Origin of the sequence: Saccharibacillus deserti (assembly GCF_013618475.1) — a bacterium.
In the GTDB taxonomy this organism is placed as follows: Bacteria; Bacillota; Bacilli; order Paenibacillales; family Paenibacillaceae; genus Saccharibacillus; species Saccharibacillus deserti.
Window position 1 is genome coordinate 115,344 of sequence record NZ_JABJVN010000003.1, and the last position, 57,671, is coordinate 173,014.

Here is a 57,671-nt window from a genome sequence, read left to right on the forward strand (position 1 = left end):
GGATGTACCTGGATTGGATGAGCCAGCCGGAGAATCTGTTCCTGCTGCAGAACGGGGTCGAAGGACAGAACTACAAGCTGGATGCGGAAGGCATCGCCGTACGCGATCCCGAGTTCAAAGGCGAATCCGTACTGGCGCAGAACAACAACAAAGACTATTGGGCGCTTGTGACCGAAACGGCGCAGTACCCGGACCCGGAAACGACGCTTGCGGCCAACAAACGGAACTGGTCGCCGCCGGGACACGAGTATCTGGTCGAAGATCTGGTCAAATACTATAACGAAACCGAAGAATTCCGTACGCCGGACGCGCTGTACACGGTCGTGCTCGAGAACGTGAACGATTACAAAGCCGATCTCAACGTCCTGTTCCAGGAATTGTACCTCAAAGTCGCGCTGGCTCCGGAAGACCAGTTCGACAAGCTGTACGAGGAAGCGAAGCGGCAGTATCTGGACGCGGGCTATCAGGAGATTCTGGACGAAAAGCAGGAAGCGATCGACGCGGGAAGCTATCAATAAGGACGAAGCGGAAGACTGGCGGCCGCAAAGCGATATCGTCAAGTCCGGCCCGAAGCTGGAAGTCGGGCAATCCAATAAATAGCTAAACAGCGATCCTCGACCGGTGGAAACTTTCCGCCGGTCGATTTGTTGTGAGGAAGGCTGCGGATTGACTATAATCGACTTGACATGTACCGAGAGGAGGAAGCGCAATGAGCCTGATCGATTTGAACTGCGATCTCGGAGAAAGCTTCGGCGCCTATACGCTGGGGCGCGACGCCGAGATTCTGCCGTATGTCACTTCCGCCAATATCGCCTGCGGCTTCCACGCCGGAGACCCCGGCGTCATGCGGCGCACGGTTCGTCTGGCGCTGGATCGGGGAACGGCGGTCGGTGCCCATCCGGGACTGCCCGATCTGGCCGGGTTCGGCCGGCGGAATCTGGCGGTCTCGCCGGAAGAAGCCTACGATCTGACGGTGTACCAGATCGGAGCGCTGGAAGCGTTCGTCCGCTCGGAAGGCGGCAGGCTTCGCCACGTGAAGCCGCACGGGGCGTTGTACAATATGGCCGCGCGCGATGCGGCCCTGGCGGACGCGATTGCCCGCGCGGTCCTGCGCGTCGATTCCCGGCTTGTCCTGTTCGGTCTGTCGGGCAGCGAACTGATACGTGCCGGAGAGGAAGCCGGACTCGAGACGGCCGCCGAGGTGTTCGCCGACCGGACCTACCGGTCGGACGGTTCGCTGACGGACAGAAGCCGTCCGGATGCGCTGATCGCGGACGAAGATCAGGCGGCCGCCCAGGTGCTTCGCCTGATCCGCGAAGGACGGGTGTCCACCGTGGACGGCGAAGAAATCGGGATGGCCGCCGATACGGTCTGTATTCACGGCGACGGTCCGAACGCGCCGGCATTCGCCCGGCGTATCCGCTTGGCATGCGAGCAGGCGGGAATCCGGGTGTCTGCGGCCGGGCGGGAGCCGGAGTCGGGCGGCGGTGCGCAGTCCCGCAGCTGACAGCGTTATCTGTGTCTGCGCCGGAATTGCACAGCGGAAAAGGGAGGAGAGTCTGACATGATGAATATCGAATCTGGCGAAGCGGAATCGCCGCTGCGCGCCATGCCCCGGATCGAGCCTTACGGCGAATGCGCGATGCGTATCGCGTGGGAAGGAGGAATCCACCCCGAGATCCGCCGCCGTGTCCGGGCATTGAGCGAAGATCTTGAAGAGCGGCCGTTCCCGGGGATGATCGAATGCGTGCCCGCCTACTCCTGCGTGACGGTGTTCTACGATCCGCTTGAGGTCCGGGCCGCCCGCGTACGGGGGATGTTCGGGGACGAGGCATCGGCCGGCCAGGGTCCGGTATACCGAACCTTGGCCGGCCTGCTGGAGAAGCGGGCGGCAGAGGTTGTACTGACGGCCGAGGAAGAAGTCCGCACCGTGGAGATTCCGGTATGCTACGGCGGCGAGTACGGACCCGATCTTGAAGAAGTCGCCGCGCTTGCGGGGATAACGCCGGATCGGGCTGCGGCGATTCATGCGGGCGGCGAATACGTCGTCTACATGCTCGGATTCGCTCCCGGGTTCCCTTATCTCGGCGGAATGCCGGAGAGTATCGCCGCTCCCCGGCGTGCAACGCCGCGCGCGGCGATTCCTGCCGGTTCGGTCGGAATCGCCGGCCGGCAGACCGGCGTCTATCCGCTTGCGACGCCGGGAGGCTGGCAGCTGGTCGGGCGTACGCCGCTGGCGCTGTTTCGTCCGTCGGAGGAACCGCCGAGCCTGCTGCGTGCCGGAGACCGGGTCCGCTTCCGGCCGATATCGCCGGAAGAGTTCCGATGTCTGGAATCGGAGGGAGGCGGCCGCGTTCGCGGACCGGTCCCAAAAAATCCGGCCGTGAACGGGCTTACGGACGCGCCCGGCAGGAACCCTGCACTTTTCCCGGCAAACGCTCCGCGCGAAAAGGAACGACCAAGCGTGACCGTTCTGAAGCCCGGCCTGCAGACGACCGTGCAGGACCTGGGCCGCGCCGGCTTCCAGAAATACGGCGTGATTGCCGGCGGGGCGGCCGACCCGTATGCGCTTCGAATCGGCAATGCGCTGGTCGGCAACGAAGAAGGCGCGGCGGCCCTCGAACTGACGCTGAGCGGTGCCGTGCTGCGTTTCGGACAAGAGACGCTGATCGCCGTCACGGGCGGCGATTTGTCGCCGAGCGTGAACGGCGCGCCGCTGCCCATGTGGCGCCCGGTGCTTGTGCCGGCAAAGGCCGAACTGCGCTTCGGCGCCGTCCAGAGCGGCTGCCGTGCCTATGTGGCCGCGTCCGGCGGCTTCGACGTGCCGTCGGTTATGGGCGGGCGGGGCACGTACCTGCGGGCCGGTATCGGCGGCTTCCAAGGGCGCGAACTGCGTGCCGGCGACGTTCTGCCGCTGGGTGAACCGGGCGAAGCGGCGCGGCCGTTCGCGTGCAAGCTGGCCGCCTGCGGCGCAACGCCGTTCGCATCCGTGTCCTGGCACGCGGACAGCCGCTATATTTCGCCGGCTCGGGCCGATCTGGTCGTGCGTGTCATGCGCGGCCCCGAATACGGCCTCTTCTCGTCCGACAGCCGGGAATCCTGGTGGGGGCACCCGTTCGAAGCGACACCCCGGTGCGACCGGATGGGCTGCCGCCTGTCCGGCCCTCCGCTGCGGCCGGAACATCCGCTCGAGATGCTGTCCGAAGCCGTAACGGAGGGCACCGTGCAGGTGCCGCCGGACGGTAATCCGATCCTGCTGCTGGCCGATCGGCAGACGGCCGGCGGATACCCGCGTATCGCCCAAATCGCGGCAGTCGACCTCCCGGCCGCGGCCCAGCTGCGTCCGGGCCAACGAATTTCTTTTTGCGAAATTGCGGCGGAGGAAGCCCAACGGCTGCACAGAGAAAAAGAGGATGAGATCCGGGTCATGAAGCGGTTTATAAAGCTTAAATTTCCGTAAAATCCGATTTGAAGGACGTTTTTGACAAAGGACATCCTTTTTTTTGCAAAAATAAAGACGGTTCGGCTATGTTCGCGCAATTATCAAATGATAGAATGAAAAGGAAGTCGAACGCCAAAATGAAAACCTTCGCCGAGCTGCGCTTCGGCATTCGATAGGAAAACCGAAAAGGGCTCGACGGCGTCATCTCGGGCGCGGACGATGACCCATGAATCGGAAAGGACGGGCATCATGACGGAACTTCACGGAACTTACCAGCTTTATTTCGTTTTGCTTTCGGTTTTCATTTCTTTTTTCTCTTCCTATTGCGCTCTGTATGTGTATGAACGGGTGCTGATATTGACCGGAAAAGCGCGAACGCTTTGGATGATGCTCGGCTCGATCACGATGGGGCTCGGGATTTGGTCCATGCATTTTATCGGGATGCTAGCGTATCATTTGCCGGTCAACGTTACCTATATGCCGGGCTGGCTTACGGTATCCGTTATTTTGCCTATCGCCGCCGTGTGGGCCGCATTCCGAATGATTGCCGAAGACGTATCGAAGATCGGCAGTCTGTTGGCCGGCTCGCTGCTGATGGGCACCGCGATGTTGGCCATGCATTACAGCGGAATGGCAGCGATGAGAATGCCGCTTCGGATGAGTTACGATCCGCTTTTTGTAGGACTTTCCGTAGTGATCGCACTGGGAGCTTCGTTCGCTGCTCTCAAGCTGTCTTCCCTTCACCGCCGGCATAACAATGTTTATCTGAAAAAATCGTCCAAATTGCCCGTCTCCCTGCTGTTGGGCGGGGCCGTGGCAGGCATGCATTACACGGCCATGGAGGCGGTTCGCTTTCACCCAATGGAAGGCGCAGCAATGCACTCGGCCATGATGGAACGAGGGAATTACGCGGACGAGATGCTGCTGGGCATGTTGATCGGGGCAGCCAGCTTATTCATTCTTCTGCTTGTGATGATCACCCAGTCCATCGATCGGAAAGTCGCGCTCAGAATGGCCGATTCGAACAAACGCCGCTATGATTCCATTTTCGAATACAATCCCGACGCGGTCTGCTTATATGAAAACGGCCTTTTGGTGCGTGCCAATCCGGCGACCGAGCAAATTACCGGCTATACGTTCGACGAGCTTCGGAACGAAGGTTTCCGACGGCTGTTGGTCGAAGAAGACCGCGCACGGCTGGCACTTTGTTACGAAGCAGCTTTAAAGGGTGAATCAAATTCCGCCGAAATCAAGATCCGGGGCAAAAGCGGGAACGAGATTCTGCTCAGCATCACAATGGTCCCGCTGGTGGAGGGAAAAGGCGTACGCGACGTTTACACCATTTCCAGAGACATTACGGACCGCAGGCGCGCCGAACGGGAATTGAACGAGGCGAAAAGCGAAGCCGAAGAAGCGCTGCGCATCAAAGGCGACTTCCTTGCCGTGATGAGCCATGAACTGCGTACCCCGCTCAACGGAGTATTGGGCATCAGCGATATCCTGCTCGATACGCCGTTAAACGAAGAGCAGCAAGAATATGTCCGTCTCATCCATCGGAGCGGTTCCGCGCTGCTGTACGTGATCAACGACGTTCTTGATTTCTCGAAGCTGGAGGCCGGCAAACTGCAGGCCGTCCACGAACCGCTTGCGCTTGCGTCAATGGTCGGCGACGTTGCGGCTTTGTACGCGGTGCAGGCGCAGCAAAAAGGGCTGTCGTTCAACTGCGAATTCGGGCGGGGGCTGCCGGACATCCTGCTCGGCGACGAGCAGCGGATCCGGCAGGTGCTGATGAACCTGCTCAGCAACGCGCTCAAGTTCACGTCCGAAGGCGGCATCGAATTGAACGTGACGGCGAAAGCGCTTCTCGGCGGGACGCCCTCCGGCCGTAGATTGCCGAGGCCCGGAGGCATTATCCTGGTGAGTTTCGCGATTCGCGACAGCGGAATCGGCATCGGCGCGGAAGAGCGGAAAAACCTGTTCCAGCCGTTTTACCAAACGGCTTCGACTGCCAACCGAATGCAGAACGGCACGGGCCTGGGCCTTGCCATCTGCAAAAACCTGGTCGAACTGATGGGCGGGGAGATCGGCGTCGAATCCGATAGGGGATCCGGTTCGACCTTCAGCTTCACGGTACCGATGCCGGTGTATCGGGAGTAGGGGAACGGAAAAGGGGAAAAATGGCCCTGCTTTTTTTCGGCGGGCTGCTCAAATGTAAAAGCAAATCGAACGTGCGAAAGGAGCATCCTCTTTGTCCGACAGACCGAAACTTTCTTTCCGCGGCGCTTGCTTTAGGCTTGTCTCCCTGGCTGCCGCCGTTTCCGCGGGCACCTCGTCGCCCGCCGCCGCGCGCGCAGACGGCAGGCCCTACTACTACGTCGCGCCGAGCGGCAGCGACAAGGCCGGCACGGGCACGAAAGCCCGCCCGTGGAAGACCGTGCAGCGCGCCGCGGATGCCGCCATGAAGACCGGCGGCACCGTGTACCTGCGCGGCGGCGTATACCGCCAGCGGCTCAAGCTGGCCGGGAACCCCGGCGCCGCCGGTTCGGCGGCGCGCCTGACCGTCGCGAGCTATCCGTCGGAGACGGCGGTGCTTGACGGCAGGAGCCTGCCCGTCGACGGCATGGACAGCCTGATCGAGCTGGACAGCGCAAGCCGCGTCACGATTCGCGGCCTGGAGCTGCGCAATTACAAAACGGCCGCGCGGGGCAGCGTCCCGATCGGCATCCGCGTTCACGGCGCCGGCGAAAGCGTCAGCTTGCTGGACAACAAAGTCCACGACATCGGGAACACGGCCTCGCCCGAAGGCGGCGGCCTGATCGGCCGCGACGCCCACGGCATCGCGGTATACGGCACGGAAGCACCGGATTCGATCTCGGGCCTGACGGTCTCCGGCAACGAAGTGTACGGCTTGACGCTGGGGTCAAGCGAAGCGCTCGTGCTGAACGGCAACGTCGAAAAGTTCGTCGTGGCAAACAATCACATCCACGACAACGACAACATCGGCATCGACGCGATCGGCTTTGAAGGCACCTCGCCGGATGCCCGGTACGACCAAGCCCGCGACGGCGTCATCCGAGGCAATCTTGTGACCGGAAGCACGTCGGTCCGCAATCCGTCCTACGGCCGCAAAATCCCGAACGGCACCTATTCGGCCGGCGGCATCTATATCGACGGCGGCCGGGATATCGTCGTCGAACGCAACCGGAGCGAAAACAACGATATCGGCATCGAGATCGCATCGGAACATGGCGGCCGCTCGACTTCCGGTATTATCGTCCGCAGCAATCTGATCGTCCGCAACGCCATGACCGGGATTGCGATGGGCGGCTACGACGAAGATCGCGGCTCGACGACGAACAGCATCGTGACGGGCAATACGGTGGCGTACAACGATACGCTGGAATGGGGAACAGGACAGCTTTACATCCAGTTCAACGTCCGAGACAACCGTATTCGCAACAATATTTTCGTCGCGTCCGCTTCCCATGCCCTGATCCTTAACGAATACGCCGAGAACGTCGGCAGCCGGCTCGATTACAATCTGTACTTCGCGCCGAACGCGAAAAAAGCGACCTGGACGTGGAAAGGCCGCACGCATACCGGTTTTGAAGCCTATGCGAAAGCGACGGGACTCGACGCCGGATCGCGGTTCGCCGACCCCGGGTTTGCCGAACCGGGCTTCCGCAGTTACAAGCTCAAAAAGGATTCTCCCGCTTCGGGGTCCGGCATTCCCGACGGCGTACTGGCCGCCGCGCCGGATCTGGACGGGCGCGAACGAGGCTCCGGAACGGGCGGACGTCCGAGCCGCGGCGCATACGAATAAGATCCGCGAGCGGTCCGGGTCCGGCGGAAACTTCGCTTGATACGCTTTTCGAGACGAATTTTCGCTTCTCTCGACTCAGTCGATCGGCTTACCCCGCCGTTTGCCGCGACCGATATATAGGAAGCAAATACAAAAATCCCCCCGGAAGGAAGTAGACATTCATGGCAAAAGGAATCGAATCGCTGGATATGCTGGCCGCCGTAATCCCCCTGCTTCAATCGGCGCTGCCCGTCGATGTCTCTATTGGGCTGTGCGATACCGAACAGTTTATGGCCTACTGGCCGGGTACCCATATCGATCTCAAGATCCGGCCGGGGCAGCGCCTGCAGGAGGACGAGCCCTTGATGCAGGCAATCCGCGGGGCCCAGGCGCTGCGCGCGGAAGTGCCGGCGGAATTCTACGGGTTTGCTTTTACCGGAACGGCGGTACCGGTGCGCGACGCGGGCGGGCGCGTGATCGGAGGCCTCGCGGTTCAGGTGCGGCGGCACAGCGAGCTGATCGACATCGCCGACCGGATCGCCGAGTCGCTGTCGGGCGCCACCGAACGCATCTCGCGTCTCGCGGAAGGATCGAATCATCTTGCGGACGTATCCGGCGAGCTGCTCGGATTGTCCCGGCAGGCGGAAGAGAAGGCCCACGGTGCCGACGATGTGGTGCGGATGATCAAGGAAGTCGCGGATCAGACGCATATGCTCGGCATCAATGCGGCGATCGAAGCGGCCCATGCGGGCGAAGCGGGGGCGGGCTTCGGCATCGTCGCTTCCGAGATCCGCAAGCTGTCCGGCCAGACCGTGACGTCCACCCACAGTATCCGGGACACGCTGGGCACTTTCAAAAAGCTGACGGCGGAGATGAGCGGTTCGATCGAACGCATCGCCGAAACCGGCCAGGGTCAGGCGGAGTCGACCGAGCAGCTGTCCGCGATGATCGGGGAACTTCGCGCCATGGCCTCACAGCTGAACGAGTACGCGAAGAGACTGTAAAGGTTCATGCAAAAAACTCCCGCAACGACGACGCTCGCGCGTCGGTCGTTTCGGGAGTTTGGCGTGCCGGGAACTTTGGCGGTTCTGCGTCGACAAGTCGACCGGGCCGGGCCGGGTTGACGAAGCGCCGGCTCATGCGCCCGGTGGGCTTACCGTCACCCTTTGGCCGGAAAGCCGGGACCCGACAGCACGCTGTTGACGAGATCGCCCATGCCGTCCCAGGAACCTTTCATCAGGAACTCATCCTGCAGCTTGAGGTTCCAAGGCCGCGGAATACCGATCGTCCGCTTGCCGGCCTCGCGCGCGGCGAGCAGATTATGCGGACCGTCGTCGATCAGCAGATCGAATTCGAGCAGGGATTTGCGCTTGGCGACAAAGAAATTCTCGAACGGGATAAACGGCATATGGCGCTGCAGCCAAGCCCATTTCTCCGGTACGGCCGTAGGGCGTGCCGCCGTTACGATGATGACGTCGTGTTCTTCGCTGATCCGGCGCACTTCTTCGATCGTGTGCTCGTCGAACACTTCCAGTTCTTCATACAGCTTGGGCCGCCCGAAGAAAATCTCTTCGTTGCATTCCGGATGCCAGATCCCGCTGAGATCGAAGCTGACGACCTGGTCGATCGACAGCTGAAGGTCCGGATAGGCGGCGTTATGATAATGAAGGGCCTTCGGCACCAGATGACAGATCGTGTCGTCCATGTCGATGGCTACGATTTTTTTGCTCATGCTTTTTCTCTCCCGGCTTGAAAAATAAGATTGATTTTCGTGAATTTGCAGATACTTGCATTGTAGCGAAGTTGACGCGCCTTGGCAAAAAATCGTCGGGAAAAGCGGCTGCATTCGGCGAAGCGGGGCTTGTCCCCGGCAGACCGGTGCATCCTCGAAGTTGCTTTTTGCGGGAGAAAAGGGTAAGAACGAAGGAGTGCCGACAGGCTTCGGACCGAAAATTCGGGAGGCCGCGGCGTTTTACGAAACAACACGAACCGGAGGAATAAACATGACATCATCAGGCAATCGCGGCTCGGGTTCTAGGCCGGACCCTCAACGCAGCAACAGCGGCAGGCCTCGGCGCAGCCTGCTCTCGATTCTGGCCACGGTCGTTGTGCTGGGATTGCTTCTGTTTACGGATCCGGGCCGCAATCTGCTGGACAGCCTGCTCGGCGGAAACGACGGAACCTCGCAAACGGAGGATACGCAGCAAAGCGGGCAGGCCCCCGCACCGGCGAAGACGGAAGACGAGCCGCAGAGCGGTTCGCAGCAGGCGGATACCTCGGAACCGGGAGCGAAAGAACCGGCCGACGGCCGAATATCCGCGACCGTGGACCGGACCGTCGACGGAGATACCTTTATCGCGAACCTGGAAGACGGCAGCCGGGAGCGGGTGCGCATGCTGCTGCTCGATACGCCGGAGACCAAGAAAGAAGGGACCGCTGTGCAGCCCTTCGGGCCGGAAGCAAGCGAGTACACCAAGAAGCTGCTGACGGGGCGGACCGTCGAATTGGAATTCGACGAAGAACAGCGCGATCAGTACGATCGGATGCTGGCTTACGTCTATCTGGACGGGAAACTGGTGAACGAACGGCTGCTGGAGCAGGGGCTCGCCCGTGTCGTCGTGTACCGGCCGAACGATAAATACGTCGACGAATTCCGCGAGATCCAGAATGAAGCCAAGCGAAAGAAAATCGGGGTATGGAGTATCGAAGGCTATGCCGGCAACCGCGGATTCCATCCCGAAGCGGCAGAGTGAATTCCATATTTCTATAGGCCTCAGTACCTCCCGGTCCGGAAGAAGAACGGTACCCTTACCGTTCTTCTTTTTTTGACCTTCTTTAGAGAAGAAGTTCCGAGGGGAAGATAAGTTATTCAGCAAGTAAAAGGAGATTGAGCAGATTGTGTAGAATTAGAATATTTGCGGATGAAAGCTGCCGTAAGAATAGTTGTACAACAGAAGCGGGGGATGAAAGACTTATGATGAAAGACAAAGTCAAAGGTTTGGTTGCAGGTGTATTGATCGGAACGATGATTGCGGGGGGAACGACTTACGCGGCGACAAATGTGAAATTAAACGTCGTTATGGAAAATGTAAAGCTGATGTTTAACGGTGTGCATAAAGAAACGGCGAAGTCGATCATTTACAATGGGCAGCTCTATGTTCCGGCGAAAAGCATGGCCCAGGGGATGGGAGAATCGTTCGTGTATGAAGGTAAAACAAAGACCGCCTGGGTTGGACAGAAGGCCGGGGCATTTAAATATCTGGATGAAGTGAGCTATGCACGAATGGATGGAGCGGATGGGGCCAAGAAAAATATTTTCTTTAAAAATTGGACCTCTCCGGAAGGATTGAAATTTACAGTTGCCGAAAATAAGTATCTTCACGGGATTGGTTCTGTGCTGGATGAACCTTACAACGGAAAAGACAAATATAACTCGGTCGATTACAACCTTAATGGGAAATACAAAAAAATGGTCGGAAACTTGGGCGTAGATGATTATACAAAGAACAGCAGCAATACCGGATCGATTATCGTTTATGGAGATGGTACGGAGATTTTCAGACAGGATGGGCTCCGCGGGGGAGATGTTCCGAAATTGGCCAGTATCGATGTGACCGGAGTATTGAAGCTTCAAATTCGCTTTGAGAGCGAGCTGGACGAAGGTGAGCAAATAGATCTTGTCATCGGAGAAGCAAAGCTTTATTAATTCATAAATAAAAAAGCGAAGACCGTCTACCTGACGGTCTTCGCTTTTTGAATGCCGTTCTTTTCACACCTGCGCCTGCTCGACCTTGATCCAGCGCGTCGCCCAGCATTGAATATCGTCCATCAAAGGCGCGAGATCGCGGCCCATTTCGGTCAGCGAATATTCGATCCGTACCGGCTTTTCCGGGTACACGGTGCGCAGCACGACGCCGGCTTCTTCCAGTTCTTTGAGGCGCTCCGACAGCACTTTGCCGCTCAGATTGGACAGCGAATTCTCGATATCCACGAAACGGCGCGGGCCGTCCAGCAGGCGGTAAACGATAAGGGTTGTCCAGCGTTTGCTGAGCAGTCCGATGGCTCTTTCGAATCTTGGGCACATTTGGGTCAGCTCTGCTGCCAAGGGAATCACTCTCCATATTCTTATTGATAGAAGTTCTGCCGAATATCCGTCGGGAAATCTATGCCTATAAGCCCGAACCTACGGGCCGTGCGAAGTTGTAAGGTAGGCGATACTTTCCCCTTTATTATACATCAGTGATTTAAATAAACAAGCTTACAATTAGTAATAATTAAAGCTTGACTTCGTAATATTTATTAAATATACTCGGTTACATAAAGTAATTTACGCACATGGCCGTATACGCTGCATACCGCGTATACGGTTTCGTTAGAACACCCGCAATCGGAGGAAAAAAGATGGAACGACAGACGGAAATTTGCATAGTGGGCGGAGGCCCGGCCGGCGCTTTGCTGGCATGCCTGCTGGCCCGCCGCGGCGCGGACGTTGTGCTGATCGAGAAACAGCCGGTACCCGGACCGTCGTTCCGGGGGGAGATCCTGAACGGCGACGGCGAACGGGTGCTGAGCAAGCACGGGCTGCTGGAGAAAATCGAGCCGGAAGCGGTGCTGCCGCTGATCCGGCTTGAATACTGGGACAATCGCCGCGTCGTCAAGACCGTTCTGCCGGATACGGAGGACGGCAATGTCGGCATTCATATTCCTCAAGCGGACCTGCTTCACGCCCTGCTGGATGAAGCCGCCGCTTATCCGAACTTTACGTATATGCCCGGCACGACCGTGCGCGGCCTGCTGCGGGGCGAAGACGGCCGTTACGCCGGCGTGAAGATCCGTACCGGCAGCGGACAGGATGAAGAGATTCGCAGCCGCGTCGTGGTCGGTGCGGACGGCCGTTATTCGTCGGTTCGCAGATACGCCGGAATTCCGGCAAGCACGGAAGGTCACGGTTACGATCTGCTGTGGGCAAGAATTCCCGCGCCGGAAGGCTGGGAACCGGTCATGTGCTCGACGATCCAGAACGGACAGCAGCTGCATCTGTTCACCCAGGCCCGGGGTTACGTACAGGTCGGCTGGAACATCGAGGAAGACTCCTACAAAGAGCTGCGCAAGCGTCCGTTCGAAGAACTGACCGATACGCTGATCCAGGCTTTTCCGAAGCTTGAGCCAAGCGTACGGAGCCATATCAAGTCGTGGCAGGACTTCGTGCTTCTGGATATTTTCAGCAGCCGTTCGGAACGCTGGGCAAGGCCGGGCCTTGTCCTGATCGGCGATGCGGCACATACGATGACGCCAACCGGTGCGTTCGGATTGAACGAAGCGCTGTGCGACGCGGATGTGCTGCACGAAGAGCTGCTGGTCTGCCTGGAAAGCAGCCAGGATCCGAACGCGCCGCTGGAGCGGCTTGAACAGCGCAGACGCGCGGATGTGGAAAGCAGACAGCGCGAGCAGGTGGCGATGGAATCCGCGTATGACCAAAATTTTAACATTTAACAATACGAGTGACGATAAGAGACAGACAACCGGTAAAATAAATGAAGTTGGGCCAAAATGAATTAAATTTGAACCTTTTTTGATCCGAAAGTGATCCGAATCGGAATAACCTGCGAATAGGCCAAGAGAGATTTTTTAAAAAAAGGACCAGGGGCGGATCGACGGCGGAAAGCTCGCTTACCTGCTTACCCGACTTAACCAATATGAACATAAGGATGTGCCCTCGCATGTTGAACAATCGTGCAGCATTTATACTGAAAGACAGTATTCACAACGTTTCTTCGCCCCTGAATCCAAAAGAGGGTTATGTACTGGTCGGACCGATCAAGCTGCCCGTCAATCTGGACGGCGAGACCATCGTGTTCCAATGGTACAGCTGGATGAAAGAACCGGAAGGCGGCCGCGAGATGTCCGCCGAGGCGCTGATCCGCAGTCTGCCGCAGATGAATCTGGCCGAAGGCCAGCAGTCGAGCGTACTCGTATACGGCGATTTCGAACATTCGGACGACGCTTTGATCCGCATGCACAGCATCTGCCATACGGGCGATATTTTCGGCAGCAAGCGGTGCGACTGCGGCTACCAGCTGCACCAGTCGATGAAGATGATCGTGGAGCACGGCTCGGGCGCCCTCTTTTACCTGGCCAACCATGAAGGACGCGGCATCGGCCTGTTCAGCAAAGCGATGGCCTACATTCTCCAGGAGCAGGGTATGGACACCGTCGAAGCGAATCTGGCGCTCGGGTTCGAAGACGACACCCGCAATTACGACGGCGCGATCGGCGTGCTGAAGTTCCTGCGTCCGCTGCCGGTCACGCTGATTACGAACAACCCGCGCAAGCTTGAAGCACTCAAAGCTTCCGGGATGAACGTGTCCGGCCGTACGCCCCTGTGGGGCGATGTGTCGGAGTTCAACGAGAAGTATCTGCGCACCAAGGTCAACCGGTCCGGCCACTTTGCGACGCAGAATCCGATCGAAGGTCTGGCGGAACTGCCGGCTGCCGAAGGAGGAGACTGACAAAGCATGAGCGAACTGTCCCTCCACGAAAAATATATGCGCCTCGCCCTTGAGAATGCGCGTGCGGCGCAGGGCCAGACGGCGCCCAATCCGCTGGTCGGCTCGGTTATCGTAAACGATGGCCGTCTCGTCGGTATCGGCGCCCATCTGAAACCCGGCGAGCCGCATGCGGAAATTCATGCGCTGCGCATGGCCGGAGATCACGCCAAAGGCGCGACGATCTATGTGACGCTCGAGCCCTGCTCGCATCACGGACGCACCGGCCCCTGTGCCGAAGCGATCGTGCAGGCGGGCCTGGCTCGCGTTGTCGTGGCCGCTCCCGATCCGAACCCGCTGGTGGCGGGCCGCGGCATCCGGATTCTGCGGGATGCCGGGATCGAAGTGATCGAAGGCGTGCTGCGCGAAGAATCCGAACGTTTGAACGAAGTGTTCAACCGCTATATCGTTGACAAGCGTCCGTTCGTCACGGTCAAATCGGCCGTGACGATGGACGGGAAGATCGCGACGCGCACCGGCAGCAGCCGCTGGATCACATCGGCCGAAGCGCGCGAAGACGTACATCGGCTGCGCCATGAGAGCGGAGCGATTCTGGTAGGCGTGCAGACGATTCTGCACGACGATTCGCAGCTGAATACCCGGCTGCCCGGCGGCCGCAATCCGCTGCGCGTAGTGCTGGACAGCACGCTGCGCATTCCGGAGAACGCCCGGGTCGTCACGGACGGCGAAGCGCCGACGTGGATCTTTACCGGCTCGAATGCCGATCCCGCCAAGCGCGAGCGGCTGGAAGCCGCGGGCGTGCGTGTCTTCGAGACGGCGGGGGCGGCGGACAGTGGGCGCGTGAACCTGGAAGAGGTTCTCGACGTACTCGGCAGCAGCGAGATTTCTTCGCTGCTCGTCGAAGGCGGCGGGCAGGTGATCGCTTCGTTCGTCGAGCAGGGTCTCGCGGACAAGCTGGTGCTGTATATGGCGCCGAAGCTCGTCGGCGGCCAGGGCGCGCCGACCTTTATCGAAGGGCTCGGCATCGCCGAGATGGGCGATGCGGTTCAACTGACCGGCCTGCGAGCCGAGCAGTTGGGGCCGGATTTGAAGTTCGAGGCTTATTTTCCGAAAGGCTGAAAGGATCGGTTTGCTTTAATTCCAATCCCCGAACCCATAATAAAAGGGACGACCGCCCAATGAGCGGTTGTCCCTTTTATGCGTATGGGTCCGTTATTCCCTGATCCTAATTCTTGTCCACTTCCGAGTCCCGCCGGTGCCAGCTGACTTTTCCGTCGTCTTCGACGATCGCAAGTGCGGCGTCGGCGATATCCGGAACGGTAAGAAGATTCTGTTCGAGACGCAGCATGATATCGTCCGCTTCGCCGAGCGTCAATCCGGTACGCAGCTCGACGACCGCATCGACATGATAGTAGCGCCCTTCCTGAATGATCCGCATCTCCTTGATGTCGACCGCGTCGGCGTCGCCGAGAATGGCGGCCGATACTTTGTCTTCGACGTCCTGCGGCGCGGAGACGCCGATCAGGCCGATCATGTTGTCGTAGCCGACCCGGAAAGCGACGAAGATCATCAGCAGACCGATCAATGTCGTCACGAGACCGTCAATCAGCGCGAAGTTCGTGAACGCGATGATAATGACCGCGAGCAGGGCGAAGATGGCACCGAGTACCGCGACAATGTCTTCATAGAAGACAAGGCGTGTCGGAGGCGCGGCGCGTCCCACGTTTTTGAACGCGGCCGGCAGCAGGGCGAAGCCCGAAGCTTTCGGCGCCCGCGCTTCGTGCAAAATTTCTTTTGACGCTTTGATCAGAATCGCGCCGTCGATCACGATGTTCAGCACCAGTACGCCGACGTTGATCCAGAATCCGCTTGCGGCTTCAGCCGGATGCTGCAGCAGGTGAATGCCTTCGTGGATCGTTTCGTACGCCATGATCGTAACCACGATGACCGCGATCATGCAGAAAATGTTGATGACGCGTCCGAATCCGACCGGGAATTTTGGACTCGGACGGCGCTCCGACAGCACGCTGCCGACGAACACGAAGCCCTGGTTGATGGCATCCGCGAGCGAGTGCATGGCCGAGGCGAACATGGCTCCGCTGCCGGTAAAAGCGGCGGCCGCGCCTTTGGCGGCGGCGAGCACCGCATTGCCGGCCATCGCGACGGCGGACGACTTATTGCCCTTTTTGATCAATGAGCCTAACGTTTCTTTCGGTTGAATCTCGGTTCGGTTTGCTTCAGCCACGAACGACTCCTCCTAACGGGGTGTGGGGTTTGGGCGAATACGGCTTAAGTACAGCTTATGTACTACATCCCCCTGCGGGGATTCCCTGCCTAATATGTACCCCGAATCGGTGCCGTGGAACAGAATGGTCACCGATTCTTTTGAAGGAGGATGGCCCAGGGTCCGGCAGAGTGCCGATTCAGGCGTCCGACTTTTCGGCTTTTTACGCTTTGCTCCCCGCTTATGTTGCCGCTCCGCCGCTTCCGTATTCTTCCGCATACCAGTCGATCATCCGGCGCGCGATACTGCCCCGGGGCGGAATATTCGGCAGTTCGTCCGGGCCGAACCAGTTCGCTTCCGCGATTTCTTCGCCGTCGACCGCAATCTCGCCGCTTTTGTATTCCGCCACGAAGCCGATCATCAGCGAATTGGGAAAAGGCCACGGTTGGCTGTCGAAGTAACGGATCTCGCCGAGCGTGAGACCGACTTCTTCCATCGTCTCGCGCCGCACGCAGTCTTCGAGTGTCTCTCCGGCTTCGAGGAAGCCCGCGATCAGACCGTGCATTTTGTTCGGGAAACGGGCCGAGTGCGCCAGCAGGATCTTGCCGTCTTTGAGAATGGCGGTGATGACGGCCGGCGAGATACGCGGATAATGGCTGAGCCCGCAGTTGGGACAGACTTTGGCGTGTTCGTGCCCGGCATTCGCAAGCGTCGTGCCGCAGCGTCCGCAGAAGCGGTGGGTCGCATCCCAGTTCAGCATTTGCAGCGCGCGTCCGGCGACATGAAACAGATCTTCGTCCATGCTGCCGTACAGAGGGCGCAGCGAATGGAACGAAGAACCGGCAGGCGGCACGGCGTCTTCCGGCGCTTCGGCGGCATAACAGGGCGCGCCGTCCAGCAGGCCGATAAACAGCGAGCGAACCGGCGCAAAGCCCAGCGAGTCCGAATGAAGGGCGCTCGGAATAGCGGCAATCCCTTCCCGGTCGTTCAGCAGCAGTTGGCCGGTCGTCGACAAGAACACGAACCAGTAGGCCGGTCGGTCCGAAGGCTCCGCGCTCAGCGCGGGGATGTAGCGGTCGTAGATGCTCGGTTTGGAAATAGGCACGGTAACAGAACCTTTCGGAGTGGATTGATCAAGCTTTAGGTGCGTTTGAAGAGGGCGTAACCTTACCTTTAGCGTTGACAAGGTACAGTCTTTCTTATTATGAGAGGATAGCGGATGCGGAGCAAGAGGCGTACAATATCCGTAACAGACCCGCGGAAGCGGAAACGATGAACCTTTCGCGCAAAAGGAGGATTTTCCATCATGAACCAGGCATTATCTTTGGGCGATACGTTCGCCAAAGCGCAGTACCGGACGAGCGGCAACGGCCCGCGCAATGTGAGCGTGCTGCTGGACGCGCTTCGGCATGCGGACGGCGCGGCGCCAAGCGATATGTACGGCCGCGGCGAGACGATCGGGAACTTCGAACGCAAGCTTGCGGACATGCTCGGCATGGAATCGGCGGTCTTTTTCCCGAGCGGCACCATGGCCCAGCAGATCGCGCTGCGCGTCTGGAGCGATCGCAAAGCCAGCCGGGCAGTGGCCTACCATCCGCTCTGCCATCTGGAGATTCACGAACAGGACGGTTTAAAAGAACTGCATCATCTGGAACCGGTGCTGCTGGCGGATCCCGACCGGCTGATTACGCTGAGCGACGTCAAAGCCATGCCGGACAACATCGCCTGCCTGCTGCTTGAGCTGCCCCAGCGCGAGATCGGCGGCCAACTGCCGGAATATGCGGAGCTGGAAGCGATCTCGGCTTACTGCCGGGATCGCGGGATCGCCCTGCACCTCGACGGCGCACGGCTGTTCGAGATTCTGCCGCATTACGGCAAAACGGCGGCCGAAGTCTGCGCGCTGTTCGACAGCGTCTATATCTCGTTCTACAAAGGCATAGGCGGAATCGCCGGCGCAATGCTGCTCGGAGACGCCGATCTGTCGGAGCAGGCGAAAATCTGGAAAAGACGCCACGGCGGCGATCTGATCAGTCTGTATCCGTACATTCTCAGCTCGGACTATTACCTCGAGCTGCGTCTGCCGCGGATGGCGAGGTACTATGAGGAAGCCCGGGAGCTTGCGGCCTTGTACAACGCCTGCGAAGGGATTCGGACACAGCCGGAAGTCCCGGTCTCGAATATGTTCCACCTGCATATCGAAGCCCCGGCGGACAAGGCGGCGGGCGTGATTGCGCATGTGCAGGCGGAAACGGGCGTTGCGCTGGCCGCCTATTTGAAAGCGGTCGGCAGGTCGTCCTGCTCGACGGAAATCTCGATCGGCGACCTGTACCGGGAAGTGCCGAAAGAGAAACTGCGCGAAGCGATCGCCCTGCTTGAAAAGGGGCTGGCGGCGCAGGCTTAAGCCTGCGTGCCGTCCGTTGTCCCGAGCCTCCTTCGTCCGAATAGATTCCCCGACCGCCTGAAGGATCCCGGATCCGTCAGGCGTTTTTTGTCCTGCGCCGCTTTTTGCCGATTCCTTGGTACGGGGTGTCACATATCGGCCGCGACCGCAGTTATATACAGTGAAAGGAGGGCGGAGATATGCAGCAGCAAGACGAAAAGGAAAAACAAAAACAAAACGAAAAAGACCTGATGCCTTCGATCGAACGGGTCCGAAACGGAGAAACGGATGCCTACGGCGACATCATCGCGGCATTTGAGAAATCGATCTATTTGTATGCTTTGTACCTGCTGAGAAACCGGGACGAAGCCGAGGACGCGGCACAGGAGATTTTTATCAAAGCGTTCCGAAAGATCGATCAATATCAAGGCGGCGTTTTTTCTTCCTGGCTCTACAAGATCGCCTACCACCACTGCCTCGACCTGCTTCGAAAAAGGAAGCGGATCGACAAGCTGCTCGGCCGCTATATTTTGCAAAAAAAGCAGGACCTGCCGGCGCATTCCGCTTATGAAGACGAAATTTACGAGATGCTTAACGCGCTGAACGGGGAAGAACGGCAGATTCTGCTGCTTCGTGCGCTGGAAGAATACAGTTACAAAGAAATCGGCGAGATCCTCGACATGAACCCGGTTACCGCCAGAAAGAAATATGCGCGTATTCGCCAAAAACTTTTGCAAAAAAAGGAGGGAACCAAAAATGCCAAATCCGCTAAGTTGGGATGAGCAGGAGATGGACGAACTGCAGCGGAAAATCCGCAATCACCCGGCACCCGTCAATCTGGTCGAATCAACGCTGAGCCGATGCCGCGAAGAAGAAGAGAGGCCGGAGCGAGCGGGGCACCGGTTCGTCAAGACCAAAATCATGGCGGCGGTCGTAGCGGCGATGGTAATCCTGTTCGGTTCAAGTTATGTCTCTCCGGCGGTAGCCGCTTCGCTGAAGCAGATTCCCGGCGTCTCGTCGCTGTTTCGGTTCGCGAACGATCTGGGCCTGCGGACAGCGGATGAACGGGGACTGGTGATCCAAAACGATTCAGAGAGTACCCATGAGGGGATCACGCTGAAAGCGCCGGTGGCGCTGTTCGACGGAACGCGCGTCTCGGTAGGGGTCGAGCGGGAATTTGAAGAAGCGGCGCGAAGAAGCGGCAGCCTGCTGGAGCAGATCGAGAGCTGGGAACTGTCGATCGACGGACAGCAGGATCTGCAGAAGTACGCACCGGGGTCGGTGATGTCCAAGAGCGGGGATGCGGATTCCGCCATTCTGGAAGTCTCCGATCTGAAGAACCAGGGAGGACAGCCGTTCCCGGACCGATTCGAACTGACCGTGCGGGTCCGTCTGGACGGAATTGCCGAACGTTTCGAATTGAAAGTGCCGGTGCAGCGAACCACGGAGCCGAATCTAAGCTTCGAGACGTCGGCTTCCGCACAGAACGAAGACCTGATTTTCAAAGTGAAGAAGGTCGAACTTACGCCGGTTACGACCCAGATTACGACGGAATCGACATTTACAGATGCCGGAACGGCGCAAAAAGAACAAGCGACGTTCGCCTACGATGTGCTGGACGAGCAGGGCCGCAAGCTGCAGACGATATCGGGCGGCGGCCAACCTCTAGACGGCGCAACGATGGTGATGGACACGCGCTTCGAACCGTTTCTTGCTACGCCGAAGAAGATCGTCATCAAGCCTTTCCGGTATGTCTATCAATCAGGCGGCGACGGCTTGTTCGCTCTGGACGAAGCCGGCAATCCGAAGAAAAACTATCTTCCCGGGCTGGATCTTGAGATCGAAGTCGGTTCTTCGGCAGCGCAGTGAAGCCGCAAGAAGCGCAGCGGGAGCGTCCATATGGCGGAATACCCGTTAATGGACAGCCATAAGGAATTAAAAAAACGGCGCCGATATTTGATCGGCGCCGTTTTTTAACTCTGCTTGTATACGTTCCGTTCTTCGAACTTTTTACGTCAAAGTCCGAAACTCTTCGCGGTAGATCCGGTCCACGTTATCCAGCACGCGCGGGGCCTGATCGGCGAATTTGAGATTTACGATGCCTTTTTTATCGAGCAGTACCCCGGGCTCGTTCCGATGGTGCCCGAACGCCGCTTCGTACAGCCGCCCGGCGCCCTGCGTCGGCGGAGCGAAGAAGAAGCGCATCAGATAATTGACGGGGAACGGGAGGCCGGATTTTTTGCCCGGACGAAGCGTATTGTTGGGACCGGGATCGGCGCTGCGCAGCCAAAAGCCGTCCGCCGCTTCCGCCGGGGCAATCGCCTGCGTCCACAGCGACAGCGCGAGCTTGGTGTCCGCGTACGCGCCCGTCAGCGGCTTGAACGTTTTCGGCCGGGCCAGCTTGTCGGCGTCGAACGTTTTCGTGTAATTGAACGCATTCGACGATGTGCCGATCACGGTCTTCAGCGATCCGCGCAGCAGCAGCTCCTTCGTCTCGCGGTAGAGGATGTACGGCACGACCGTTTGCAGCTCGTAATGCATTTCGCGTCCCTGCGGCGAGAAGGCGAGTTCCGGCAGACTGCCGCCCGCGTTGTTGAACAGCACGTCGATCGCCGTCTCCTCGCGCTTGATACGCTTCAGCGCGGAGGCCAGCTGACCAAAATCCGTCAGTTCCGCCTGGTAGATACGCAGCCGCCCGGCCTGGATGGCCGTCGCGGCCACTTCGTCCTCCGGGGCAAACGACGAACGGATCAGCGCGGCGACGTCCCACCCTTCCGCGAGCAGCCGGCGCGTCAGTTCCAGGCCGATGCCGTTGTTGGCGCCGGTGATCAGGGCCGTCTTGCCCGCTGTAGGAGTTGTGCGAAGATTGTTCATGTTGAATGCCTCCATTCGATGATTCGATGATGGAGAACAGCATATAACCTGGAGCCGACTCCAAGTCAAACGCGATCTTTCGAAAACCGCAGAATGCGTGCTGCTTCTTGACTTGGAGCTGGCTCACAAGTCCGCGGACGGCGTTCCGCTTCTTGACTTGGAGCTGGCTCCAACGGGTATACTCGGTTCAACGAATCTCAACCGATCAAAAGGAGCGATGCAACGTGGCCGAACAAACGATTCTCCGGGCGGAGGAGACAGAAGGATACACGATCAAGCAAACCGCGGAACTGACCGGTCTGCCGGGAGACACGATCCGCTATTACGAGAAGATCGGGCTGCTGCCGAGAGCGAAGCGCAAAGCCAACACCCACCGGATCTATACCGAAAGCGACGTGCAGACGATGAAGCTGATCCTGTGCCTCAAAAAAACCGGCATGCCGCTGGAGGAAATGAAGCCCTATCTGGAGATGTCCCGCACCGGAGACTTGGCCGACACCCCGGAAGCGTTCGAGCGGATCCGGCAGTATCGGGCGGAAGTGCTGGAGCAGATGTCTTCCCTGCAGACGATCGTCGATTTTATCGATCTCAAGCTGTCGCAGGGCACGCTGCTGAACAAGCAGGACTGCGCCGCCGATCCGCAGGAAGGGCCGGGTCTGCCGGCGAAGCGGGACAGTAAGTTTCGGTGAACGCCAAAAAAGCTCCGAATCCGCGTTTCCCCTGTTTGGGGGACGCGTTTTTCGGAGCTTTCGTTCGTGTCTTCCATTCAGTAGAACTTTTTTCGCTCCATTGATCTCGATCAACCGACTTCAATCACCAAAGCCGCTTCAAAATACTCCCCAGGCTCAAGCCCCACCGCAAGCTCTTTGTCTTTCAATTCGCCGTCGAATTTATCCGCGTCCGCGAGGCCGTGCCACGGTTCGATGCAGACGAACGGCGCGTTTTTCGGCTGCCAGACGCCCATGTACGGGAAATTCTCGTAAGCTACGGTCACGCTATGCTCGCTCTTGTCGCTTCTCAGCGCAACGCGTTCCGAGTTCACGTCGCGGAAGATCATGGCGCCTTCCTCGAACTGCGCACGCGTCAGCGGCAGTACGGTTCCTTTTTCCAATACGATCTCCGATTTGTCCGGGACCTGGATGTTGCCGCCCGTCACGAAGAAGCGCTCCAGCGTCTCTTCCTGCTCGAACTCCAACCGATAATCCTCGAATTCCCCTTCGCCGCCGATCGGGCAGTTGAACGCCGGATGCGTGCCGAGCTGGAAATGAATGCGTTTATCGTCGTCGTTATCCACCCGGTACTGGATGCGCAGGGCGGAGCCTTCCAGCGTGTAGGTGAGCGTGAGCGCGAATTTGTACGGATACATCGCCAGCGTCTCGTCGTCGTACGACAGATGGAACACGGCGCGATGGCTCTCGGAGTCGACCAACCGAAACTCGCGGCCCCGCGCGAAACCGTGGTTTTTCAGCTCGTACGTGCCGCCTTCGGCGCGCATTTTGCCTTCGTACACCGATCCCACGATCGGGAACAGCACCGGCGAACGGCCTGTCCAGAATGCCGCGTCGCCGCTCCACATATACTCGATGCCCGTGTCCTTGCGTTTGAAGCTGACCAGTTCCGCGCCGAGCGGCTTGATCTCGACCGCGGCCGTATCGCTGCTTAAGATTGCGTTCATAGGTTCTTCCCTCCGGGTGAATGATTTTGTCGAGCTTGAACTGCCTTTAGTGTAGCAAAAAAAGCTTCCGCATAAAAACGCCTTGGGCGCTTGCGGGCGGGCTTCGGGAGCGCAGATTGGCTATAATGGAGGAAAGCGCGCCATGCGCGACACACACCCATAATGGAGGCGATTCCCATGAACGAATCCCCGCGGAACATTTCGAATGCGGCGGAAGAAGGTCCCCACGAATCCGAGCGCCACGAAGACCTCGGCGGCGGAGCGGAAGTCACGTACGTGCACAACGAGAACGGCCCGACCCTCGGACTGTCGCCGCTGTCCGGGGTAGGCGTGATCGAGCGGGACGGACTCTTTTTCAAAGACCTGAACCGCAGCGGCGAACTCGAACCGTACAAAGACTGGCGGCTCCCGGCGGAAGAACGGGCCAGGGATCTGGCTTCCCGCATGACGACCGAGCAGATCGCGGGATTGATGCTGTACAGCCGCCACCAGTCGATCCCGGCGGGCAGCACGAATTGGCATGCCTCCACTTACGGCGGCAAATCCTATGAAGAGAGCGGCGCCAAGCCGTGGGATCTGACGGACGAGCAGCTGTCTTTTCTGCGCGACGATCATCTGCGGCATATTCTCGTCACGACGGTAGAGAGTCCGGCGGCAGCCGCGCGCTGGAACAATCTCGTGCAGGCGTATGCGGAATCGACCGGCCTCGGCATTCCCGCCAATAACAGTTCGGATCCGCGCCACGGCTCGGATTCCGACTCGGAATTCAACGCCGGAGCGGGCGGGCGCATCTCGATGTGGCCGGAAAGTCTCGGCCTGGCGGCGGCTTTCGATCCGGCGCTCGTCCGCCGCTTCGGCGAGATCGCCGCCCGCGAATACCGCGCGCTTGGCTTGACGACGGCGCTGTCGCCGCAGGTGGACGTCGCCACGGACCCGCGCTGGTTCCGTTTCAACGGCACGTTCGGCGAAGATTCGAAGCTGTCGACCGATCTCGGGCGCGCTTATATCGACGGCTTCCAGACGTCGGCCGGCGAAGACGGGATCGAAGGCGGCTGGGGACGGAGCAGCGTCAACGCCATGGTCAAGCATTGGCCGGGCGGCGGTTCGGGCGAAGCGGGCCGGGACGCGCATTACGCCAGCGGCAAATACGCGGTGTATCCGGGCGGGAATTTCGCGGAGCACCTGAAGCCGTTTACGGACGGGGCGTTCAAGCTTGAAGGCGGCACGGAGCAGGCTTCGGCGGTCATGCCGTATTACACGGTGTCGTGGGAGCAGGACACGAAGAACGGCGAGAACGTGGGCAATTCGTACAGCCGCTACCTCATTACGGATCTGCTGCGCGAGCAGTACGGCTACGATGGCGTCGTCTGTACCGACTGGCTGATCACGGCCGACGAGAACGGGGAAAAAGATTCGTTTCTCAGCGGCAAGCCGTGGGGCGTAGAGTCGCTCAGCGTCGCCGAGCGGCATTACAGGCTGCTGCTGGCCGGCGTCGACCAGTTCGGCGGCAACAACGAAGCGGGGCCGGTGCTGGAAGCGTACGCGATGGGCGCGGCCGAGCACGGCGAAGAATGGATGCGGGCGCGCTTCGAGCGCTCGGCGGTCCGGCTGCTGCGCAACTTGTTCCGGGTCGGGCTGTTCGAGAATCCGTATCTGGAACCGTCTGACAGCGAGCGGATCGTCGGGCATCCGGACCATATGCAGGCCGGCTACGAAGCGCAGTTGAAATCGGTCGTGCTGCTCAAGAACAGCGGGAACCGGACGGTCGGAGGACGGAGCGGGGGAAGCAAAGGCGAAGGGCTGCCAGTGATTCAGCCGAACCGCAGAGGGGTCCTACCGCTGCCTCGCCGCAGCAAAGTCTATATCCCGCAGCGTTATATCGCGCCGGGCCGGGACTGGTTCGGCAATCCGACGCCGGAGCGGACCGTCGATCCGTTAAACGCGGACATCGTGTCCCGCTATTTCGACATGACGTCAGACCCGGGTCAGGCCGACTTCGCGCTCGTCTGCATCGCCAACCCGGATTCCGGGATGGGCTACAGCCGGGAAGATGCGGCGGCCGGCGGCAGCGGCTATGTGCCGATCAGCCTCCAGTATCGGCCTTACACGGCCGAAGGCGGCCGGACGGCGAGCCTGGCCGGCGACCCCCGGCCGAGCGACGTGCTGAACCGCGCGCATGCCGGCAAATCGGTGCGGACGCGCAACGAATCGGATCTTGATCGGGTGCTCGATACGCGCGCGAAGATGGGCGGCAAGCCGGTCATTGTCTCGATGACCTTGTCCAACCCGGCGGTGGTCGCCGAGTTCGAACCCGAAGCCGACGCCATTCTGGCGAACTTCGGCCTGCAGGACCAGGCGCTGCTTGCGATCCTGTGCGGCGAGGCCGAACCTTCCGGCCTGCTGCCGATGCAGATGCCGGCGGACATGGCTGCCGTCGAAGCGCAGCTCGAAGACGTTCCGCGCGACATGGCCTGCCATGTCGATACGGAGGGCCACGCCTACGACTTCGCGTTCGGCTTGAACTTCGGCGGCGTGATCGACGACGAGCGGGTACGGAAGTATCGGTGAGCGGAGACTGACAGGCGATTTAAGGCTGCAAAAGGATGGGCAAGCGCAGCCGCCCCGGCTTCTATCCTACGTCAAAAGGAGGGTTCCACCATGCCCGAACAAACGCCGCTTCGCGAGAAGCTTACCTTCGCCATGGGCTGCTTCTGGGGACCGGAAGACCGGTTCGCCCGGGTGCCGGGCGTTACCGGAACGCGCGTGGGCTACTGCGGCGGCGATTCGCCGTCCGGATCAGCCCCGCCTGGCGCCTCGTCATCGCGCACCGTTTCCGGCGCACCCGAACCGGCTGCTCCCGCCTTGTCAGGGCCCGGCCCTTCGGCCTCCTCGTCCGACATTCCCGCTTCCGGCCTATCGCCCGCTCCGACCCACCGCCGCCTCGCCGGTCACTCCGAGGCGGTCGAAGTGGAGTTCGATCCGCGGATCGTTTCCCTGGAGCAGCTGCTCGCGAAATTCTGGAGCGAGCATAAGCCGGCGGCGATCGAAGGCTATAAACCGGACGATTCCCGCTATCGCTCGATCCTTTTTTACCGGAACGAAGAGCAGAGGGCGGCGATGGAGCGAATGCAGAGCGGGAGAACGGACGCCGGCCGAAGCCGTGCATGGACCGGACTGCGCCCTCTTGGCGTCTTCTATCCGGCGGAAGAGAAGCACCAGCGGTACGAAGAGAAGAAGCGGGCGCGAACCCGTTCAGGGGAACAGGCCGCGGCGCAAGAGCAAAGAGACAAATAAGCGCGAAGGTAGAGGGTTCCCGATCGTTCGGAGCTGCGCGGATCGTCCGCCCTACCCGCTCAAAGCCGGATCTTTCCACGCGCACGCGCCGGGTTTTCCCGGTTTTGCGGCGGCAAATTTGCGATAAACGATACGCGGCTTTCTACTTTCAGGTACAATCGGGGCATAGGGGAGGGGATCTGCATGAACCATTTCGACAAAGGCATCGAGTGCTACAACCGAAGAGACTTCCGGAATGCCGATTTTTATTTTAAAAAGGCGCTGGTGGAAAAAGGAATGGATGCCGAGACTCTCGATTACCTCGGACGCTGCCGGCTGATGCTGGGCGATTCGCGCGGCGCGCTGGAGCTGTTCGACCAGACGATGAAGATGCGGCCGACCTGGGAAAATCCGTATGCCGGCAAAGCGCGGGTATATGCGAATCGCGGCAAGAACGAAGAAGCCGAAGCCATGGCGCGGCGTGCGCTTATGCTGAACGCGGAATCCGCAGACAGCTGGTCGGTGCTGGCTTACGTCTGCGAACGAACGATGCGGCTCAAGGAAGCCAAGTCCTGCTATTTGCGTGCGATCGAACTGGATCCCCGTCTGGAAGAGGCGCATGTGCATTTGTCCGTCGTCTACTACCAGCTGTGGGAACCGTATTCGAAGTGTCTGGAGCAGCTCGAACGGGCGCTGGACGTCAATCCCCAATCGACCGATGCCCTGTTCAACAAAGGGTTGATCAATAAAGATCTGCGCCGCTACGGAGCAAGCAAAGCGGCGTTCGAGAAGCTGCTCGCGATCGACCCGGAAGACCGGGAAGCGAATCTGGAGCTGGCGGAGCTGTACAAAAGAGACCGCCAGTACGAGAAAGCGCAGCAGTGCATGGCACGGGCCCGCGAGCGCCGATCGTATGACGGCCGGGTAGGCGCAAGATCGCAGGATCGCGGGAAAACGGATCGCTAGCCGCTTGTTCCAAGCGGAGGGGAGCGGCCGTGTCGGCCCGCTTTTGCATAAGGAGGCCAAGCCGATGACGAAACAGCAAAATCAAGCGGAAGCACTCTCGGTGCGCCAAATTCCGTTCGCCGAAGCCGAGTACGAACAGGCGCTGAAGCTGCGCGACGAGGTACTGCGCCGTCCGCTGGGCATGAGCATCGCGGACGACGATTTGTCCGGCGATGCCGACGCGCTGCATATCGGGGCTTTTGCCCGAAGCGGGGCCGGAGACGCTCACGCCGAGCGGCTGGTCGGTACGCTGCTGCTTCGCGCCTTGGACGGGCGCACCCTGCAGATGAAGCAGGTGGCGGTCGAAAAAGCGCGGCGCGGAACGGGAACCGGGCGGGACATGGTGCGGTTCGCCGAAGTTCGGGCCGCCGAGCTTGGATACGGCGAGATCGTATTGCATGCGCGGGAGAACGCGGTGCCTTTTTACGAGAAGCTGGAGTATATCCGAGAAGGCGAGCGGTTCGAAGAAATCGGCATTCCGCATTACAGGATGCGCAGGGAACTAGGCTGATGCCCGCCTCGAATAATCAAAAAAACCTGAACGACCGGCAGGGAAAAGCGCCGGCTGTTCAGGTTTTTTGTCGTGGGCATCCTAGAATCTTTATTCCACATATCCCCGGACAAGTCCCAGCGGCAGCGGGCGGGGCTGCTCGCAGGTCGTGGTCAGTTGCGCATACACGCCGCTGTCCGAACTGGTATGGAACGCGTGCATGATTTCCAGCACGTGGTTCGCCAATTCGCCGTTTGCGCGCGGCGTGCCGCCGTTTACGATGCAGTGGGCCATGTCGGCGATGCCGAGTCCCCGGCTGTTCTCGGCGTATTGATGCACGACCGGAATCTCCTTGAACTCGTTCCCGCCGGCCGGGCGCAGCAGCACCGGACCGCCGAAGTTGTTCGGATCGGGGACGAGCAGGGTGCCAAGCGTGCCGTAGATTTCGATGAACGGCAGCGTGCTGCTCCAGACGTCGAAGCTCGTGATCATCGTCGCGACCGCCCCGCCGCGAAACCGCACCGTGCCCGCGATATGCGTCGGAACTTCAACGTCGATCTTCTCGCCGAACAGCGGCTGGCTGGTGATCGTGCGCTGCTCGAACGATTTGGCCGCCATGCCCGCCACGGTCTGCGCCGGACCGAGCAGCGAGACGAGCGCGGTCAGGTAATACGGCCCCATATCGAACATCGGGCCGCCGCCGGCCTGGTAATAGAACGCCGGATTCGGGTGCCAGTTCTCGTGGCCGTGGCCCAGCATGAAGGCGGTCGCCGCGACCGGCGTTCCGATATAGCCGTCGTCGATCAGCTTGCGGGAAGTCTGCAGGCCGGCGCCGAGGAAGGTATCCGGCGCGCCGCCGAGCAGCAGTCCTTTTTCGCGGGCCAATTCGACCAGTTCGCTGCCCTGCCCGGGCAACAGGGAGAGCGGCTTTTCCACGTAAACGTGCTTGCCGTGCTCCAGCGCCAGACGGCAGATGCGGAAATGGTCGCCCGGCGTCGTCAGATTGAGTACGATCTCGATTTCCGGGCTGGCCAGAATCTGCTCGGCTGTCCACTGGTTCGGAATGCCGTATTTCTCCGCGGCCGCGGCCATCCGTTCTTCGCTGATGTCGGAGATCGCGTACACTTCCGTGTTGGCGAACGTCCGGGTCAGATTTTCCAGGTAGATGCCGCTTATATTGCCGCAGCCGATGATGCCGATTTTTACTTTGCGCATGGCTGTTTCCGCCTCTCGTCCGTTGGGAATAGGTTCACGTTCAGCGCGCCGCCCACAGCATGCCGCGCCGCATCAGTTCTTTGGCTTCCGGAATATCGAAAATGTTCGCCTGGTGGCCAAGCGAGTTATAGAAGACTTTGCCCGCGCCCCAGCGCTTGGTGTAGACGACCGGCATCACGGTTTCGCCGTTGGCGGAATGGGGGCCTTCGCTGATCTTGAACGTCGTGGTAGCCAGCACATCCACTACCGGATCGACATGCAGGTAATACTGCTCCGATTTGACGGTGAAATCCGGGATATTCTCGACGATCGGGCTGGAAGAAGTCCGCGTCATGCGCACTTCATACTCCACGCCGTCGTTGAACGGATGCGCCACCCACTGTGATCCGGTCAAAAATTGCCACTCGACGCTGTTGCGGAAGGAGTCGCACATGCCGCCGTGGCAGCCCGCCATACCCACGCCGGATTCCACCGCTTTGAGCACCGGTTGAAGCTGCTCGTTACTGATCTCGCCCATGGTCCATACCGGCACGATCAGATCGAGCTTCAGCAGCCGTTCCTCGTCCAGAAAAGCGTCCAATGTATAAGAAATCTCCGCTTCGAATCCTTCCTGACGAAGCGTTTCCGCGAAAATGTCGGCGACTTCCTTCGGCTGGTGTCCGTCCCAGCCTCCGCTTACGATCAAAGCCTGCTTGCTCATCCTATCGATCTCCCATCTCTTGTGCGAATATGAAACCTGCTGATTAATCCTACAGCCATATTGTAAAGGAAGCCCTTACACGAAGCGCGCCATATTCGTTGTGAAAGTGGACGATTTTTGCTATTATGCAGCTACTTAAGCAGAAGAACGGAGGCACGGCGATGAAAGCTTTTCACGAAAACCGGATCTATGGCAGCGGTCTGCCGGTCCAGATCTCGACCGTACGCAATATCAATTTTCTGGCGCATTGGCATCACGATGTGGAGTTTATCTACGTGAGCGAAGGTTCGCTTCAGGTCGGAATCAACTCCGGAACGCGAACGCTGCGGGCGGGCGAATTCGCTTTTTGCGGCAGCGGAGATATTCATTATTATGACAGCGGCCGAAGCGAGTCGGAGATTATTCTGGTCGTGTTCAACCCCCGGCTGATCGGCAGCACGGCAGGTTGGCCGGAAGAAGGGGTGGTCCGCTCGCCGTTTATTCCGTATTCGGAAACGGGCGTCCCGTCCGCGTTCGAACGGGAAGCGCTGGAGGAATTGGCCGGCGTAATGAAGCGGATCGAAGCGGAAGGAGCGGAAGGGCGGGAGCAGTCGGATGCGGTAATCACCGGGCTGCTTCATATGCTGTGCGGGTTGGCGCTGCGCTATGCGTCGGCGGCGGCACCGGACAGCAGACGGAGCGCCCGTTCGGCCGCCCATCTCAAGGTGACGCAGGAACTGCTGGATTATCTCGACCGAAACTGCACGCTGCCGCTTACTCTTCAAGACGGAGCGGAGCGGGCGCGGATGAGCGTGTTTCATTTTTCCCGGTTTTTCAAGAATGTGACCGGCATGAACTACAATACCTATCTCAACGAGCTGCGGATCGGCCGCGCCGAGCGGATGATCGTCGGCACCGACGCCAAGCTGATCGATATTGCGCTGGAATGCGGATTCGGCAATGTGCGGACGTTCAACCGGGTGTTTCGGCAGCTGCGGGGAGGCGCTCCATCGGAGCTGAGAAGAAAAAAATAAAAGAAATCCTTTTTTTTAAGACGTTTGTGTGATGAAAATCGTCTAGTAAAGAGAAGGCTGTGATAGGAGGGGATAAAACGGCGGCAGATGCGTTCCCCCAAAACTTTTTTAAATTATTTTTCTTTTTTTCCGAACTGTGCGTACGAGTTAATTGTCTCCATTTAAGTAAATATAAGTTATTTCCCTCTGTCGGATGTTCAAGTTTCACGAAAATACCCTATTCAAGGAGGAAACAACATGAAAAAGTCTTTTAAACCCGCAATGCTGAGCATGGCCGTCGCACTGGGAATTACCGGAGTCGGTGCGGGAGGAGCCTATGCCGCGCAGCCGGCAAGCGAATTGGATTGGTCGTACAAAGTTCCGGCGAACCTGGATCTCGACAGCGGGTTCCGGTTTGGTACATTTGCGGGCGACAATCTGTATTTCTGGGCGGTCAAAGGAAACAAGTCGCATATCGTGCAGTCTTTCGATCAAGACAATGGCGGCAAGGACAACTGGACTTACGATTTCAGAGGCAGCTCGGAAATCCTGACGAGCAGCGGGCAGGTCCTGCATGACAAAGACGGCAATTCATACTTCCTGAGAAAAAAAGACAAGGATAAGCAGTATAAGCTGGAAGTGGTCAATGCCGAAGGCAAACTCAAATGGGAAACCTCTCTGGGAGGCGGAGACGTCAAGCAGTTTCAAATTCTGGATAACGACAGCCTTGTCGTTACCGATATCGCCTACCCGAAAAATGCGGAAGTCGTACAAACTTTCTCCATCTTCGACAAAAATGGCAAGCTGAAAAGCACGAAGAAAGTGAAAGCTTCGGAAATCCATAACGAAGGTGCCCTGATCAGCCTGCTTCCCAACGGGCAAGTGCTGGCTCAAGGCCCGAAAATCCAATTGTTCCGAAGCTTGAACGATCTGAAAAAACCCGTGCTGGAACATCAAATGCCTAAATGGACCACGATCGGCCTTAACGGGCGATCCGTTGATTTCGGTCCGGCCGTCTTCTCGTTAAGCGGAGGTCAAACGCTGATCCAGTTCGATAAATCGGATATGAGCGCGGTCGAGATCAAAGAAGGCGCTCAGGAAATCGATCCGAAGCTGATCAAGCGCAGCAAATCGCTGGTTCTGTTCGATGCCCAAGGCGTCAAGAAGTGGGAGCGCGAGCTGTCGACAAAAGCCGCATTTGTACCGACCGGAGACGGATTCGTGCTGCAAAGCGGAAACAAGCTTGAGCTGTACGGAGCCGACAACAAGCTGAGAACGGGCAAAGACTTCGAAGGCGAAGACCTGTGGCTGGCCAAAGCGAAAACGACGGACGAAATCGTGCTGACCAGCGAAAAAGCCGGGACGTTCAAAGCTCTCGATCCCAAAGATCTGAGCGTCAAATACGAACTCGACATGAACGAAGAATCGCCGGCACAAGCAACCTATTCGTTCCTGTACGAAGGCGGCGGCGAGCTGTATGTGCATGCGACGGACGGCAATGTGAACAAGACGGTGTCGCATTATACGCTGAAATAATCCCGAAAAAACAAAGAGTTTAGGAAAAAATTTCTGTTTCTGCGAACGATTCCGCCAAGCCGGTCGTCCCTTCTGTGAAATAGGGCCGCTCCAAGCGGAGAAGTCACCGTAACGAGCAAAAAAGACGGCAAGTTCCACGCACTGGACGCCAAAACCTTAAGCAAGGTGCATGAAGTCGATAGGAATGCCGATGCGGAGCGCGTTAGAGGGGACTCCTTCTGCTACGCCGGCAAAGGCGAACTGTATGTGCACCGGAAAGGCGCCGGGAACACGGTGTCGCGATATACGTTGAAATAAAGAAACGGATTGTATACGTCCTAAGCCAGGAGAACGAACGAAAGGAAAAGACAAAGAGCCTGCGTTTGAAGCAGGCTCTTTGTCTTTTCCTATAAAAAAGTTGCGGATATTCCGTATTCCCGCAGTTGTCAAAACCACGAGCAGTACGAGTCCGCCCGGTCCATCAGGTCGGACGAAGCAGGCCGTCCGATCACGGCGGAAGTGCGCGCCGCCCGGACGAGGGCCTCCGGCGTCAAGCGAACAGCCGCATGCTGCGACCGTCCGCCGCCCTGGGCGCGGCTGTCCGCAGCCGGACCGCCGGGCGCGTCGGAGCCTTGCGCCGAAGCCCGGGCGGCCAGGCCGCCCAGCATTCCGGCCGCGCCGAGGCCGAGCAGCAGGCGCGCGCCGGACCGTCGCGCTTCCCGCGCGGCGAGCAGATCGGCCAGTGTGCGCGCAGCCAGCGCGTACTGCGCGGGGTGCCGCTCTCGCGCGCCCCAGCGGTCGGCCGCGATCGCGGCCGCCGCTTCTTCCGGCGCCAAGCCGCGCAGGCGCCGCAGACAGGCGCTCCACCGGACCGGGTCGGCGGGAGCGAAGCCTTCGGATAGCAGGCAGGCGCCGCAGCCGGCGGTTTCTCCGCAGGACAGCTTCAGCAGGCCGTATCGGCGAACGATCCTGCGCGGCTCTTTCGCCCCGGCTTCTTCGGCAAGGTCAAACGCAAACAGTTCGATCCCGGACAATCCGCCTTCGTTCATTCTGGGATGCGCCTCCTTTATTCTTCCCGTTTCACCTGCGCCGCTTGGTCGAACCGCGCCACCACCAGCAGGTCCATATGCCGGGCCGTGCGCAGCAGGCGGCGGGTCAGTGAACCGAACAGCAAACGGTAAGCGGCGGGCCGCCGGGTCTGGCCGACGATAAGCTGCGTGCAGCGCCGGGCGTCGGCGCGCATCAGCAGTTCTTCGTGCAGCCGGCGCGCAGGCACCCGCTGACCGAGATCGAACTGTCCGCCGAGCCGCCGGGTCAGCCGCTGAAGCTGCTCGATCCGCTCCTTTTCCCGGGCTTCGGGGCAGACTCCGTCCGGGATGTAGCAGACGTGCCACGAAGCCTTGAGCCGGTAGGCGATCCGGAAACCGCGCCGGATCAGCCGTTCGGCGTTATCGCTCAGCGTGATCGCCACGAAGATGACTTCCTCGCGCCGCCAGGGACCGCGCAGCGAAGCGCTGCGTTCCCACGATTCCAGCCGTTCGTCCACATCGTCCGCGATTTCGCGCAGCGCCAGTTCCCGAAGCGCGATCAGATTGCCCGTTTTGAAAAAGTTCCCCAGCGCCTGGTCCACTTTTTCCCGGGCATAGATTCGTCCTTCCCGCATCCGCTCCTGCAGCGCTTTGGGCGTAACGTCGATCAATTCGACTTCGTCGGCGAGGCGCAGGATAGAGTCGGGCACCGTTTCCCGCACACGCACGCCGGTCAGCTGCTCGACGTTGTCGTTCAGGCTTTCCAGATGCTGCACGTTCATGGTGGAGATGACGGAGATGCCGGCGTTCAGAAGGCGGATGACGTCTTCATAGCGCTTTTTGTTAAGACTGCCGGGAACGTTCGTATGCGCCAGTTCGTCGACGAGCACCACTTCGGGGTTGCGGGCGATAATCGCATCCGCGTCCATTTCTTCGAGCTGGGCGCCTTTGTAGGAGAAGACGAACCGGGGCACTTGTTCCAACTCGCCGACCTGGGCCTGCGTCTCGCGCCGTCCGTGCGTTTCGAGCAGACCGACGACGACATCGATGTTTTTTTTGCGCAAAATATTGCCTTCCCGCAGCATGGTGTACGTCTTGCCTACACCCGGAGCGGCGCCGATGTACACTTTGAACCGGCCGCGCTTGAGCGCCTCGATCCGCCTTCCGGCCTGTTCTTCGCTGAGACGGCGGTAAGGACCGGCGGGATCGCCGAGCGGTTCTTTGCGTTTGGTCGGCAGAATCCGCTCGCCGCCGCCGGCGGTCCGATCCGCGACAACGAACACGTCCGCGTTGCACATCCGCTTGACCATTTCCGCCACGATCGAACCTTTCCAAAATTCCTGGGCCCGCGTCTGGTTCGAGTGTCCGATCACAATGCGGGAGACGTTCTGTTCCAGCGCAAGACGGACGAGCGTGGGCGGAATCTCGCGGCGCGAGCCGATCTTGATCTCATGCAGCGTAGCCCCGATCTTCTCGCACAGCTTGCGGATCGATCGGCGGAATTCTTCGCGTTCCGGCCCGAGCCGGTCACCCGCGTTGACGAACGTGACGACCGACAGCTCGCCGCCGAGCCGCTGCGCGATCTGCTGTCCCCGGCGGATATGGATCGAACCGTTCCAATGGTATTGGGCGGACACCAGAATATGTTCCGAAGTGCCCGAGGCGCCGGTATACCCTTGTTCGTCGCGGTATTTGAGCAGGCTTCCGTTGACGCCTTCGGCTACGAGCCGAAGCGTCAGTTCGCGCAGGACGCCGATATTGCCGCGGCTGAGCCGCGTCTTGTCCGGCATATTCGTGAGCAGTCCGTCTTCGATCCGCGCCAGCAGCGCTTCCGGCGTGACGTCGATCAACCTCACCTCGTCCGCAAGCTCCAGCGTGTCGGACGGGACCGTTTCCTTGACGTCGATCCCGATCAGTCTGCGAGCCATCTCGGTCACGCCCTGCAGTTCGTAGACGTTGACGGTGGCGATTACGCTGATCCCTTGGGCCAACAGGAACCGGATATCGTCCAGCCGCGAACCGTTCGGAGCGCCGGGGCGGTTGCGGTGCGCGAGTCCGTCGGTCAGCAGTACTTCCGGATTCCGCTTCAAAATGGCGTCCAGATCGAGGTCTTTGCGTTCGGTGCCGTCTTGGGTAGTCCAATGGATGCTCGGAATACGCTCCAGTCCTTCAAGCTGCTCGATCGTTTCCGGCCGGCGCATGGTCGATACGGCGCACAGGGCGACGTCGACCCCCTGGGACTTGAGCGTCTGTCCGTCCCGGAGCATATGGTACGTCTTGCCGGAGCCGGACACGGCTCCGATGATAATCTTCAGCCGGCCGTTGTAGAGAGCATGGATCGACTCCAGAATCTCCTCCGGCGATTTGCGTTTGAAGTCGGGCATAAGGGCTCTTCCTTCCGATTGATCCTTGAAGCTTGCGCCTGTGCGAGTGGGGTCGAAGGATTAACGGGCCGCCTGAACATCCAGATTCAGCTCCAGTACGTTGACGGCGGGTTCGCCGAACAGGCCCAGCGAACGGCCCTGCGTATGCCGTTCGATCATCTGCATAAGCTTGTCCGCCGCGATTCCGGTTGCCGCGCTGATGCGCGGAACCTGCGCTTCGGCGGAAGCCGGGCTGATCTGCGGATCGAGGCCCGAACCGGAATTGGTTACGAGGTCGATCGGCAGTCCGGACACGGGCACGTCGGGATTCTCGCTCTGCCAGGCAGAGACCGATTCCTGCGTGCGCAGCAGCAGATCCGAATTGGACGGCGCGTAGTTCGGAGAACCGGAACCGTTCGCGTCGTAGTCGATACTCGACACGCGGCCGTGGAAGTAGCCGGGATCGGTGAAGCTTTGGCCGATCAACCGCGAGCCGACGACCTGTCCTTGGGCATCCTCGATCAGGCTGCCGTTGGCCTTGTCCGGCGCGGCGGCCTGGGCGACGGCCCAGACGGCGACGTTATAGACCAGGCAGCACATGATAGCCACGGAAAAAGTAGTGCGCAGCGTCACCCATATGATTCGCATAAAAGGTATCCTCCAATTGATGGGGCGGGCGCCGAAAGTCCGTTAAAGGATAGAAAACGGATGTCGGCCGAACCGCCGTTTTTGATGGTTTCGTCGATTTCGATTACTCGATTTTATTGGTTTAGATAAATACCTGGACGACCAGGTCGATCAGCTTGATTCCGACAAAAGGTACGAGGACGCCGCCGAAACCGTAGATGAGCAGGTTTTTGCCGAGCAGGCGGCTTGTGCTCATCGGCTTGTAGGCCACGCCCCGCATCGCCAGCGGGATCAGCATCGGGATGATGACCGCGTTGAAGATCAGCGCCGACAGGATCGCCGACAGCGGGGAATCGAGCCGCATGATATTGAGGGTCTGCATCTGCGGAACCGCCAGCATGAACATGGCCGGAATGATCGCAAAATATTTGGCGACGTCGTTGGCAATACTGAAAGTGGTCAGCGCGCCGCGCGTCATAAGCAGCTGCTTGCCGATCGCGACCACTTCGATGATCTTCGACGGGTCGGAATCCAGATCGACCATATTGGCCGCTTCCTTGGCGGCGACGGTCCCGCTGTTCATGGCGATGCCGACATCGGCTTGGGCCAGAGCGGGCGCATCGTTCGTGCCGTCGCCGGTCATGGCGACGAGCTTGCCTTCGGCCTGCTCGCGGCGGATCACGGCAATCTTGTCTTCCGGCGTGCTCTCGGCAATAAAATCGTCCACGCCCGCTTCGCGGGCAATGGTGGCGGCGGTCAGCGGATTGTCGCCGGTACACATGATGGTCTTGATGCCCATGCGGCGCATCTGTTCGAACCGATCGCGCATGCCGGGCTTGACCGTGTCCTTGAGGTAGATCAGACCGTAGATCTTCTCGTCGACGGCGACGGCAAGCGGCGTACCGCCGGCGGTCGCGATCGCGGCGCTGCTTGTTTCAAGGTCGCTTGGAATCGTGCCGCCCTGCGAGAGTACCCACTGTTTGACGGAGTCGACCGCGCCTTTGCGGACTTTGCGCCCGTCCGCCAAGTCGATGCCGCTCATTCTTGTCTCGGCTTTGAATTCGATAAACTCGCCGCCTTCGGCCAGCTCTTCGTCGTAGAGGAATCCGTTCTTTTTCATCAGTTCCAGTACCGAGCGGCCTTCCGGCGTCTCGTCGCGCAGCGAACTGACCGAAGCCCAGTACGCCGTCTCGTCTTCGCGGCTGCCCTGAACGGCGACGAATTCGCTCGCCATCCGGTTGCCGAACGTGATCGTGCCCGTTTTGTCGAGAATGATCGTATTGATATCGCCGGACGCTTCGACCGCTTTGCCGGACATGGCGAGCACGTTGAACTGGGTCACCCGGTCCATGCCCGCGATGCCGATCGCGGACAGCAGTCCGCCGATCGTGGTCGGAATCAGGCAGACGAGCAGGGCGATCAGGATCGGGATTTCCATTTGGATGCCGAGGAAGTCCGACAGGAACGGCAGCGTGACGACGACGATCAGGAAGATCAGCGTCAGGCTGACGAGTACCGTGTTCAGCGCGATTTCGTTCGGCGTCTTCTGGCGCTTCGCACCTTCGACGAGCGAGATCATCCGATCGAGGAACGATTCGCCGGGATCGGCGGTGATCCGTACTTTGATCTTGTCGCTGACCACTTTGGTGCCGCCGGTAACGGAGCTGAAATCGCCGCCCGCCTCCTTGATGACCGGAGCGGATTCGCCGGTGATCGCCGATTCGTCGACGGAAGCGAGGCCTTCCACGACTTCGCCGTCGCCCGGAATCATTTCGCCGGTCGAGACGACGACGAAATCGCCTTTGCGCAGCTCGGAAGCCGGTACAACCTTGACCGCACCGCCGCTGGATACTTTATTGGCCGCGACGTCCTGCTTGGTTTTTTTGAGCGAATCGGCCTGGGCTTTGCCGCGGCCTTCGGCCAGCGCTTCGGCGAAGTTGGCGAACAGCAGCGTCAGCAGCAGAATGATCGAAGTGACGATGTTGAACCAGCGCGGAACGGTACCGCCGAACGCGTCCGGCACGAAGCACAGCAGCAGCGTGACCAGAAATCCGATCTCGACGACGAACATGACCGGGTTGCGCAGCATGATGCGCGGATCTAGCTTGACGAACGACTGCCGCAGGGCGGCGCTTGCGATCTCCCCGCTCAGCATGGTCTTTTTCTTATCCATAAATCAGCGTCTCCATTTCTAAGTAAGAGGTTTACAGCGTCAGCTGTTCGGCGATTGGGCCGAGTACGAGGGCGGGGAAGAACGTCAGCGCGCCGACGATCAGCACGACGCCGACGAAGACGGCTCCGAACATCGCGGTGTCGGTACGGAACGTGCCGGACGATTCCGGAATCCGCTTCTTGGCTGCCAGCGAACCGGCGACCGCAAGCAGCGTCACCATCGAGAGATACCGGCCGAGGAACATGACGATACCGGTCGAGATATTCCAGAATGCGTTTGCGTCGCCCAATCCTTCGAAGCCCGAACCGTTGTTGGCCGCCGCCGAAGTGAACTCGTACAGCGCCTGCGTCAGACCGTGGAATCCGGGATTCGAGATCGTCTCCGGATGGGTGGCCAGCGCGATGGCCGTCGGCACCAGGATCAGGAACGGCTGGATCAGCAGGGTAACCGCGATCAGCTTCATTTCTTTGCCTTCGATCTTGCGTCCGAGGAATTCCGGGGTGCGTCCGACCATCAGGCCGGACAGGAACACGGCGATGATCGCGTACATCAGCGCATTGACGAAGCCTACGCCCATGCCGCCGAATACCGTGTTGAGCATCATGTTGGCCAGCGGAACAAGTCCGCCGATCGGCGTCAGCGTATCGTGCATCGTATTGACGGCTCCGGTCTCGGCCGCCGTCGTAATGACGGAGTAGAAAGCCGACTGCGCTTCGCCGAGCCGCACTTCCTTGCCTTCCATCGAACCCTGGCTGTGGTCGATGCCCAGCGCGTTCAGTGCCGGATTGCCCGCGCTTTCGGCCGTGAGCGACACGGTCGTCATCACGAGCAGCAGCATGAACATGGAGAGAAACAGCACGCGGCCCTGTTTGACCGAACCGGCCATTTTGCCGTAAGCGAACGGCAGGGCGGAGGTCACGAGCAGCATGAGCAGGATTTGCAGCAGATTGCTGAGTCCGTTCGGATTCTCGAACGGATGCGCCGAGTTGACGCCGAGGAAACCGCCGCCGTTATTGCCCAATTCCTTGATCGCAAGGAACGAGGCGACCGGTCCGCGGGCAATCGTCTGCTGCGCACCTTCGAGTGTCGAGGCCGCTGCGGCCGGTTCGAACGTCTGCGGAACGCCCGTGAAGACGAACAGCAGCGCCGAGACGAAAGCAACCGGCAGCAGCACGCGGGTCAGGCCGCGGATCAGATCGGCGAAAAAGTTCCCGGCCGCTCTGCCCGTCAAGCCGCGAATGAAGGCCATGACAAGCGCAAGGCCGGTGGCCGGCGAGACGAACATGGCGAATACGAGCACGCTGATCTGCGACAGGTAGGAGACGCCGCTCTCGCCGCTGTAATGCTGCAGATCGGTATTGGCCATGAAGCTGATCGCGGTGTTGAACGCGAGCGTCGGTTCCATGTTCGCGATGCCGGCCGGATTCAGCGGCAACAGTCCCTGGAAGCGGAGCACCAGGTAGACGAGCAGGATCATGACGGCATTGCTTGCGATCAGCGAGACCGCGTACGTTTTCCAACTTTGATTCTCTTCGCGAATGCCGCTCACTTTATAGATGAGCCGCTCGAACGGTCCGTAGATCCGGTTCAGCCGGTTGGGGCCGTAATCGAATGCCGCGGCCAGGTACAGGCCGACCGGCTTCGCCAGCGCCAAGGCGATCAGCAGCGTGACGGCGATTGCGAGGATGCTGATAGTAGTCACAAAACTTCCCTCCATCTGATGGGTCGGCCGCGTACGGCCGACGAACAATTTCGATTCTTGCGCATGCCGGTTTGCCGGATGCGGCGGTTCAGAACTTTTCCGGGTTAATCAGGGCGTAGCCCAGATACAGGAACAGCAGGGCGACGATGCAGGCGAGCAGTACGATCATCGTTCTTCACGTCCTTCCCGGGTGATTCGCCCGGACCAGGCGGAGAGGCCCAGCGCCGCCAGGGTCATTACAGCGACGAGAGCGAGCATCAAGATGTCGGTCATGGATTCAACCTTCCTTTGGGTTCAGGATATCGGGCCGCGGGCGCCGGCTTTCCCGGCCGGGGCGCCCGGTTCGGACTCGCGATTCATGTTCCGTATCGTAGTCCTGCCGCGTCGCTCTGTAAAACGGATAAAAATCTAAAAAAGATCGTTGAAGGCTTCTGGAGAGGTTTTCGAAGATAAAAAAGGTGATATAATCGGTTTAACTCCCGTATTCGTCCGTTTATTCGCTTTATTGTCCATTTTTACGCTTTTTTTACACCTTTTCTCCAGATCTTTATGCCTTTTTTACGGGGTAGGGAACCGCCGATTTGACCACTGCCCTGCCGCATGTCTTATACTTGAAGGAGAAGGAAATGCAGGCCTTGGGCCGACGGGAGAGCAAATGTGGGGGACTTGGACAAGAAAGGGCTTCGCAGAGGCCGATTGACGCTGTTTATGGGAGCGGCACCCGGGTCGGGCAAGACTCAGGCCATGCTGCGGGCGGCTGCGCGGGAAGCGGCCTCCGGCGCATCGGTAAGCTGCGCGGTTTCCGGAGCGGAAGCGCAGTACCCCGATACGCAGGCGCTGCTGCGGGAGGCGGGTCTTCCGGATGCGCCGCAGCGCGGGGGCGACCTGGATGTGGAGACGCTGCTGGACGACAAGCCGGGGCTTGTCGTCGTGGATCGGCTGGAAGCGCGCAATTCCAAACGGGCGCTGCGCGTCAAGAGGTATATGGATGTGGAGACGCTGCTGCTGAACGGAATCGACGTCTACGCCGCGCTGAATATCGGTCATGTGGAAAGTCTGAACGCATTGGCGAGCCGGATCTGCGGGCGTCTCCTGACGGAAACGGTGCCCGATGCGTTCGTCGAACAGGCGGATGTGCTGCGGATCGCGGATGCGCCGCCGGAAGAAATGAAGCGCCGCAGTATCGCGCCTCCCTGCGGGGAAGAAGAACTGTTCGCGCTTCGGGAAATGCTGTTTCGTTTCGCGGCCGAGCGGATGGACAGCCGGCTCGACGCTTACCTGCACGGCCGCGAGGGCGATTCGCCGGAGCCGTGGCCCGTGGCGGAGAAAGTCATGGTTGCGGTAGGAAGCGGCCCGTCGACGGCTGAACTGCTGCGGATCGGACGCCGGACCGCCGCGGCGCTCAAAACGTCGTGGATCGCGGTCTACGTGAAAAAGCCCGAGCGGCCCCTCGGCTTATCTTCTTCCCTTCAAGGCGACCCCGAGCGCAACTTGAGGCTTGCCGAAGAATTGGGCGCGGAAGTATTCGTACGCGACGGACGCAGCGTGAGCGGAGAACTGCTGCATTTCGCGGAACGCCAGCATATCCGGCAGATCATCGTCGGAGAAACGCTGAGGCCGCGCTTCGGGCTGCGGCTGCGCCGGACGCTCGCCGAAGAGCTGCTTCGAGGCAGCCGGGGCATCCAGATCCGCGTCGTGCCGGCAGCCGCGAACGCGGAACCGCCGCAGACGGACCGGCGGAGAACGAAGCTTCCGCCCGGCGGGCGGCCCGGCTGGGCGCCCTACGTGCTGATCACGCTGATGACGGCGCTGATGACCGCGATTATGCTCCGGTACGCGCCGATGCTGGAGATCGTGAACATCGCGCTGATCTATCTGTTTCCGGTGCTGCTGTTCGCGGTATACGGAGGGCTGGGTCCGTCGCTGTTTGCGGCCGGAGCGAGCGTGCTGGCGCTCGATTTTTTCTTCGTCGCGCCGCAGCTGAGTTTTACCGTGTCGGATCTGCGTTATCTGATCTCGTTCGGCGTCTATCTGTCGGTGGCTGCGCTGACGTCGAGCCTTGCCGGCCGGCTCAAACAGCAGCTGCTGCAGGCGCGTCAGCGCGAAGAGCACACGGCTTCGCTGTACGCGTTCAGCCGCCAGATCGGAGCGGTCTCCGACGTCTCTTCCCTGCTGGACGGCATGACGCGCCAGCTGTCGCAGACGATCGGGGCCGAGACGTCCGTCTATTTGCCGGACGAGGACGGCCGTCTGCGCCGCGTGCACGCTTCGGCGGGCTTCTCCGACCACGGAGACGGCGAAGAACGCGCCCGGGAAGAAGAAGTGGTAGCGGGGATGGTCTTCGAAGACGGGGAAGCCGCCGGTCGGGGATCGGATACGCTGCGCGAACTGCCGGGCCGCTACATGCCGCTGCGGACCGAAGCGCGGACATACGGCGTGCTGGCCGTGCGGCTGCCCAAGCAGGGCGGAAACGGCACTTCGCTGACCGGCGAACAGCAGCGGCTGCTCGAAGCGCTGTGCGACCTGGCGGCTGCGGCCATTGCCCGGTTCAAGCTGGCCGAAGAAGCCAGACTGGCGCATCTGACGGCCGAATCGGAACGTCTGCGTACCGCCATTCTGGATTCGGTGTCGCACGAGCTGCGGACGCCGCTTGCGACGATCGTCGGCTCGGCGACGGGATTGCTCGACAACGACGACCTTTTTTCGCGGGAAGACCGGATGGAACTGCTTACGACGATCCGGGGCGGCGCGATGCGCATGAACTGGCTCGTGCAGAATCTGCTGGGCATGGTGCGGCTGGAGAGCGGCATGCTGACGCTGCGCCGGGAATGGTGCGACGTGCAGGATCTGATCGGGGTGGCGCTCTCGCAAATTCGCGATATTCGCGGAAGCCGGCAGCTGTCGCTGCGTATTCCGGACGACCTTCCGATGGTGCGGGGCGACGAAGTGCTGCTGGAGCAGGTGCTCGGCAACGTCCTCGGCAATGCGATCAAATACGGCCCGGACGGCAGCACGATCGGCATCGAAGCGCGGACGCAGGGCGGCATGCTGATCCTGTCCGTTTCGGACGAAGGACCGGGGATTCCGGAAGGAGAGCGGCAGCGGATTTTCGAGAAATTTTACCGGTCCGATTCGACCAGGCATGTCGCGGGAACGGGCCTGGGTCTGGCGATCTGCAAAGGCATCGTCGATCTGCACGAAGGTACGATATCCGCGGAGCCAAGAACGGACGGCAGAGCCGGGACGATCGTCGCGATTCGGCTGCCTGCCGCGGCTGCGCCGAAACTGCCGGATGCGGAGCATGACTTTCGGCCCGGCTCAGAGAGGGGAATGAGCGATGACGAATGAGAACGGAGCGGGGACGCGCATCCTGATCGTGGACGACGAACCCCAGATCCGCAAGCTGCTTCGGGTGACGCTGGCGGCGCACGGTTATGCGGTGCATGAAGCGGGAACGGGGGAAGAAGGCGTGCTGCAGGCGTCGATGCATGCTCCCGAGCTGATCGTCTTGGATCTGGGTCTGCCGGACCTGGCCGGGATGCAGGTATTGGAACGCATCCGGGAATGGTCGGGCGTTCCGGTCATCGTGCTTACGGCCAAAGACCGGGAAGAAGACAAGATCGCCGCGCTGGATGCGGGAGCCGACGATTACGTAACCAAGCCGTTCGGGATGGGCGAGCTGGTCGCGCGGATCCGCGTCGCGCTGCGCCATACGGTCAAGTCGGCGGAGGAGCCGGTTATTCGCAGCGGAAACCTGGCAATCGACCTGGCGCAGCGGATCGTCGAGCTGAACGGCGAACGAATCAAGCTGACGCCGACCGAATACGACCTGCTCAAGGCGCTGGCGTCCCATGCGGGCAAAGTCGTGACCCAGCGCCAGCTGCTGCAGCAGGTATGGGGCAGCCGGCACGACGAAGGCGACAGCCATTATCTGCGGATCTACATTGGGCATCTGCGCAAGAAGCTGGAGGAAGACCCGTCCCAGCCGGAGCTGATCGTAACTGAACCGGGAGTCGGATACCGTTTTCTTATCCGGGAATGATATGCTAGAGAAACGTTTCACCGCTTAAATTAGCAATACGGAATAGGGTGATGGGGCTTGGACGCTTTGGATGTAAAGATTCTGAGATTGCTGCAGCAAAATGCACGCATGAACGTAACTTCTCTGTCGAACGAATTGTCGCTGAGCCGTCCGAGTGTAGCCGAAAGGCTGCACCGGCTCGAAGAACGCGGAGTCATTGAAGGGTACACCGCAAGAGTATCGCCGCAGGCAGTCGGTCGGGATACCCAGTTGGTGATCCAGATTGCCGATCTGCGCGTAACCCCGCAGCAGTTTGAGCAGTGGGCGCAGACCCAGGAAGACATTGTCGAGTGCCATCGGGTAACGGGGCATGCCAGTCACTTTATCCAGGCTGCCGTTGTCGGTACGCCGGGCCTGCGCGAGCTGGTCGACCGGCTGATGGACTTCGGTACCGTGCAGACTTCCGTCGTGCTGTCGTCGCCGGTCGCTTATCGGCCGATGCTTCCGCCGGATGCTTCGCAGATTGAACAAAGCCGTTAGGATTCAATGGGAATAGGTAGAAAGATGTGCCGCAGGACTGCGAAAAAACCGGCAGCCGCGTTTCGGGAATACCGTTCTGTTCAAGAATCGGAATTCTTCAAAACGCGCGCTGCCGGTTTTTTGCGCTGCGGTTTTCTTTTTATCCGCAGTCATGCGTTTGCCGGATCTTTCCGGCCTTGGGGAAACGGTATGATACACTAATAGAGTCGAAACGATACGGAACACTTGAGAATGCGGGGGATCGCGATGAAATTGCTGACATTGAATGCCCATTCGTGGCACGAAGAGAACCAGTTGGAGAAGATCGGCCAACTGGCCGAATTTATCGAGCGGCGGGGATTCGATGCCGTCGCGCTGCAGGAAATCAACCAGCCTATGAACGGTGCGCCGGCCTCCGGCCCGCTCATGGAGCGGTACACGGAAGGAGAAGAAGGCGTGGTCATTCGCGAAGGGCATTTTGTGCTGGCGATTCTGGAACGCCTGACGACCCCTTATTACTGGACCTGGATTCCGGCGCACGCCACATTCGGACGCTACGACGAAGGGCTGGCCGTACTGAGCCGGATGCCGATCACGGAAGCGTTCTGTGCCCGGGTATCGGCGCTGGAAGAGTACGATAATCATAAGACCCGGCGTCTGCTTGTCGTGCGGACGTCGGAGCAGGCGCAGGCGGACCGGCCGTTCTGGCTGGCAAGCGGACACTACGGCTGGTGGAACGACGGGATCGAACCTTTCCGCGGGCAGTGGGACCGGACAGAAGAAGTTCTGGCGGAACTTCGGGCCGGCAGCGAACCGCTGTATCTGCTCGGCGATCTGAACAACGTGGCGCAGATCCGCGGCGAAGGCTACGATTACGTCATGGAGCGCGGCTGGTGCGACCTGCACACGGCGGCCGCGGAAAAGGATGAAGGCTCGACCGTGCTCAAAGCGATCGCCGGCTGGTCCGACAACGAACGCCCGCTGCGGATCGACTATATCCTGTCGAGCGCTCCGGTCGCCGCGAAGAAGTCTGAAGTCGTACTGGATGGGCGAAACGGCCCGGTGGTATCGGATCATTTCGGGGTGGCGGCGGAACTGTAAGGAATCCGGCCCGGAGGAGCGAAAGGCGGCTTCGGGGAGAATCGGACTGCCGTAGTGTTTTCCGGCCGGCGCTTCCGATTTACGGCATCATCAGTCTCGAACAAAAAAGCCCCCGGCAGTGGACAAGAATCCGCGATGCCGGGGGTTTTTGGCGTAATCAAAAACGGAGTGCAGGTCGATCCGATCCCGATTCGACCCCGCAAGGGGCCGTGGCTTCGGTCAGGCTTTCGGCCGGCTCGGCCGGTACATCCCGACCGAAGCCGGGGCCGTGTCGATAAAACCGAAATGACGGTACAGCGCGTCGGCCGGCGTATCGGCGATCAGGCTGACGAACGAGCCGGGAGGCACGTTGTCTTCCAGATACCGCTCGATTTCCGCCATGACGCGTCGGCCGAGGCCGCGGCGCTGCATGGACGGGTGAACGACGATATCGGAGACGATATAGGCGCAGCCGCCGTCGCCGAGTACGCGTCCCATCCCGACAAGCCGGCCGCTTTTTTCGCGCAGGGTGACGGCAAACAGGGAATTGGGCAGGCCGTTTCGTGCCGCTTCCGGCGTTCGGGTGCTCATGCCCGCCGCGACGCGAAGTTCGATATATTCGTCGGGCTGGGGAACCTCGTACGCGAGGATGGGTTCAGACAGATGTTCCGATTGAGTCATGGGATAAGGCTCCTTATGTCGGGATTGGGCTAAAGATCGGCAGACAGGTACGGGAATGAATAGGGATAAGGAATCGTTCAGCCAAGAGCCGAGAGATCCGTAAAAGTTGTCGGGATGAACGCTTTTTCAGGGAAATTCGATCCGGTACGCAAAAAAGTGATCATTTTGCTCGCATTTTTGCCGATTTCCTTAATGTTTGAACTTTTTCGAGCGAAAAATTGATCAAAACGACAACATTTCGTATGAAAAAGACATTCTAACCTGAAAATGTGGTCGAAATGCACACATTTGCGAATTCGGGCCGGGCGGATACGAATCGGCGGATCAAGAAACGTAAGCGCTTGGCTGGATAATCCGCCGCAGGGCTTTTTTTCGCAGTATAGCCGGTTGTTCGCAGCCCCGGTCAGCCCTGACGCAGCGTGAACAGATCGCGCAGCGCGTTGTCGGACAGCTCGGTGATCCAGCCTTCGGAGCCGGCGATGACGCTGTCGCTGAGCTGCTGCTTGCTCTCCAGCATATCGTCGATCCGCTCTTCCAGCGTGCCGATCGAGATGAACTTGTGGACCTGGACATCCTTGGTCTGGCCCATCCGGTACGCCCGGTCGGTCGCCTGGTTCTCGACGGCCGGGTTCCACCAGCGGTCGACGTGGAAGACGTGGTTGGCCGCCGTAAGGTTGAGGCCGACGCCGCCCGCTTTAAGCGATAGGATGAAGACGGCCGTCGTCTCGCCGGCGGGCTGATCCTGAGCCTGAAACTGCTCGATCATGCGCTCGCGCATCGTTCTTGGCGTGCTGCCGTTCAGATAGAGCACGTTCTCGCCGAGTTCTTCGCTCAGGACGCGCTGCATCATTTCGCCCATGCCGATGTACTGGGTGAAGATCAGGCAGCGTTCGCCTTCGGCCCGCAGTTCTTTGACCATGGCTACGAGCCGCGACAGCTTGGCCGACTGCTCGATCAGCGTATCGAGATCCGGCGCTTCTTCCGGCTCGGAAGCGGTCGATTCGCCCGCGGTCAGCGCGGGATGGTCGCACAGCCGCTTGAGCTGCGTCAGCGCGGAGAGGATCGCGCCTTTGCGCTTCATGCCTTCAAGCTGCGGCATTTCTTTGAGCAGCTGCTTGACGACCTGCTCGTACAGGACGCTCTGCTCCGGGGTGAGATGGATATACGTCTTCATCTCGTTTTTCTCCGGCAGATCGAGCTGGATATTCGGGTCTTTCTTTTTGCGGCGCAGCATGAACGGCTTGACCAGCTTCTGCAGCTCGCCGATTTTTTCTTCGTTTTGCTCTTTCTCGATCGGATTGGCAAACCGGTCCTGGAACGCTTTGGGCCCGCCGAGATAGCCGGGCACCATGAAGTCGTAGATCGACCACAGCTCGGACAGCCGGTTCTCGATCGGCGTGCCGGTCAGCGCGATCTTGTGCAGCGCGCGGAAGCTGCGGATCGCGGTGGACTGTTTGGTCTGCGCGTTCTTGATCGTCTGGGCTTCGTCGAGGCAGATGGTCAGCCAGTTGAAGCCGCGCAGCAGATCCTGGTCGAGCGCGGACGTCGCGTAGGACGTCAGGATGACGTCGGCGTCCGAAGCCGCCGCGGCGAACGCTTCGCCGGTCCGGCGTCCGCTGCCGTAGTGCAGCATGACGCGAAGTTCCGGCGCGAAGCGGGCGATCTCCTTCTGCCAGTTGCCCAGCAGGGACGTCGGGCAGATGATCAGGGAGGCTTCGAGCGGATAGGAACCCGGACGGATGATGCCATCGTCCTTAGGGAGCCAGCCGGAAGCGGCCGGCCCGGCCGAAGCGGAGCGCGGCTGCGCCGCGCCGGTGCCGCGAACTTCTGCGGCGGACGGCGTCCGGGCATCCGCATAGGCGCCGGAAGCCGCCGTGCCGGACGCTTCGCGTCCCGGCGGCTGCCCCGCTGCGGCCGGTGTGCCGCCGCGCGGCGAACGTCCGGCCGCGAATTCCGCGGCGCGGCTCTCTTTGACATGCAGCAGATAGGCGATCAGCTGCACGGTCTTGCCGAGGCCCATATCGTCGGCCAGGCAGGCGCCGAGGCCAAGCCGGCGCAGGAAAGCCAGCCAGCCGAAGCCTTCGCGCTGGTAGTTCCGCAGCTGCGCGTGCAGCCCTTTGGGCAGATCGATCTCCGGCCAGGCGTCTTTTTGGCCGAGCTGGTCGATCAGCGACGCCAAATGGCCGGTCAGCTGCACTTCGATCTCCAGCCGCGCGTTCGCGTCGGCTTTGGCGCGTTCTTCCGCTTCGCCGTCTTCTTCGGCTTTTTTGAGCAGCTGCAGCTGAAGGATATCCTGGAACGACAAGCCGCGGGACTTGTCCAGCCCGTTCATGGCGCGGCTGATCTGCGTCAGCAGCACCGGGTCGAGCGCGACCCATTCGCCGCGGAACTGCACGAGCCGCTCGTTGCGGGCTGCAAGTTCCAGATATTCTTCTTCGCTGAATTCCGCGTCGCCGATCGCGATGCGCCAATCGAAGTTCAGGACGGAATCGAGTCCGAAGACGGACTTGCCGCCCTTCTTCTTCTCGTCGCCGCCTTCTTCTTCCTTGACCCGCGCCTTGAGCTTGGGCTTCTTCTTGCTCGCCGCCTGCCACCAGGCCGGCAGCAGCACCCGCCATCCGGCGTCCAGCAGCCGCGGGCTGTCCTTCGTCAGGAACTGCCAGGCTTCCGGCCCGCTCATCGTGCGGCACAGAATATCCGGACCCGGTGCCACGCGCGGCGTCGGCAGACCGGTCCGCAGGCTCTTGAGCCATTCCGCGCTTCGTTCGCGCACATATTTCTCCCAGGCCGAAGGCCATTTGCCGGCCGCAAGGCCCGAATCCGAGAGGGTGATCGGGACGAGCGACGTCTCGTCTTTCTTGCCTTGGAGGGCCAGTTCCAGCCTCCAGTTGGCCTGATCTTCGTCCGGTTCGAGGAACCGGACGACCGGACGCATCGGCATGGCGTCTTCGCGCCAGCCGACCGCGATCAGCCACGCGTCTTCGTCCAGTCCGGCCGCCGAAGCGCCGCGGTCGAACAGCTTCGGATGCTCGCGGCGCAGATCGAGCGCCGCCTGTTCCGAACCGTAGCGGCGCTGGAATACGGCCGCCGAATAGGCGGCGCGCAGCCCGGCCATGAACGATTCCTCGGCTTCGGCTTCTTCCTCGCCCCGTCCGCCGAACATCGCTTCTTCATAAGCTTCTTCGCTGCTCATTCCTTTGCGGGTTTCGCGTTCTCCCGCTTCGGCGCCCGCGGCGCGGATTCTGCCCCGGTCGAGCGCGGCCAATACCGAAGCGGGCCCGCGTTCCTTGAGCATATGCCGGTCCCATTTCCACTGCAATTTGCCCGAGCGGTACGCGCCGAAGTCCGGTTTGTACGCCCGCTTCGCGATACTTGCGGCAAGCGCGGGCGCGCTTTGCGCCAGCAGCTCCGCATCGCCTTCGAAGGTCCAGTCGACATGCTTCAGCAGCGGCCGGTCCGCGAAGAACGACAGCACCATTTCCGCCGGCAGCAGCACCAGATCCATCTCGCCGCTGCTCTGGATCGTAAGTTCCGTGCCGTAGAACGATTCTTCGTGGCGGGCAAACAGCAGCTGTTTGAAATACAGCCCCGGCACGGCGCCGTAAGTCGGTTTGGTTCCGTAGAGCAGGGCATCGCCGTATTCGCTCAGCACGGCATGTACGGTAACGGTCTCCATCACTGCGTTCATAGCATCAATTTTCCTTTCTTCAATTCTTCCTGAAGCGCCCGCAGCCGTCCGTACCGGGCGTTGAACGACTCCATAAAAGCATTCCAGCGGTCTTCGCGCTTCATTTTCCGATACAGTTTCTCCAGCCGTTTGAGCAGGCGGACCGCGCCTTTGTAGCCGTCCCGGCTGCGCTGTTCGACCAGCCGCTCGGCGGCCTGATGGTAGAACGGCAGCAGCAGTTCCGGCGCGTTCTTCTCGATCGGAGCGAGGTCCGAGACCTTGAAGCCCGACGGCTCCGCTCCGGTCGAGAGCTGATAGTCCATCCAGCCTTCCCAATTGCCCCGTTCCAGCAGCTTGGCTTCATAGAGGGAGGAAGCGTGCGGCAGCATCCCCCGCAGCGAGGCCCACATGCGGCCTTCGGCATCCGGCAGATGTTCGGCCGCCCGGTCCCAGAGTCTTCCGTAGTCCGTGAGGTTGGCGCGGGCGCGTTCCAGCAGCGGTCCGAACGTCTCCAGCCAGTCCGCCAGCCGCTCCCATTCGCCTGCGCGCGCGGGAGGGGAGAGGAAGTCCGGCAGTTTTTTGGGCGAAAAATACGGCTTGTCCGCCGCTTCTTCCAGCAGCTTTCTCGCGCGGTCATCCTGGCCGAGACAGAAGCGGCTCCAGGCATTGGCTCCGAGCCAGGACTGCCGGTTGAGCGCGCGTCCGAGTTCCCGTTCCTCGTCCATCAGATACTGCAGTTCGGATTCGTAAAAGTCGCGGCGTTCTTCCGCCAACCGGCGGAGCTGCTCCGGATCGGTCTCCGGCTGAGTTGCCGGCGCGCGAGTATCCGCCGAACTTTCGGAACTGTCCGAATCGGCTGCCGTGTCCGAATGCCCGGCGTGATCCAGCGCAAACAAATCGGGCATTTCCACTGCCGGTTCGGAAGGTCTGCCGCCTGCGGTTTCGTCCCTGCCCGATTGAACGTGGAGTTCCGCTTCCGGCGCGGCCCAGCGTGTCAGCAGCCGATAGTAGCAGGTCGAGAACAGATCCTGTTCGCGGCCTTCGGTCAGCATCTGCTTGCGTACGAAATGCAGCGTCTCGCCGAGACGTTCGCGCACCTGGGGGTCGTCCCGGTCCGGAAGAGGAGCGGACAGAATCCGTTCCATGCCGGATGCGGTCTCGGACACGGCCAGATGCGCGAAATAGCCGGGCGTGGACAGGCCGGAACCGGTCGGCGCGCTCAGGGTCCGCAGCACGAACAGATGCGCGTTCAAGCGGTACAGCGCTTCGATGCCGGGTTGGAACGGCGGCATTTCCGCGAAGACGAGCTGGAGCGTCAGTTCCGCAAACTTCGGGTTGCGGGTACGTCCGGACAGCGAAGAAGCGGCTTCTTCGAAGCGCCGGTTCCAGGTCGAAATGCCGGATGCGGCAAGCAGGGCGGCTTCTTCAATACCCGGCTTTTTGGCGGACAGGCTGCCGGCCGGGTTCTCCGCCGCATCTCCCGGCACAAAGTCCGGCCGCCCCGGTGCGCTTGAAGCGGCTCGATCCGCGGCCGGGTCGCCGTCGATGCCGCCCGGGCTTCGCCTTGGCGGCATCGACGGCGCGGCGTTTGGCGTCCGTCCGCCGTCTGCGGATTCGGCGGCCGATGAATCGATCGACGCACGGCCCGCCGCGCCGCCACTGCTGCCTTTTCCTTCGGTATCCGCCACACGGGCGTCGCCGCCTTCCGCCAAGCCCGTGCCCGAAGCCGCCTCTTCCGCTTCCCGTTTGGCTTTGGACGCCGAAGCGCTGGCATTCGCCAGCGCCGATACGGGCCGGCCGCGCAGGCGGGCCAGCTTCATCAGGGCGGCGGCCATATGCCGGCACGGTTTGCGGTCTTTGCAGTCGCAGCTTCCGCCTCCGGGGGAATCGAGCGCCAGGTCGACCCGGCATAGGGCCGCCCCTTCTTTGACTTCGGCTTCAAGACGCCGGTCTTCGGAGAGGGCAAGCTGCTCGATACTGCCCATGCGCTCGTATTGAAAGCCTCTTTTTAACGTCAGGTCGTCGAAAGCTTCCGCAACGCCCTGAACGAGATTATTCCATTGTTCGTCGGTGAACGTCGTGTTCGCATCCATGCCGTAATCGTCTCCCGTAAATGTACTGTTTTTATCGTCCGCCTATTATAACACGGGGGAGCGAACGTCTGTACCCCGGAGAATATAACGTTTGGCGTAGATGTAACCGAATCGTCGAAATAAATCCGCTGCAAGCGTATGCAATATATTGCATGTGCGAAAGAGGAAGCCTATAATATAAAAATCTTGTTAAGACATGTGAGTCATAAAGGAGGGCGTCATGCCGATTCCAGCAGGATTTTCCGTTCCGCACCGTCTTACCGCCAAGCAGCGCGCTTTCCGGCAGCTTCAGGAATGGATCATCGACGGAACGCTCAAGCCGGGCGAGAAGCTCCATGACGGAGAACTGGCGAGTGCGCTTGGCGTCAGCCGGACCCCGGTGCGCGAAGCGCTGCAGCTGTTGAATGTCGAAGGCCTTGTCGAGATGAACCCCGGCGTATCCACGCAGGTCACCCAAGTGAACGGCGAAGATATCGCCAAGATTCTGCCGCCGCTGGCCGCGCTTCAATCGCTGGCCGCCGAGCTTGCGCTGCCGCTTGTTTCGCCTGGGGAGATCGAGTCGCTGAGACGGATCAATGCCGAATTCGGCGAGGCGCTCGAACGCGGCGATTATCATTATGCGCTCAAGCTGGATGAAGAGTTTCACGGTTTCGTCGTCGAGCGGGTCGACAATCCCTATATCGCTAACACGATCTCGACGTTCCAGGCGCATATCCGCAGGCTGTTCTTCCATAATTCGATCATCTTGAGCCCCGAATCGGTCGACGAGCACGAAGAGATCTTGCAGGCTTTCGAGCGGGGCGACAAGGAAGCGGTCGGCCGTTTGGTCCGGAGCAACTGGCTGCGTGCGGTCGATGCCTACTATGAAGCACTGCAAAGCGGCGGCTCCTAAATGGGAGGCTGCGTCTGCGATCGGCCGTATTCCCGATTCCGAGCACGACTATACGAACATCCCCGCATACGTATCGGACTCGACGGTTTCGGCCGCAGACAGGGTTGATCGACAAGATTTCATATGCGGCGGTACACGGTTGGAGGATTTTTAAGATGTCAAACAAAGCCCCTTTGTCCTTTATTGTCATTCTCGGTTCCATGCTGTTCGCCCTGTTCTTCGGAGCGGGCAATCTGATCTTCCCGCCGATGCTCGGCCAGATGGCCGGCGAGAACGTTTGGTCCGCCAATGCGGGCTTTCTCGTTACGGGCGTGGGTCTGCCGCTGATCGCCGTCGCCGCGTTCGTATTCTCGGGCGAGCGCGATCTGCGCGCGCTGTCGAGCCGCGTCAATCCGACGTTCGGACTGCTGTTCGCGATCGTGCTGTACCTGGCGATCGGACCGTTCTTCGCCATGCCGAGAACCGGCAGCGTCTCGTTCGAGATCGGCGTGAAGCCGCTGCTTCCGGCCGCCGATTCGCATCATCTGGCGCTGGCGATCTTCACGACGGTATTCTTCGGCGTCGCCTGCCTGCTGTCGCTGAATCCGACCCGGATTATCGACATCGTCGGCCGGGTGCTGACGCCTATGAAGCTGGCTTTTATCGGAGTGCTGGTCGCGGCGGCGCTGATCTATCCGATCGCCAAGTTCGAAGCGCCGGACCCGAGCTACGCCTCGCATTCCTTTTTCAAAGGGTTCCAGGAAGGTTATCTGACCCTGGATGCGCTTGCGGCGACCATCTTCGGCATCATTATCGTCAACGCGCTCAAAGACCGCGGCGTCACCGGACGCAGATCGCTCATGGGCGCCTGCGCCAAAGCGATCCTGATCGCGGGCGCGCTGCTGGCCTTTATTTATACGTCGCTGGCTTATATGGGCGCGTCGAGCGTCGGCAAGCTTGGGGTGCTCGGCAACGGCGCCGACGTTCTGGCCGCCGTCTCGTCGCATTATTTCGGCGCGTACGGCTCCGTGCTGCTGGGACTCATGATTACGGTAGCCTGCATGACGACAAGCGTCGGTCTGATTACGTCCTGCGCCTCGTTTTTCCATGGGTTGTTTCCGAAGTTTTCCTACAAAAAGATTGCCGTCTCGTTGGCCGTGTTCAGTGCGCTTGTGGCGAACGTCGGTCTGAACGGCCTGATCAAGTTCTCCGTTCCCGTACTGATGATGCTGTATCCGCTCGTAATCGCGCTGGTGCTGCTGACCTTTGTGCATCCGCTGTTCAAAGGGCGGAACGAAGTGTACCAGGGTACGATGCTGCTGACCTTTCTCGTGAGCCTGTTCGACGGATTCAAAGCGGCAGGATTCGAGATCGCTGCGGTCGAGCGGCTGTTCGGCGAGATTCTTCCGTTTCATTCGCTGGGTCTCGGCTGGCTGCTGCCCGCCGTTGTCGGCGGAATCGGCGGCGCTCTGGTCGCCAGATTTACAGGCAAACCGCAGGGACTGACGGCGCGGGAGACGAAGAGCGATGCTTCCGTTAAGCCCGCAGCTGCTGCTCAAGAAGGCAAAGGCGCGTCGCAGGGCCGCTGACCCAACGCTCACGGAGCCTCAGCAGATAAAAATAGCACGCCAAGAACCGGGACCGACCCAAGTCGGATTCCCGGTTTTTTGTCGTTTGCGGCGGCTGCCGGATTCGGTCCGAGGCGGCTTCTTCGTTCAGTCGACCTGCCGGGCGGACAGCCATTCCTGTTTCAACAGTGCGTATTGGAACGTGTTCTCGTATTTGGGCGTTCCGTCCGGGTGCGAAGTGAACGAGACGAATTCGAGGAACAGTCCTTCTTGGCGCATGCCCAGACGTTCGCACAGCTGCTGCGACCTGCGGTTGTCGTCTTCGACGTAAGCGTACAGTCTCCGGGCGTTCATCTGCGTGAACAGATAGTGCAGCAGGGCACGACAGCTTTCGCCGGCGTATCCCTGGCCTTCGCAGCGCGGATTGAAGTTCCAGCCGACGGAATACGTATCCGGTTCTTCCTTGATGGCGAACAATTCGCCGATCAAGCGGTCGTCTTTTTGGAGACAGACGGCGATATGGGAATCGTCGCGGCTGTTCTCGGTGACTTTTAATACGGCGGCTTCCAGATCGGGAACTTTCTCGTCCAAAAAACAGTTCACCTGCGGATTCGCCGCGTACTCCAGCAGATGCGGGGCGTCTTTTTTGGCGAAATTCCGTAAAAGCAATCGTTCGGTTCGGATCGGCTGCATAAGGGTCTCCTTCTTCAAACAAGCTGTTTCTTGAAACCGAGTATAACGAATCGACGTCAAAAAGCGAAATTCGGTTCCGATCGGGAAACTTTGCGCATTGGGCAATGAAATGTTATGCTTACTTTCAGCTGTTTCTGTAAAAGATTGAAAAGGTGCAGTGTAGAAAGGAGAGGGCGGATGACCAAACAAAGTCTGCGCGATATGAAAAAGGAAGAAACCTGGCATGTGCTGGCCCGCACTTGTTACGAGCTGGCTGTCGCAAAAGGTCTGGACGGCTTCACGATCGAAGACGCGGTGCAGCGCGCGCGGTATTCCCGGCGCACGTTCGCCAATCATTTTTCGTGCAAGGAAGAAGCGGTGGCGATGGCGGTTCTCTCGCTGAGCAGCGGCCGAAGCGATGTGCTGCAGGAAGTGGAAGTCCCGGACGGGATGGCTCCGCTCGAAGCGCTTGAACAGTGGTCGAGGATGCAGTTCACGGCGGAGCTGCTGCGCAATCTGCGGCAGCTGCTGCGGATGGCCCGCGATTACCCTACGCTTGAGCCGTACGTATTAATCGTTCTGCAGCGGCTGCAAAAAGCGGCCCAGGAAGAACTGGACCGCAATTACGCCGGGCATTATCCGCCGGGCTACACGCATATTCTGGCGGGAGCGGTCTTCGGGGCCGTGCTGTCGATTCTGGAAGGGGAGAACGTACGGATTCCGGGAGAAGAACAGGCCGGCGGGCCGGGGGAAGCGACGTTCGAAGAGTTTTTGCAGACCACGTTCAATTATTTGAAAAACGGATTCTGACGATCGGAGAGGTCCGATGCGCGAATAGAAGGAGCGAGCTCTAGTGTCCAAGTTTTTGTATAAAATCGGCAGATCGGCATACAGCAAGCCCTGGTTGTTTATCGGGGGATGGGTCGCCGTTCTGGCGATCGTCATCGCGATGCTGGGCATCAACGGAGTAAGCGTAAGTTCGGAGATGAAGATCGAAGGCACGGAGTCGCAAAAAGTGCTTGACCAGTTGGCCGAAGTGCAGCCGGAAGCTTCCAGCGGGCAGGGCAGCGTCGTGTTCGTCGCGCCCGAAGGCGAAAGCCTGAATACGCCGGAGCGTCTGGCGGCGATCAAGGAAGCGGCCGACGAAGTCTACGGCCTCGACCAGATCCTGAACGCGCCCGAATTGGCCGCGCAGGCCATGGCCCAGGCGCAGGCCGCTCAAGCGGCTGCGGGTGAAAGCGCGGATGCAGGAGCCGCCGGCGCGGGCGATGCCGCCGCGCAGCCGAGTGCCGCGGGCGACGCAGCTTCCGCGGCGGGCCAGACCCCCGGCGCAGCTGCCGGGGATAACGCCGACGCCCAGCAGGGCGCGGGTGCCGCCCAAGCCGGCGAAGCCGGAGCGGCCGAAGGAGCCGCCGGCGGCGATACCGATGCACAGCAGGGAGCCGGCGCCGAACAGCCGCCGTACACGCCGCTCGTCGTGGACGGCATGCCGGTCATCGGCGTGACGATCGCAAACGACGGCAGCGCGGCGCTGTTCCAGTTCCAGTTCACGGTTCAGCAGTCCGCCGTGTCCGATGAAGTCAAAGAATCGGTCATAAAGACGGTTGAAGATGTAGCGAGCGAGACGGGCGTTACAGCGCTGCCGAGCGAATCGCTGCTGCCGCTCGACATCCCGGTCGGCACCAACGAAATTTACGGCCTGGTCGTGGCCGCGATCGTGCTGATCATGACGCTTGGTTCTGTCGTGGCCGCGGGCCTGCCGCTTGTCGTCGCTCTGTTCGGCGTCGGCATCGGGGTCGGAGGCGCGTACGCATTCTCCAGTTTCTTCAATATGGGTTCCATCACGCCTATTCTTGCGCTGATGGTGGGTCTTGCGGTCGGCATCGATTATGCGCTGTTCATTATCAACCGCCAGCGCCGCTTGATTCTCGATCAGGGATTGAGTGCGCAAGAAGCGGCCGGCCGTTCGATCGGTACGGCGGGCAGCGCCGTGTTTTTCGCGGGACTTACGGTCATTATCGCGCTGTGCGGTCTGCTGGTGATCGGTATCGGCTTCCTGAGCGCGATGGCGCTGGTCGCTTCGGTGACCGTGCTCATCAACGTTCTGATCGCACTTACGCTGCTGCCGGCGCTGCTCGGTCTGATCGGCGAGCGCATTTGCTCCCGCAAAACGCGCGAAAAGAATACCGCTATGCGGGCTGTCCGCGCACAGAAGCAGACCCAAGCCCGCTGGATTCACGGCGTGATCAAATTCCGCTGGCCGGTCATTCTGCTGAGCGTGATCGTTCTCGGCATCGCGGCCATTCCGGCTGCCAAAATGGATCTGGCCATACCGTCCGCGGCTTCGGCCGATCTCGATACGGCCAAGCGCCAGAGCTACGACGCGATCTCCGAGAGCTTCGGCGAAGGTTTCAACGGCACGCTGCTGATCGTCGCGGAATCGGCGAACGGCGCAGATGTCACGCCGCAGACGCTCGGCGCGCTGACCCAGGGGATTCAGCAGGTCGACAACG

47 protein-coding genes (2 of these 47 cut by a window edge) are annotated in these 57,671 nt (G+C 60.2%); 29 read left to right on the forward strand and 18 right to left on the reverse strand.

All coding sequences use genetic code 11. The features are described 5' to 3' along the window. The 6 genes from HOP44_RS10810 to HOP44_RS10840 form a co-directional block, all read left to right on the forward strand. Nucleotides 1-518 carry the 3' end of a type 2 periplasmic-binding domain-containing protein gene (locus tag HOP44_RS10810; protein ID WP_172253186.1) on the forward strand. It extends 1,108 nt beyond the left edge of the window, so 518 of the gene's 1,626 nt are visible here — the last part of the coding sequence; the start codon falls outside the window, past its left edge; its stop codon occupies nt 516-518. A gap of 191 nt (nt 519-709) precedes the next feature. Further along, nucleotides 710-1,507, forward strand: coding sequence for a LamB/YcsF family protein (locus HOP44_RS10815; protein WP_172253187.1), 798 nt, complete (start codon nt 710-712; stop codon nt 1,505-1,507). A gap of 57 nt (nt 1,508-1,564) precedes the next feature. Beyond that, nucleotides 1,565-3,460 (forward strand): 5-oxoprolinase subunit PxpB, encoded by a 1,896-nt coding sequence (gene pxpB, locus HOP44_RS23145; protein ID WP_343059847.1) that lies wholly within the window; start codon nt 1,565-1,567, stop codon nt 3,458-3,460. Between the two features lie 330 nt (nt 3,461-3,790). Further along, complete coding sequence (locus tag HOP44_RS10830) at nt 3,791-5,599, forward strand: sensor histidine kinase (protein WP_343059861.1); 1,809 nt, start codon at nt 3,791-3,793, stop codon at nt 5,597-5,599. Nucleotides 5,600-5,690: 91 nt separating this feature from the next. Further along, on the forward strand, nt 5,691-7,265 hold the full coding sequence (locus HOP44_RS10835; protein ID WP_246369739.1) for a right-handed parallel beta-helix repeat-containing protein: 1,575 nt from the start codon (nt 5,691-5,693) through the stop codon (nt 7,263-7,265). Between the two features lie 161 nt (nt 7,266-7,426). Beyond that, nucleotides 7,427-8,248 (forward strand): methyl-accepting chemotaxis protein, encoded by an 822-nt coding sequence (locus tag HOP44_RS10840; RefSeq protein ID WP_172253189.1) that lies wholly within the window; start codon nt 7,427-7,429, stop codon nt 8,246-8,248. A 155-nt stretch (nt 8,249-8,403) separates the two neighbouring features. On the opposite strand, the gene HOP44_RS10845 is transcribed toward HOP44_RS10840, so the two are convergent. Next, the gene (locus HOP44_RS10845) at nt 8,404-8,976 is read right to left on the reverse strand and encodes a 5' nucleotidase, NT5C type (RefSeq protein WP_172253190.1); all 573 of its coding nucleotides are present in this window, start codon (nt 8,974-8,976) and stop codon (nt 8,404-8,406) included. Nucleotides 8,977-9,247: 271 nt separating this feature from the next. Between HOP44_RS10845 and HOP44_RS10850 the strand changes: the two genes are divergently transcribed. Further along, entirely contained in the window at nt 9,248-9,997 is a 750-nt protein-coding gene (locus HOP44_RS10850; protein ID WP_172253191.1) for a thermonuclease family protein, read from the forward strand. Nucleotides 9,998-10,218: 221 nt separating this feature from the next. Continuing rightward, the gene (locus HOP44_RS10855; protein ID WP_172253192.1) at nt 10,219-10,950 is read left to right on the forward strand and encodes an NPCBM/NEW2 domain-containing protein; all 732 of its coding nucleotides are present in this window, start codon (nt 10,219-10,221) and stop codon (nt 10,948-10,950) included. A 63-nt stretch (nt 10,951-11,013) separates the two neighbouring features. On the opposite strand, the gene HOP44_RS10860 is transcribed toward HOP44_RS10855, so the two are convergent. Then, on the reverse strand, nt 11,014-11,328 hold the full coding sequence (locus HOP44_RS10860; RefSeq protein ID WP_172253578.1) for a winged helix-turn-helix transcriptional regulator: 315 nt from the start codon (nt 11,326-11,328) through the stop codon (nt 11,014-11,016). A 317-nt stretch (nt 11,329-11,645) separates the two neighbouring features. On the opposite strand from HOP44_RS10860, the gene HOP44_RS10865 reads away from it, so the two are divergent. The 3 genes from HOP44_RS10865 (at nt 11,646) to ribD (ending at nt 14,869) form a co-directional block, all read left to right on the forward strand. Further along, the gene (locus HOP44_RS10865; protein ID WP_172253193.1) at nt 11,646-12,737 is read left to right on the forward strand and encodes an FAD-dependent oxidoreductase; all 1,092 of its coding nucleotides are present in this window, start codon (nt 11,646-11,648) and stop codon (nt 12,735-12,737) included. 227 nt (nt 12,738-12,964) lie between these two features. Further along, nucleotides 12,965-13,753: a GTP cyclohydrolase II gene (locus HOP44_RS10870; protein WP_172253195.1), complete on the forward strand. Its 789-nt coding sequence runs from the start codon at nt 12,965-12,967 to the stop codon at nt 13,751-13,753. A 6-nt stretch (nt 13,754-13,759) separates the two neighbouring features. Further along, on the forward strand, nt 13,760-14,869 hold the full coding sequence (gene ribD / locus HOP44_RS10875; protein ID WP_172253197.1) for a bifunctional diaminohydroxyphosphoribosylaminopyrimidine deaminase/5-amino-6-(5-phosphoribosylamino)uracil reductase RibD: 1,110 nt from the start codon (nt 13,760-13,762) through the stop codon (nt 14,867-14,869). A 106-nt stretch (nt 14,870-14,975) separates the two neighbouring features. Here ribD and HOP44_RS10880 read toward each other — a convergent pair whose 3' ends face one another. Together HOP44_RS10880 and nudC are read right to left on the reverse strand one after the other, a co-directional pair. Beyond that, nucleotides 14,976-15,995, reverse strand: coding sequence for a cation diffusion facilitator family transporter (locus tag HOP44_RS10880; protein ID WP_172253199.1), 1,020 nt, complete (start codon nt 15,993-15,995; stop codon nt 14,976-14,978). A gap of 220 nt (nt 15,996-16,215) precedes the next feature. Beyond that, nucleotides 16,216-17,079: an NAD(+) diphosphatase gene (nudC, locus tag HOP44_RS10885; protein WP_343059849.1), complete on the reverse strand. Its 864-nt coding sequence runs from the start codon at nt 17,077-17,079 to the stop codon at nt 16,216-16,218. A gap of 201 nt (nt 17,080-17,280) precedes the next feature. Here nudC and HOP44_RS10890 point away from each other — a divergent pair, with 201 nt between their 5' ends. The 3 genes from HOP44_RS10890 to HOP44_RS10900 all read left to right on the forward strand — a co-directional run bounded on the left by HOP44_RS10890 (nt 17,281) and on the right by HOP44_RS10900 (nt 20,223). Beyond that, nucleotides 17,281-18,375 (forward strand): threonine aldolase family protein, encoded by a 1,095-nt coding sequence (locus HOP44_RS10890; protein ID WP_172253201.1) that lies wholly within the window; start codon nt 17,281-17,283, stop codon nt 18,373-18,375. A gap of 179 nt (nt 18,376-18,554) precedes the next feature. Next, the gene (locus HOP44_RS10895; protein ID WP_172253203.1) at nt 18,555-19,136 is read left to right on the forward strand and encodes an RNA polymerase sigma factor; all 582 of its coding nucleotides are present in this window, start codon (nt 18,555-18,557) and stop codon (nt 19,134-19,136) included. Beyond that, nucleotides 19,111-20,223 carry a DUF4179 domain-containing protein gene (locus HOP44_RS10900; protein ID WP_172253205.1) on the forward strand — a complete coding sequence of 371 codons (1,113 nt, stop codon included), beginning with the start codon at nt 19,111-19,113 and terminating at the stop codon, nt 20,221-20,223. Before HOP44_RS10895 ends, HOP44_RS10900 begins: the two co-directional genes overlap by 26 nt. Nucleotides 20,224-20,364: 141 nt before the next feature. Here the strand turns inward: HOP44_RS10900 and HOP44_RS10905 are convergent, their stop codons facing one another. Beyond that, nucleotides 20,365-21,228: an SDR family NAD(P)-dependent oxidoreductase gene (locus HOP44_RS10905; RefSeq protein ID WP_172253207.1), complete on the reverse strand. Its 864-nt coding sequence runs from the start codon at nt 21,226-21,228 to the stop codon at nt 20,365-20,367. A 224-nt stretch (nt 21,229-21,452) separates the two neighbouring features. Here HOP44_RS10905 and HOP44_RS10910 point away from each other — a divergent pair, with 224 nt between their 5' ends. Then, nucleotides 21,453-21,917 (forward strand): MerR family transcriptional regulator, encoded by a 465-nt coding sequence (locus tag HOP44_RS10910; RefSeq protein ID WP_343059850.1) that lies wholly within the window; start codon nt 21,453-21,455, stop codon nt 21,915-21,917. A 110-nt stretch (nt 21,918-22,027) separates the two neighbouring features. On the opposite strand, the gene HOP44_RS10915 is transcribed toward HOP44_RS10910, so the two are convergent. Beyond that, the gene (locus HOP44_RS10915; RefSeq protein ID WP_172253209.1) at nt 22,028-22,903 is read right to left on the reverse strand and encodes an aldose 1-epimerase family protein; all 876 of its coding nucleotides are present in this window, start codon (nt 22,901-22,903) and stop codon (nt 22,028-22,030) included. 177 nt (nt 22,904-23,080) lie between these two features. Here HOP44_RS10915 and HOP44_RS10920 point away from each other — a divergent pair, with 177 nt between their 5' ends. The 4 genes from HOP44_RS10920 (at nt 23,081) to HOP44_RS10935 (ending at nt 27,692) form a co-directional block, all read left to right on the forward strand. Further along, a complete protein-coding gene (locus HOP44_RS10920; RefSeq protein ID WP_172253211.1) occupies nt 23,081-25,471 on the forward strand; it encodes a glycoside hydrolase family 3 protein in 2,391 nt (796 codons plus the stop codon). A 90-nt stretch (nt 25,472-25,561) separates the two neighbouring features. Then, a complete protein-coding gene (locus HOP44_RS10925) occupies nt 25,562-26,197 on the forward strand; it encodes a peptide-methionine (S)-S-oxide reductase (protein ID WP_172253213.1) in 636 nt (211 codons plus the stop codon). A 183-nt stretch (nt 26,198-26,380) separates the two neighbouring features. Then, complete coding sequence (locus tag HOP44_RS10930; RefSeq protein ID WP_172253215.1) at nt 26,381-27,142, forward strand: tetratricopeptide repeat protein; 762 nt, start codon at nt 26,381-26,383, stop codon at nt 27,140-27,142. Between the two features lie 64 nt (nt 27,143-27,206). Further along, nucleotides 27,207-27,692, forward strand: coding sequence for a GNAT family N-acetyltransferase (locus HOP44_RS10935; protein WP_172253217.1), 486 nt, complete (start codon nt 27,207-27,209; stop codon nt 27,690-27,692). A 90-nt stretch (nt 27,693-27,782) separates the two neighbouring features. Here the strand turns inward: HOP44_RS10935 and HOP44_RS10940 are convergent, their stop codons facing one another. Together HOP44_RS10940 and HOP44_RS10945 are read right to left on the reverse strand one after the other, a co-directional pair. After that, on the reverse strand, nt 27,783-28,886 hold the full coding sequence (locus HOP44_RS10940; RefSeq protein WP_172253219.1) for a Gfo/Idh/MocA family protein: 1,104 nt from the start codon (nt 28,884-28,886) through the stop codon (nt 27,783-27,785). 40 nt (nt 28,887-28,926) lie between these two features. Then, on the reverse strand, nt 28,927-29,586 hold the full coding sequence (locus HOP44_RS10945; protein WP_172253221.1) for a ThuA domain-containing protein: 660 nt from the start codon (nt 29,584-29,586) through the stop codon (nt 28,927-28,929). 161 nt (nt 29,587-29,747) lie between these two features. Between HOP44_RS10945 and HOP44_RS10950 the strand changes: the two genes are divergently transcribed. Together HOP44_RS10950 and HOP44_RS10955 are read left to right on the forward strand one after the other, a co-directional pair. Further along, a complete protein-coding gene (locus HOP44_RS10950; RefSeq protein ID WP_172253223.1) occupies nt 29,748-30,599 on the forward strand; it encodes an AraC family transcriptional regulator in 852 nt (283 codons plus the stop codon). 237 nt (nt 30,600-30,836) lie between these two features. Then, nucleotides 30,837-32,114 carry a hypothetical protein gene (locus HOP44_RS10955; RefSeq protein ID WP_172253224.1) on the forward strand — a complete coding sequence of 426 codons (1,278 nt, stop codon included), beginning with the start codon at nt 30,837-30,839 and terminating at the stop codon, nt 32,112-32,114. Nucleotides 32,115-32,539: 425 nt separating this feature from the next. Here the strand turns inward: HOP44_RS10955 and HOP44_RS10960 are convergent, their stop codons facing one another. The 6 genes from HOP44_RS10960 to kdpF form a co-directional block, all read right to left on the reverse strand. Continuing rightward, nucleotides 32,540-33,142 carry a hypothetical protein gene (locus tag HOP44_RS10960; RefSeq protein WP_172253225.1) on the reverse strand — a complete coding sequence of 201 codons (603 nt, stop codon included), beginning with the start codon at nt 33,140-33,142 and terminating at the stop codon, nt 32,540-32,542. A gap of 17 nt (nt 33,143-33,159) precedes the next feature. Beyond that, nucleotides 33,160-35,505: a universal stress protein gene (locus HOP44_RS10965; RefSeq protein WP_172253226.1), complete on the reverse strand. Its 2,346-nt coding sequence runs from the start codon at nt 35,503-35,505 to the stop codon at nt 33,160-33,162. Between the two features lie 60 nt (nt 35,506-35,565). Next, entirely contained in the window at nt 35,566-36,132 is a 567-nt protein-coding gene (kdpC, locus tag HOP44_RS10970) for a potassium-transporting ATPase subunit KdpC (protein WP_172253227.1), read from the reverse strand. 121 nt (nt 36,133-36,253) lie between these two features. Next, entirely contained in the window at nt 36,254-38,284 is a 2,031-nt protein-coding gene (kdpB, locus tag HOP44_RS10975) for a potassium-transporting ATPase subunit KdpB (protein ID WP_172253228.1), read from the reverse strand. A 31-nt stretch (nt 38,285-38,315) separates the two neighbouring features. Further along, nucleotides 38,316-40,001, reverse strand: coding sequence for a potassium-transporting ATPase subunit KdpA (gene kdpA / locus HOP44_RS10980; RefSeq protein WP_216667555.1), 1,686 nt, complete (start codon nt 39,999-40,001; stop codon nt 38,316-38,318). 73 nt (nt 40,002-40,074) lie between these two features. Beyond that, nucleotides 40,075-40,155, reverse strand: a complete 81-nt coding sequence (gene kdpF, locus HOP44_RS23255) for a K(+)-transporting ATPase subunit F (protein WP_172196169.1) — start codon at nt 40,153-40,155, stop codon at nt 40,075-40,077. Nucleotides 40,156-40,643: 488 nt separating this feature from the next. On the opposite strand from kdpF, the gene HOP44_RS10990 reads away from it, so the two are divergent. The 4 genes from HOP44_RS10990 to HOP44_RS11005 all read left to right on the forward strand — a co-directional run bounded on the left by HOP44_RS10990 (nt 40,644) and on the right by HOP44_RS11005 (nt 45,627). Beyond that, nucleotides 40,644-43,334 carry an ATP-binding protein gene (locus tag HOP44_RS10990; protein ID WP_172253229.1) on the forward strand — a complete coding sequence of 897 codons (2,691 nt, stop codon included), beginning with the start codon at nt 40,644-40,646 and terminating at the stop codon, nt 43,332-43,334. Beyond that, nucleotides 43,324-44,028, forward strand: coding sequence for a response regulator (locus HOP44_RS10995; RefSeq protein WP_172253230.1), 705 nt, complete (start codon nt 43,324-43,326; stop codon nt 44,026-44,028). The genes HOP44_RS10990 and HOP44_RS10995 overlap by 11 nt, the downstream gene beginning before the upstream one ends. Before the next feature lie 57 nt (nt 44,029-44,085). After that, nucleotides 44,086-44,547, forward strand: coding sequence for an Lrp/AsnC family transcriptional regulator (locus HOP44_RS11000; protein ID WP_172253231.1), 462 nt, complete (start codon nt 44,086-44,088; stop codon nt 44,545-44,547). A 246-nt stretch (nt 44,548-44,793) separates the two neighbouring features. Further along, nucleotides 44,794-45,627 carry an endonuclease/exonuclease/phosphatase family protein gene (locus tag HOP44_RS11005; protein ID WP_172253234.1) on the forward strand — a complete coding sequence of 278 codons (834 nt, stop codon included), beginning with the start codon at nt 44,794-44,796 and terminating at the stop codon, nt 45,625-45,627. Between the two features lie 219 nt (nt 45,628-45,846). Here HOP44_RS11005 and HOP44_RS11010 read toward each other — a convergent pair whose 3' ends face one another. From HOP44_RS11010 to HOP44_RS11020, 3 genes are all read right to left on the reverse strand, one after another. Then, nucleotides 45,847-46,287: a GNAT family N-acetyltransferase gene (locus HOP44_RS11010; RefSeq protein ID WP_172253236.1), complete on the reverse strand. Its 441-nt coding sequence runs from the start codon at nt 46,285-46,287 to the stop codon at nt 45,847-45,849. 403 nt (nt 46,288-46,690) lie between these two features. Beyond that, nucleotides 46,691-49,975: a DEAD/DEAH box helicase gene (locus HOP44_RS11015; RefSeq protein ID WP_172253238.1), complete on the reverse strand. Its 3,285-nt coding sequence runs from the start codon at nt 49,973-49,975 to the stop codon at nt 46,691-46,693. Continuing rightward, complete coding sequence (locus tag HOP44_RS11020; protein ID WP_172253240.1) at nt 49,972-52,047, reverse strand: SWIM zinc finger family protein; 2,076 nt, start codon at nt 52,045-52,047, stop codon at nt 49,972-49,974. The genes HOP44_RS11015 and HOP44_RS11020 overlap by 4 nt, the downstream gene beginning before the upstream one ends. Before the next feature lie 220 nt (nt 52,048-52,267). Here HOP44_RS11020 and HOP44_RS11025 point away from each other — a divergent pair, with 220 nt between their 5' ends. Together HOP44_RS11025 and brnQ are read left to right on the forward strand one after the other, a co-directional pair. Beyond that, nucleotides 52,268-52,939 carry a GntR family transcriptional regulator gene (locus HOP44_RS11025; RefSeq protein ID WP_172253242.1) on the forward strand — a complete coding sequence of 224 codons (672 nt, stop codon included), beginning with the start codon at nt 52,268-52,270 and terminating at the stop codon, nt 52,937-52,939. A 155-nt stretch (nt 52,940-53,094) separates the two neighbouring features. Then, a complete protein-coding gene (gene brnQ, locus HOP44_RS11030) occupies nt 53,095-54,507 on the forward strand; it encodes a branched-chain amino acid transport system II carrier protein (RefSeq protein ID WP_172253244.1) in 1,413 nt (470 codons plus the stop codon). Between the two features lie 126 nt (nt 54,508-54,633). Here brnQ and HOP44_RS11035 read toward each other — a convergent pair whose 3' ends face one another. Further along, complete coding sequence (locus HOP44_RS11035; RefSeq protein ID WP_172253246.1) at nt 54,634-55,179, reverse strand: GNAT family N-acetyltransferase; 546 nt, start codon at nt 55,177-55,179, stop codon at nt 54,634-54,636. Nucleotides 55,180-55,356: 177 nt separating this feature from the next. Here HOP44_RS11035 and HOP44_RS11040 point away from each other — a divergent pair, with 177 nt between their 5' ends. Further along, nucleotides 55,357-55,968, forward strand: a complete 612-nt coding sequence (locus HOP44_RS11040; RefSeq protein ID WP_172253248.1) for a TetR/AcrR family transcriptional regulator — start codon at nt 55,357-55,359, stop codon at nt 55,966-55,968. A 43-nt stretch (nt 55,969-56,011) separates the two neighbouring features. Continuing rightward, nucleotides 56,012-57,671: the 5' portion of an MMPL family transporter gene (locus tag HOP44_RS11045; protein WP_172253250.1), read on the forward strand. 839 nt of this gene lie beyond the right edge of the window; only the first 1,660 of its 2,499 coding nucleotides appear in the window; the start codon lies at nt 56,012-56,014; its stop codon lies beyond the right edge, outside the window.

Bases quoted from the DNA above. Each gene is read 5' to 3' on its own strand.
- HOP44_RS10815 (WP_172253187.1), top strand. From the start codon at position 710: ATGAGCCTGATCGATTTGAACTGCGATCTCGGAGAAAGCTTCGGCGCC.
- pxpB (WP_343059847.1), top strand. From the start codon at position 1,565: ATGATGAATATCGAATCTGGCGAAGCGGAATCGCCGCTGCGCGCCATG.
- HOP44_RS10840 (WP_172253189.1), top strand. From the start codon at position 7,427: ATGGCAAAAGGAATCGAATCGCTGGATATGCTGGCCGCCGTAATCCCC.
- HOP44_RS10845 (WP_172253190.1), bottom strand. From the start codon at position 8,976: ATGAGCAAAAAAATCGTAGCCATCGACATGGACGACACGATCTGTCAT.
- HOP44_RS10850 (WP_172253191.1), top strand. From the start codon at position 9,248: ATGACATCATCAGGCAATCGCGGCTCGGGTTCTAGGCCGGACCCTCAA.
- HOP44_RS10855 (WP_172253192.1), top strand. From the start codon at position 10,219: ATGATGAAAGACAAAGTCAAAGGTTTGGTTGCAGGTGTATTGATCGGA.
- HOP44_RS10860 (WP_172253578.1), bottom strand. From the start codon at position 11,328: ATGTGCCCAAGATTCGAAAGAGCCATCGGACTGCTCAGCAAACGCTGG.
- HOP44_RS10865 (WP_172253193.1), top strand. From the start codon at position 11,646: ATGGAACGACAGACGGAAATTTGCATAGTGGGCGGAGGCCCGGCCGGC.
- HOP44_RS10870 (WP_172253195.1), top strand. From the start codon at position 12,965: ATGTTGAACAATCGTGCAGCATTTATACTGAAAGACAGTATTCACAAC.
- ribD (WP_172253197.1), top strand. From the start codon at position 13,760: ATGAGCGAACTGTCCCTCCACGAAAAATATATGCGCCTCGCCCTTGAG.
- HOP44_RS10890 (WP_172253201.1), top strand. From the start codon at position 17,281: ATGAACCAGGCATTATCTTTGGGCGATACGTTCGCCAAAGCGCAGTAC.
- HOP44_RS10895 (WP_172253203.1), top strand. From the start codon at position 18,555: ATGCAGCAGCAAGACGAAAAGGAAAAACAAAAACAAAACGAAAAAGAC.
- HOP44_RS10900 (WP_172253205.1), top strand. From the start codon at position 19,111: ATGCCAAATCCGCTAAGTTGGGATGAGCAGGAGATGGACGAACTGCAG.
- HOP44_RS10905 (WP_172253207.1), bottom strand. From the start codon at position 21,228: ATGAACAATCTTCGCACAACTCCTACAGCGGGCAAGACGGCCCTGATC.
- HOP44_RS10915 (WP_172253209.1), bottom strand. From the start codon at position 22,903: ATGAACGCAATCTTAAGCAGCGATACGGCCGCGGTCGAGATCAAGCCG.
- HOP44_RS10920 (WP_172253211.1), top strand. From the start codon at position 23,081: ATGAACGAATCCCCGCGGAACATTTCGAATGCGGCGGAAGAAGGTCCC.
- HOP44_RS10925 (WP_172253213.1), top strand. From the start codon at position 25,562: ATGCCCGAACAAACGCCGCTTCGCGAGAAGCTTACCTTCGCCATGGGC.
- HOP44_RS10930 (WP_172253215.1), top strand. From the start codon at position 26,381: ATGAACCATTTCGACAAAGGCATCGAGTGCTACAACCGAAGAGACTTC.
- HOP44_RS10935 (WP_172253217.1), top strand. From the start codon at position 27,207: ATGACGAAACAGCAAAATCAAGCGGAAGCACTCTCGGTGCGCCAAATT.
- HOP44_RS10940 (WP_172253219.1), bottom strand. From the start codon at position 28,886: ATGCGCAAAGTAAAAATCGGCATCATCGGCTGCGGCAATATAAGCGGC.
- HOP44_RS10945 (WP_172253221.1), bottom strand. From the start codon at position 29,586: ATGAGCAAGCAGGCTTTGATCGTAAGCGGAGGCTGGGACGGACACCAG.
- HOP44_RS10950 (WP_172253223.1), top strand. From the start codon at position 29,748: ATGAAAGCTTTTCACGAAAACCGGATCTATGGCAGCGGTCTGCCGGTC.
- HOP44_RS10955 (WP_172253224.1), top strand. From the start codon at position 30,837: ATGAAAAAGTCTTTTAAACCCGCAATGCTGAGCATGGCCGTCGCACTG.
- HOP44_RS10960 (WP_172253225.1), bottom strand. From the start codon at position 33,142: ATGAACGAAGGCGGATTGTCCGGGATCGAACTGTTTGCGTTTGACCTT.
- HOP44_RS10965 (WP_172253226.1), bottom strand. From the start codon at position 35,505: ATGCCCGACTTCAAACGCAAATCGCCGGAGGAGATTCTGGAGTCGATC.
- kdpC (WP_172253227.1), bottom strand. From the start codon at position 36,132: ATGCGAATCATATGGGTGACGCTGCGCACTACTTTTTCCGTGGCTATC.
- kdpB (WP_172253228.1), bottom strand. From the start codon at position 38,284: ATGGATAAGAAAAAGACCATGCTGAGCGGGGAGATCGCAAGCGCCGCC.
- kdpA (WP_216667555.1), bottom strand. From the start codon at position 40,001: ATGGAGGGAAGTTTTGTGACTACTATCAGCATCCTCGCAATCGCCGTC.
- kdpF (WP_172196169.1), bottom strand. From the start codon at position 40,155: ATGATCGTACTGCTCGCCTGCATCGTCGCCCTGCTGTTCCTGTATCTG.
- HOP44_RS10995 (WP_172253230.1), top strand. From the start codon at position 43,324: ATGACGAATGAGAACGGAGCGGGGACGCGCATCCTGATCGTGGACGAC.
- HOP44_RS11005 (WP_172253234.1), top strand. From the start codon at position 44,794: ATGAAATTGCTGACATTGAATGCCCATTCGTGGCACGAAGAGAACCAG.
- HOP44_RS11010 (WP_172253236.1), bottom strand. From the start codon at position 46,287: ATGACTCAATCGGAACATCTGTCTGAACCCATCCTCGCGTACGAGGTT.
- HOP44_RS11015 (WP_172253238.1), bottom strand. From the start codon at position 49,975: ATGAACGCAGTGATGGAGACCGTTACCGTACATGCCGTGCTGAGCGAA.
- HOP44_RS11020 (WP_172253240.1), bottom strand. From the start codon at position 52,047: ATGGATGCGAACACGACGTTCACCGACGAACAATGGAATAATCTCGTT.
- HOP44_RS11025 (WP_172253242.1), top strand. From the start codon at position 52,268: ATGCCGATTCCAGCAGGATTTTCCGTTCCGCACCGTCTTACCGCCAAG.
- brnQ (WP_172253244.1), top strand. From the start codon at position 53,095: ATGTCAAACAAAGCCCCTTTGTCCTTTATTGTCATTCTCGGTTCCATG.
- HOP44_RS11035 (WP_172253246.1), bottom strand. From the start codon at position 55,179: ATGCAGCCGATCCGAACCGAACGATTGCTTTTACGGAATTTCGCCAAA.
- HOP44_RS11040 (WP_172253248.1), top strand. From the start codon at position 55,357: ATGACCAAACAAAGTCTGCGCGATATGAAAAAGGAAGAAACCTGGCAT.